The following is a 57,671-nucleotide window of genomic DNA, read 5'->3' as shown; positions in this document are numbered from 1 at the left end:
TGGTATGGCAATCGTTGAATTTACAGCGGGAGTTGACATGACAAGGGTTGAATTTGGAGTGGGAGTTGACATGACAGCGTTTGAATCTGGAATGGGAGTTGACATGGCAAGGGTTGCATTCGGACTGGAAGCCGACATAACAGCGGATGTTGACATGACAGCCGTTAAATCTGGAGTGGGGGTTGACATAACAAAGGTTGAATTTGTACCAGATATTGGCATGACAGAAGTTGGACCCACAAGGCTACTGCACACTCCTGACACCTGTCCCAAAGGTGCTGGCATTGCTTTAATGCTGAATTGTTTTAAGGGTTGCCGCCACGGGTTGACGGCCCGCAGGTGGTTACAAACCAGAGTCAGTCCAAGCTGTCCCCTGACGGTTATAGCGGTTCGTGTTACCTTGATTTGATTGCCAGCCAGGAAAAAAACAGGCAGCTTTGCAAGGTCATATGTTGGCCCAACCAGAACGAAACCTCCTTTTTGAGTGGTGCTGCGAGTTATGGGGCCAACATTGGATATATTGATAATGTTATTGAAGACATTGATTTTAGATCCGGGGGCAAGTCTGAACTCAGCCGCTTCTGCAATATCGTCCTCAAATCTGTTTCCAATAACCGATAGCCGACCTGACTGGTTAATGACAGAAGGAAGATTAATAAATATTCCTTGTTCCTGAATAACATGGGAATAAATTCTGTCCATAATCGAGGTGTATTTTCCTCCATAGATTTTGTTATTAGCGAACTGCAGGTGTGGGCCAGGGGGGTGGGTTGGGTCAGAGGCATCGGAAAATTCTTTGCACTCAAGCTTGAAGGCGGCCTTTGCAGGAGTGCGGAATAGGTTATCTTCTATGATCAGCTTCCGGTTGAAGCACTCTGCAGAAATAATAGAGTCAAGGGGAAGGCGTGGATTATTCAGTGATGGCCAGAAAGTAAGGTGTCTTATATGGCTGTCTTTGGTTTCGTCAGGTTTGAAGCTTTTAGGGTATCCAACTTTAAGTAAGTGTTTGTGATTGAAAGTTGACCGATCCCTGATGACAATCTCAAAGCCGTCATCAGCTGCTCCAATAATGGACTGACCGTCTTTCAAAACTATTTCACTGTCAACAAAATACTCAACCGAGGTTTCAGCTGCCTGGGTAGCGGGAGAAAGCGTTGCGCTGGGTGCAATACTGGATGCGGGGGTAGCGGGAGAAAGCGTTGCGCTGGGTGCAGTTTTGGAGGAGAGGAAGATAAAGGTGTCCTTTGGAATCTGTTTTATTAAATCACCTAAATCCTTTGAAGGGTCGTGATCGAGAACAATGCACTCTTCTCCATTAACCAGTTTCCTGTATAGATTTAGCCGTTTTTCAACCCCACTCGTTTGTCCCGTGAGAGTGTCGCATGTCGAAAGGCTTGATGTAGTAGGAGAGACTGTCGGCATCTGGGCCTGAAGAATCAGAGCTTGCAAAAGGAATAAAGGCGCGATCAATCGGGCCAGATAATATTGCTGCTTGATCATGTTCCCGGCTCCTGGCGAGTCTAGATAGGAAGCCTAGACGCTCCATTAATAGTTGGCCATTATCAGGTATTAAGAAAATAAACAGGACTTCCCTTTAATCGTTCCCATGTTCCCGGAATGCCTGCGAGGATAAACAGGCTCTGGTTATAGATTCAACAATATGGCCAGAGTGGTCATGATGCCCAGAGGGGTTGCCACTGTAGCTGTAATTGTTGATGAGGGAGGGACTGCTGTCGTGCTGGTACCGGGAGCAGAATGGGAAATGACAGGCTGGCAGACTTCTGTAGCAAACAAAAACCGACCCTCGAAGTTGACCAGACCCTTACAGGCAGTGAAGAAGGAACCGTTGATGGCAGTCCAGGTATTGGCAAACCGGCTGCTTATTGCAGGTGGAATGGATGTTGACCTGTCATGGGCTGAACCTGAAGAAGTGGGCCTGACAGTCGTTGAACTCACTATGTCATTGCACCATTCTGGTTCTCTTCCCGAGGGCAATGGCAGTGCTTTCAGGCTGAATTGTTTTTGGGGTTGCCACCATGGATTAACTGCCTGCAGGTGATTACAAGCCATTATCAGGCCGAGCTGCCCCCTTACGATGATAGCTGTCCGTGTTACCCTGATCTGATTGTCAGCCAGTAAAAAAACAGGGGGGATTTCCGTGTTATCTGCAGGCCCCGCGAGAACGAACCCCCCTTTGCGAACAGAGTTGTGCTCTGTGTCGCCCTCATTGGAAATGCTGATAGTGTTATTGAAGACCTCCATGCGGGTCCCGGGTCCAAGCGTGAACTCAGCCGCTTCTGCAATATAACCTTCGAATATATTCCCGGAAACAGCTATCTTGTCCTGCTGATTCATGATGCCAGTAAGATTAATAAACAGGCCTTGGTCGGGAATAACATAGGGAAAAAGTTTGTCGCTAATCGAGTCGAACTTTTCACCGATGATCCTGTTATCTGCAAACTGCAACTCTGGGCCCTGGAGCCATTTGACAGATGCATCCAGATTTTTTTCGCAAGCAATAATAACGGCGGCCCGGAAAGGAGGCTTATGTAAATCATTTACATCAATAATTTCGGCCAGGACAGGGGGATAAAATACATTTTTTTCTACAATCAGTTTTCGGTTATAACACTCTGCGTAAATAATGGATTTAATGGAGTCGCGCTTTTTTTTTCGGGTGGGCCGAAAAGTAATGTGTTTTATATTGCTGTCGTCTGTATGGGCGGGCTGAAAGTTAGCAGATCCAAACCTGAGCAGATATTTGCCTTCAAATACTGGCCGATCCCTGATGACGATCTCAAAGCCGTCATCAGCTGCGCCAATAATGTTCTGACCATTCTTTAAATGTATTTCATGGTCAGCAAAGTACACAACCGGCGTTTTGCCCGTCAAAGAGGTAGCTGTTGGCGAGGGTGTCACGATAGGGTCAGTATTGGATGAGAACAATATGACGGTGTTCTCAGGAAACTGCTCTATTAACTCACTTAAATCTTTTAAGGGGTTGGCACTGAGAATAACGCACTGCTGTCCCTTAACAAGTTTCCTGTGCTGGTTCAGTCGTTTTTGTACTCCTTTCGTCTGCAGTGCAAGATTCGTCGGCTTCAGAAGATCGTCGCAGGGTGTCGTCTTATTTATGGCAGAAGGGGTTGCTGTTGAAGATTGTAATCTTGTTTGAGCCTGGGTATTCAGGGCCTGAAACAGTAATACAGGCACAATTAAACGTGCCAGATATTGCTGTAGCTTCATCATGCTCTGAACTCCTGAGAAATTTACCGAAGCCTAGACGCTACATGTATGGTTAGCCATTGATCGAGGTTAAGAAAACGGTGCGGTTTTCCAGCCACTCCAGCCACCGACCGGCACATCTGTTCTGTATTTCTTACAGGTTCGAACAGCAAAGCCTGTGCTTTGGCCTTATCCATTGTCCATCTGGGCAATTTGTGAAAAAAGATCTATGTCAATAGCCAGATATAATAAGACAAATGTCGTTCTTAAAATGGGGCTCCAGCCCATTTTTGGTGCGTTTCATTAGCTGACAAATCAACCTCTACTCTGGAGCCTGAAAGTCTTGTCGGTTATTGTGGCTTTGGTGCATGAAAATCTACAAATTCATCTTTCCCTAAAGCCGTTCAATGTAAAAAATCCCACATCTATTTCAAACTATTTTAATTGTTGAAAATATTTTTCCTAACTTATTAACTATCAGTTTTTATAACTGAAGTTACACGACTAATTACTCAAACATTCTGTCATTGAAGATGCGTTTGGTTTTTTATTAATTTTTATAGATATGGCTTACTAATTATTATGAAAAGTTCATGTGCAACTATTTGTTATCCGTCGTATAAAATTCGATGTTTTTTATCGGTTTTTTTTCTGGCATTCTGCGCTCTGTCTCTTTCCGCTTATAGTGTCGGCAGTGGCGCTTCCCCAGACACGACTACGCCCCCACCAGACACCCCGACTGATACGACTGCTCCCTCACCTGATAATCTGACTGACACGACTGCTCCTCCACAAAGCACTCCGACCGGCCTGTTACCAAACAGTACTTCACCAGAGGCGATGACCAATCCCTGCAATAGCTTAAGTCATGAGCCTATTGCCTTTAAGGCCTGTAACGACTTCCTTAACAATGAAAAAGCTTCGCGGGGGCGTTTTTCTACGGCTGTGGTGGTCAGTAATGCCAGGGAACTGGATGAAGCCGTTACCGGCAAGTTCCCGGAAGGCAATCCGGATGCCAGCAGACTGGTTGTATTAAAAAATGAAGAATATCGCATCACCCGAGCACTGGATATTTCTCACAAAATAGCCTTGGTCGGAACCGTTAAAGACAACAAGTATCCAGTTATTCGTATCCATGATGAGTTCAAATCTGAAAACAATTCTATCGCTTATCTCCATCATGACTCGAAGGTAGCTGAAACCGGCTTCTACAGTTATCACATTCACTGGATCGCCAACCTCCCCTCTCCTGAAAACAATGGAGTCATTTATAGCGATTCCTATCGAGGTGAATTGCGGATTTATGAAAACAAATTCTCGGATGAATCATGGCAATGGACCAATCATTTTATTCAGTTAAAAAATGCCATTGGCGATGCGCTTATAGGAAACAACCATTTTGAAACCGATTATTTAACCGCCTCAGCTATTATGGCCCGTTGCGAGAGCACCCTTTGCAAAGGCGCAGAATCACAGCTGGAAGTTGTCAACAACCATTTTTATAGCAAGTTTACCAACAGCAGCGACCAACTGAAATTATTAGACGTTCTGGGTTACATGCGCTTCACGATCGCTGATAACCGGCAGGAGAACGAAGACGCAGCAGGCACCATTTATATAAAGGACCATCGCAATATAAAACACATGGCTGGTTACGTAAGGAATAACGTTGCCCATAAAGATGCACCTGAGCTTCAGCGCAGAATTATCGTCGAGTCTTCCCACTCTGCCGATCATGATCTGAGGGTTACCGGTGAGCTTATTGTTCGCGACAATGATCACTACACTTTTCATGAAGCCGGACTTCCCCCGAGATTTATTGATTACTTCCCGGGCAAACAGGTTATTATGCCTTCACAGACAACTGCAGCGTCATCGACGGTAAAAGCGGCCTCATCAGTCAGTGTGTCTCCTGATGCCATTACGCCAACCGGTTCACTGATAGCTGCCACCGCCTCTGTTCGCCCGCTGCCTGCAAAAACGGAACCCTGTAACGATATCCGGGATCATCCAACCGCATTTGCTACTTGTAAGGCATTTCTGCAAAACGAACTGGCCTCGGGGCCTGCTGCCAATAAGCCTGCCTTTTCACATGCCTTTGTGGTTGCAACGGTTGCGGAGCTGCTCAAGGCCATCAATAAAACGATTGGCGAGGATGGCAGGGCTATTCGCGGTAGAATTATTTTATTGAAACCGGGTGATTATGAACTGCCAGGGGAGATGAGAATCAGTCAGCGGACTGCAATGGTTGGTTTAGAAGGTAGAGCTGTTGGGCTGCCTGTAATAAAGCCATCGGGTCATCACTTCTATAGTCCCAGCCATAGAGGAAACCCTTCATTGCTGTACCTGAGTACTAGCCACGATTCTTCGGATGCCGGTTTTTACAGTTGGAATCTGGAGTGGCAAACCCAGCGGCCTTTCAGTTCTGATGGACATCCATTTAAATCTCATATCTCTGCAAAAAGTTATAGCGGGGATATACGGATTTACCAAAACCGCTTCAGTCATTATGAATCAAGGATCCGGTCTGAACATGCTGTAGCACTGGAAGATAACCCGGGTTATAAGTATTACATTGGTCATAGTACGTTTGATTCATCGTTAACACCGGTTAGTGTGATCAGGTCCAGTGCCAGCGCAAATCCTCAGGCTGCTATTGAGGTCGACAGTAATGTTTTCGCTACTGCCCGTAGTACGGATCTTTCGCAACCCAGTGCTATCGCTCTTTCTGATTACCAACACCTGAAAATTAACAACAACCTTCAGGCAGACCGTCATGCTGCAGGTGCGATAAAGCTTAAATTTGCAAATTACCAGCATATCGAAAGTGCTTCCATAAAAAACAATACCGCCAACAAAGATGCACCGGAAGATGCAAGAGTTATTGAGCTAAAACTTGAGAAGAGCCTTTTTGACCCTGCAAAGGTATACGGTGATGTGAATGTATACAGAAATGATTACTATGGGTTAAAGATTCTGGATTTTACTAATTATAGCTACACTGCAGGCCTTGAAGTGTCTACTTCAACGCCAACTTCGCTGACGCCTTCGCAGTCTATTCAGACTGCCTCGGTAACGGACAGCTATAAACCCTTTGAGTTGGGTGCAAACAAAACCACTGTCGTATCATCTGCCACAGCGAGCTTGACACCGACCACTTCCCCCGTGTTCAGCAGCCTATGTGATCAGCGGACCGATGCAGACAAGGCTCAGCTCTGTCAGCAACTTCTGAATGAGCTTCAGAAAGAGGGGGTAAAGACTACGTTTTCTGAAGTAGTGATTGTAAAAAACATCGGGGAACTGCTCTACGCTGTAGACACGGCTTCAGAGTCTGGCAAGGTTATTTTGCTTGAAGCAGGCAGTTATGAACTGAATAGGCCACTGCGTATGCTCTGGCCCGTGGCACTGGTCGGTGTTGGCAATACGGTGATTAAGCAATCCATTGATTATCCTGCCGAGGCAGAATCACTGGTTCTGCTGGATAGTAACAGTTCAGCTCAGGGTTTCTTCAGCAAAGGTATAACCTGGGATATTTCCGCTGTAGACAATATCCGGGGCAAGCCTCTCTACACGGCAGTCAAGGCGGTCGACTATCGTGGAAAACTCCTGATGAGTAGTGATGAGTTTCAATATAACGTCAACAGGGAGAACGAAAAAGCACCTTCACACTATGTTGAGGTACAGGGCTCATCAGGTGATGTGATAATTACTGGCAGTACGTTTTTTTCCGGAGGTCTGAAAAAAGCCGCCATTTATGCCGATTGTAAAGATTGCCTGGAAGAAGTCCAGAAGATGGATATTTCCGGTAATCGCTTTACAGACTCAAATTCTGGCGAGTCTGCACCGGCTGCCATTGATGTTCGTCACTACAGAATCCTGAAAGTTCATGACAACGTCCAGGAGACCGAGTCTGTTTCGGTGAACATCAATGTTGAATTGCCAAATAACAGGGGCGGTATCTTTGCTCTTATCGTTGACAACATTGCCATGGGTTCAGCTATTGACGAGAAGAAAACCATTGACGTCACGGTTGGCAGACTGGCTAAAGAGCCTGCCAGAATTGATGGCCTGGTTCGGGTGTGCAGTAACCGTTACTTCTCCGTTAACCTTGATGAAGTACCTTCTAATGTTGTCGAGTTTGCTGAGGGTAATTGCAGCGCTTTGCCCGATATTCAGGCCTTGAGGGGGGCACCGACACCTTCACACAATGGTCTGAGCACGGGCCAATGGGTCGGCATAGGTTTGGCTTTCGGTGCAGCTGCTGTATACGGCGGGTGTGGTCTCTATGGTCTTACCAATCTGCCTGGACATGGGAGAGCCTGGTCATTCTTTATCTTACCCAAAACCCTTGCACTGGCTGCCACTGCAAAAGTGCTTGCATGGTGTAACCAACGCAAATGGGGCAGTTTAAGTGAGGATGATGATACAGTTAGTTTTTCGCCATCTGCGGGCGTAGAAATGAAAACAGGCTTGACGAAAGATCCTGAAATGAATTTGGGCGAAAGCGAAGGTGATCAATTCCCTTTGATTGAAAATCCGATAATGGAACCTGAGCTGTAAGTTTGTTTGAGAGGGTTTTAAAAGCCCTCTCAATCAAACGTAAAGGTTCAGTGGGACTCATTTTTGGCGTAATGCTCAATATGTTTTGTGAACTTATCATGCCGATCCAGAAACGAATCGTAAGCATGTTTGGCTGGAAGCGTGATGACTTTGCCGGTATGGGACAAACCGCTGATAAACTTTCCGGCAAGCGTCACCGGGTCTTTGCTGACCTTATAATGGGTTACCTTCTCGTGGGCGCTGGCCAGATTTTCTCTGGGAATGTCTGATAAAGCTGCACGACTCAGCTCCGCACTTGAGAAGCAAACCGCTTCGACCGGAGGCACCATGGAGAGTGCTGCATAGCTTGCTTCGGCTCCTCCTTTGGAATGGCCATTGAGTTTCAGAGAAAAAGGCTCGCCTTCAGGCGTTGCAGGCAGATTTTTCATAAGACTGGCGGTCAGGGCTTTGGCTTGTTTATAGCTGTCAGGGATGCCTTTTCCCGTGAGATTCTTGAGATTGGCTTGCCATTGCTTACCTGAAAACTGCATGTTTTTTCTCGAACGTTCGATTAGCCCTCCTGCTGCCAGTCCCGATGTCGTGCCGCCAAACACCAGACGGACTTCCTTACGTTCAGGATTGGTAAGAACGTAAGCCGTGAGTCCTGTTTTCTTGTCATACAGGAATCCGGGTTCCTTGGTGCTGAGGGTCACTCCTGTCTCATCGGAAATCAGTTTTGCGATATCCTCAGAAGGTTGCCATTGAGCGGCAAAATCCTCTTTCTCTGGTTTGTGAATGTCACCGGCTTCACTGATTTTCTCAAGTGAGCGATGGTAGGGGTAAGCGGCCAACTGTGCATCAATGGCCATAGATCTGAGAACTCTGGGTTCTGTGGGCGGTTTACTGTTCATGGCCAGTTTTTTGATTTCCCGCTGCTCGAGTTTCACAGGGGCATCGTTTTTAAGAGTGGCTTTTTGGGGGGAATATTTGCCCATGGACTTGGAAATTTTGACTTTCCACCGGCCAAACACACCTGTTTTCTGAGACTTATCGAACTGTTTTTCAGAAATAGGCTTGAATTGAGTCGCTTGTGTATCGAGTCTGGATCTATCCATGATGATCTGATTCTTATGCCTGTTGTGAAACTTTTCAACTCAGCTCTCAAAGCAGAGTGTCTTTCCTCAGTATAGGGGGCGTATTCAAAGTCTGGTAACACTGCTTTTTCTCGGCGGGTCAGTCAAGTATTCGGTACAGGTGCCAGCTTTGAACCCAGCCTTCCGGATTGGAGGCGTAGAAGCCACCAATATCAGGATTGACGAGTGTTATCCGGGAAGGGTGGAGGACAGGAATCAGTGGTAATTCTCTGGCCAGAATAGCTTCGGCATTCTGATAGTTCGGTAAACGGGCTACAGTGGTTTTCTTGCTTGCAGCCAGGGAAAGTTCCCTGAGATAGGCTGGATCCCTGAAGGGGCCAAAGAATTGACTTTCGGTTAGAGGAATCAGGAACGCCGTGGCATCATTGTAGTCAGCTAACCACTCAAACCATGCCAGCTCGTAGTCTCCTTTGGATATATGCTCGAGGTAACTACCCCATTCCTCACTCTTACTGCTCAGGGATGTGCCCAGAGTGCTGTTAATCTGGTGGCAGATCTCTGGCAGAATATCCAGAGAATCGTACCTTGGGCTTGATAATACAGTTAGTTTTATATCACTCCCTTTAATGCCTGATTCAGCCAGTAACTTGATGGCCTGTTCCCTGCGATCCGGATTATCGAGCAGTCTTTTGCAGTTAGCCGGGTCCGGGTTGAAGCCCCGGGTATGGGGAGGCACAAAACTGCACGCTGGTGTGGTATGACTGTGGGGGTATATCTTCTTGACCAGCGCATTCCTGTCAATAGCCATCGATAGAGCCTGCCTTGCTTTTAAATTATGCAGGACCGTTACCTTCGGGCTGACCATCAGGCTGGCGGTGGCAAGAACCTGATCTTCAAACACAGACACAGGGTGCTTTTTCTTCAATTCCTGAATATGCAGCGCTGGCAATTGAGCCGTTACATCCAGTACGTGATTCTCAAATTGTTCTATTTGACGATGGACGGATGGAATAATCTGGTAATTGACCCGTTGCAGGTCAGTATCCAGATGACGGAAATAATGGGGGTTGCTGCTTAATTCTATACGGGTTTCAGGGATCACTTGACGAATTTTGAAGGGACCGTTGGTGACCGGAATGGTTGAGGTATCGCCCTTGAGATTACTCTTATGGACAGGCAGAAAGCTGGGAAAGGTCATCAGGTCCAGAAAATAAGGAGTGGGCTGATCCAGTTCGATAATGACTTTATCGTCGTATGCCTTCACCGCCAGGGCATCAAGATCGCCATTCAGAGCCTGCTCGGCTCCTTTTATTTTAGCGACTTTCAAGTACCAGCGGTAGGTGGCTCGACGTTCAGGATCGGCCAGTGCCCTGAAGCTGCGGGCAAAGTCTTCAGCCGTGAGGGCACTGCCATCTGACCATTTCAGATTTTTTCTGATGATAAAGGTATATCGGGTGCCGTCAGGGGCGCGTTCAACATCGCTGGCCACTCCGGGCACGGGTTCACCGTTTTTGTTCTGCACCATTAACCCTTCAAAAACATCCTTGAGCACCTGGGCGTTGGGTGAGCCGCCAAAATAGTGGGGGTGCAGGGATTTTGGGTTGGCCAGCAGACCCCTCTCAAGGGGCAAAGAGAAAACCTGCATGGAAGCAGTGAAGGCCAACAGGAAGCAGGGCAGGGTAAGGAGAGCTCTACGCAGCCAGCCACGAACCCTGAATGTAAGGGGCTTGAATATAAAGGACATTTAGGAGGTCAGATCAAAAAACTACACGAATCTTCTGTATAGCTTATTCATAAAGCTTCTGCCGAAAAAAGTCAGTAAGATGCGTCTGGTTTTCCATGGTAAAGGCTTTTTTGATGGCTAGCAGCCTGTCGGACTTAAGCGTCCGTAGCGAGGATTGCAAGAAATTGAGGATAAAAATCTCTGTTTCTGAGGAGAATAGCGAGCTATTTGACGAAGAAACAGGGATTTTTAGACCAATTTATTGCAACCGCAGTAGGACAGTCTTAAGTCCGACAGGCTGCTAGGCTCAACCACTGGGCAGACTTCTATATTGATCTATCCTTCCTCTCTGGAAATCAGAAGGCAAGGATAAAATTATTAAACACTCCCGTTTTGCAATACTGCTGTTATTGTCGTTGTCTGTCATCTGCCTGGCCAAACCGTTGAACGGGGGTTTTATTGTCGAGCTTGATAGACCTGACAGTTACGAGATGGAAGCGCCTCCCGTTGAGTCGACCTCCTTGCAATGGCCTTACGTCAGGAATCTGCTGGTTGCTTATGAACTGATCCTGACACCCAAAGACAAGCCTCTAAGCGCCATCCCCTATTCTCTAGAAGCAGCTATCGCCGTTGGCTGGCTTTTAAAAAGCTCTTGGAACCGGGATTCACCTCTGTTTAACCCGATTGAACAACAAGAAGTGTCTCAAAATCACCCGTTTGCGGTCAGCATTACGGTGCCAGGTTCTGAACAGGACCAACCACAGGGGCAACCTCCAGAATCATCCGGCCACCAGGCAATACAGTTCACTACCCACCCTTTGGGCTATTTAACCCATTTGCTCTACTCTGACTCTGGCAAAGGTAACGAAGAACCACAACAACACTCACATACTTTGGGCTTAAATTGTTTCGTCCACCCCTGTAATGGCGTTTGTCGATTTAGACAATCTTCCGGTTCAACCGATGGTAAAGTGCAGAATTGTGAAGAAAGTTCTACAGACAAAACGGGTAAAACATCCGAAAAAAGCTTCTCCCACCATTTGGCAAGGAGACATTGTTATCGATGTAACTCTCTGGACGGGGTCGCCTCAGACGGGGTCGCCTCAGACGGGGTCGCCTCAGACGGGGTCGCCTCAGCCTCAATAGCTACAGTGACAGACGCTATAAACACTACTGCCGGGCGATTAGCCTGCAATGTGATAGTCTTCGAAAAGGATGGCCATCTGCGACAATGCGGGAAGGTCTGTAAAAACGAAAAAAGACTATCGTGTCACAAAAGCAAATGCCATACCGGGGAAAAAACCTGTGACGTGATGGTGATCGGGGAGGATAACCAGTCGCAGCCATGTGGAACCTTCTTCAAGAATGCCGGAGCCCTGTCGGTTCACAAAGCCAGAGTCCATGGCAATCAACGAATCTGTAAATTGACCATACTCGGGAAGGGTGGCCAGCTGCGGCCTTGCGAGAAAGTCTTCAAGAACAATCGATCTTTTGCGACGCACAAATACAAATTCCACACCGGGCAAAAAACCTGTGACTTGATGGTGACCGGGGAGGGTAGCCAGCAGCGGCCATGTGGGGCAGTCTGCAAGAATGCCCAAGACCTGATGATCCACAAAAGAAATGGACACACCAAGCAAGCAAGCTGTGACCTGATTGTGGTCTCGGAAGATGGCCAGAAGCGGTCATGCGCGTTTGTCGGCAAGAATCCTCAGGCTCTGAGGTCTCACAGAAGCAAAATCCACAGTGGAAAACGAACCTGTGACGTAACCGTGATCGGTGAGAATGGCCAGCAGCAATCATGTGCAAAGGTCTGCAGGAATGCTGGAGCCCTGACGGATCACAAGAGAATTGACCACAGCGGGCAACAAACCTGTTACTACACAGTGGTCGGAGAGGGTGGTCAGCGTTGGCCATGCGGAAAGATCTGCAAGAATACAAAAGCCCTGTTGGACCACAAAAGGGCACATCGAAAACACAAGACTGTTGATATGAACCAGCACGTCGACCAGGGTTCCCAAAAAAGTAAAGTGAAGAAATAACGATCAAAAGTGATTGAGTTTTCACTGCTACTTTGTTTGGTTTTTGGCTCGCTGAACAAAAAAGTGTTTTCCTGAAATCAAGGTCAAGATACCGCCAAGTATCATCAGTGAAGACAGAACAAGTCTCATAGATAAGGTCTCGTTGGTAAACAACACACCTCCTATTGCGGCAATAACAGGAACGAGCAATTGCACGACAGCCGATTGTGTGCCAGAAAGCCCCGCCAGCGCGATATACCAGATCATGTAACCAATCCCCGATGTGACGCCACCAGATACCACTGCCAATATGACACCTTCGGTGGACAAGCGGCTGTCCTGAATGGATACAAGCCCCAAAATCAATACAAATGGTAGCGTACGAACAAAATTATAAGTGGTGTCTCCCAGCGGATTTTGTGAGCCCCTGCCAGCAAGCGTATAGAAGCCCCAGGCTACGCCGGAGACAGTCATCAGGATAAATCCCGTCAGTGACGGCGTGGACAAACCGGGTATTACCAGATAAACAAAACCCAGAAATGCAATAAAAGCACCCAACCACTCAACAGGTAAAAGTTTTTTTCCTGTAACAAGCTCAGCAACAATAATCGTAATTTGTACCGAAGCGAACAAGATTAATGCCCCTGTTCCCGTATTCAGAGAGAGGTAGGCAAAAGAAAAAGCGATGGCGTAAAGAAATAACATGAAGGAAGCTTTCCAGCTCCCTTTTGATGTTGAAACGCAATTGAATCGGGATAACTTGAGTATCAGCAGCAATACCAAAACGCCGCTAAGTAATCGAATCCACGTAAAGCTAACGGCGTCAATCTCGTTATCACCCAAAGCCAATCTGCACAGAATGGAATTTCCCGCGAATGCTATGAGGGCCAGGCTCGTTAACCAAATGGTTTTCATTTCAAGAGGTAATTGCAGCGAAAGGTAATTCTACGACCAGCATTCGGAAAGAATGCTGGCTGGGATGACGAGAAAGATCAACTGAGTGCTGCTTCCATTCGATCCAGGGCTTTTTCCAGGGCTTCATCACTGGTGGCGTAGGATAGACGCATACAGCCTTCCATGCCAAAGGCTGAGCCCGGTACCAGGGCAACGCCTTTTTCCAGGAGCATCTCTGCCAGTTGGGTGTCTTTTTCAAAGCCCAGCTTCTGCATGGCTTCGCTGAAATCAGGGAAGGTATAGAAAGTACCGTCGCTTTCAATGGTGGTAACACCAGGCAGCTTCTTCAGACGACCTACGACATAGTCATGACGCTTTTTGAAAGAGACTAGCATCTCTTTTACACACTCCTGTGAACCGGCCAGAGCTTCAGTCGCCGCAGCCTGGGCAACAGAGCAGGGGTTGGAGGTACTCTGTGACTGAATCTTTTTCATGTTTTTGATCAGCCAGGCGGGTCCACCGGCATAACCAATACGCCATCCGGTCATGGAGTAAGCCTTGGATACACCGTTCAGAACAATTGTTCTGTCGTACAGTTCCGGGCAGGCCATCAGGATGTTGCAGAAAGGCTCATCACTCCAGAGGATGTGCTCGTACATATCATCAGTAGCCACCATAACATGGGGGTGTTTCAGCAGAACAGCGGCCAGACCTTCCAGCTCTTTGCGGGTGTAGGCTGTACCGGACGGGTTGGAGGGGCTGTTCAGAACTACCAGCCTGGTTTTTGTTGTAATGGCCGAATCCAGAAGTTCCGGAGTCAGTTTGAAACGGTTCTCAAGGTTGCCCTTGACGATCACCGGGACACCTTCAGCAATAGTGACCATATCCGGGTAGGAAACCCAGTAAGGGGCAGGAATAACGACCTCATCACCCTTATTGATCAGTGCCAGACAGAGATTGAAGAAGCTCTGTTTACCACCGGAGGAAACCAGAATCTGGTCTGGCGCATATTCGTGACCATTGTCGCGCCTGAACTTATCGATAATGGCCTGTTTCAGTTCTACAGTACCGTCAACGGCAGTGTACTTGGTTTTTCCTTCGTTAATGGCCCTGATCGCAGCAGCCTTGATGTGATCAGGGGTATCGAAGTCGGGTTCACCGGCACCCAGGCCAATAATGTCGTGTCCGGCGGCGCGAAGTTCAGCGGCTCGGGCAGTGACTGCCATGGTAGGTGATGGTTTGACCATCTGAACGCGGTGGGAAGGTTGACCAGTCACGATGTTCCTCGTTAATCGTTTTTCAAACCCGTATAAAGTCAGACAATCTGGCGCAATGCTCAGCCAGTGTCCTGACTGATACTGATTCCGGTGCGAATCTTATAAGGTTGACAAGCTGACTTGTCAGGGAATCACGCATCAGCAATGCGCATCATACACAAGCCCTCTTCACTGCGCCATCTGAAAACGGAAGTCTGGTTACATTTTTGCGACACACCGATGGTGGTTGCTTTTCCTGATTAAGTGCAGTGTTCTCTGGCTGCATTTCCTGTCCTGGGCTGTTTATAATCAACAAATAATTTAAGCGCTTCTGCCAGTGGATACGTATGGGAAAGACATTCAAGGTATCATCAAAATTTCAGCCTTCCGGAGATCAGCCTGAAGCCATTGAAAAGCTGCTGTCCGGCATTCATTCGGGACTGGCCTGCCAGACATTGCTGGGGGTGACCGGTTCAGGGAAAACCTTCACCATTGCCAATGTCATTGAAAAGCTGCAAAGACCCGCTATTGTTATGGCCCATAACAAGACTTTGGCTGCCCAGCTGTATGGCGAGTTCAAGGAGTTTTTCCCTGGCAATGCGGTTGAGTATTTTGTTTCCTACTACGATTATTACCAGCCTGAAGCATACGTGCCCAGTTCGGACACCTTTATCGAGAAAGATGCCTCGGTCAATGAGCACATTGAGCAGATGAGACTTTCGGCCACTAAAGCGTTGATGGAAAGGGAAGATGCCATTATTGTTGCGACGGTTTCAGCGATTTACGGTCTGGGTGATCCCAAATCTTACCTGAAGATGATGTTGCATATTTCCCGGGGTGAAATGATTGACCAGCGGGAGGTTTTGCGCAGGTTGGCCGAGCTGCAATATACCCGCAACGATACAGAATTGAAAAGGGCTACTTATCGTGTTCGTGGTGATGTCATTGATATCTTCCCGGCAGAATCTGAAAAAGAAGCCATCAGGCTGGAGCTGTTTGATGAAGAGGTGGAGGAAATCAGTGAATTTGATCCTCTGACCGGCGAAGTGCTCAGAAAACTGCCCCGGGTGACTATTTACCCCAAGACTCACTATGTCACACCTCGTCAGACCATCATTGAAGCCACAGAAGCTATCAAAGACGAAATGGTTGAACGTCTGGAAGTGCTCAGAAATAACAATAAGCTGGTGGAAGCACAGCGTCTGGAGCAGAGGGTCAAGTACGATGTGGAAATGATGCTGGAGCTGGGCTACTGCACGGGTATCGAAAACTATTCCCGCTATCTCTCAGGCACTCAACCCGGCGAAGCACCACCGACACTGTTTGATTATATTCCTGACAATGCCTTGTGTGTGATTGACGAATCACACGTCACGGTGCCCCAGGTGGGTGGGATGTACAAAGGCGACCGTTCTCGTAAGGAGACCCTTGTGGAGTATGGCTTCAGACTGCCTTCTGCGCTGGATAACCGGCCCCTGAAGTTTGAAGAGTGGGAAGGACGACGCCCGCAAACTATTTTTGTTTCCGCGACTCCCGGTCCTTATGAAGCAGAACATCAGGGACAGATAGTGGATCAGGTGGTTCGACCCACCGGGCTGGTTGATCCGGAGATTGAAGTTCGTCCTGCCACGACCCAGGTGGATGATCTGTTGACTGAGCTTAATAAAACCGTGGCTAAAGGCGACAGGGTTCTGGTAACGACCCTGACCAAGCGCATGGCGGAAGATTTAACCGATTATCTCCATGAAAACGGTGTTCGCTGTCGCTATTTGCATTCTGGTATCGATACAGTAGAGCGGGTTGAGATCATTCGTGATCTGCGGATCGGGACGTTTGACGTGCTGGTAGGCATTAACCTGTTGAGAGAAGGTCTCGATATGCCGGAAGTTTCGTTGGTGGCTATTCTTGATGCCGACAAGGAAGGTTTCCTGCGTTCTGATCGCTCTCTGATTCAGACCATTGGTCGTGCAGCCCGTAATATTAATGGTAAGGCTATTCTCTACGCCGACAAAATCACGGGCTCAATGCAGCGGGCGATTGATGAAACCGAACGTCGCCGAAAAAAACAGCTTGCCTACAACGAAGAGCACGGGATTACCCCGAAGAGTGTCCATAAATCGGTTGCGGATATTCTTGAAGGCGCAGTCATTCCCGGCAAGAAGAAAGGGCAGCCCAGTCGCAAGGTTGCTGAGCCGAAAGCGGACTATCACCATGAGATGTCGGCTCAGGAACTGGCTAAAGAGATCAGTAAGCTGGAAAACAAGATGATGGAACATGCCCGCAATCTGGAGTTTGAAGAAGCGGCAGCTGTCCGTGATCAGGTGGCCAGGCTCAGGGATCGGGTATTGAAATGATTTGACTCTCTTCCTAAGCCAGCCCAGCAGCGATTGTCTGTGGGGATCAGCGTTCTGACGCACCGGTATTAAGCCCGGTGCGACGGGTATTAATGGATAAAATTGTGAGAAAAAGCCTCAGCCATATCCATTGTAACGAGCAGTTGACCATTGTGGTTTGAAACAGTTTGTAATTCAGCTCTGACCGTCTCACCACCATTATCTATAAATACTTCTTTTACCGGGAAGTTGGGGGTATCAAAGCTGGCCAGCTGAATATTACCAACATATACATTGAATCGTTTAGTAGCGCCACTGACAGACCAGCTTAAATGAGCTTTACCGTGAATGGCACTTGCACCTCTGTTGATTGGGATGATGCTGTTGGTACTTTTTTTCTGATTTGAAAATGCAGTCTGAGTTATCTGGAAATAGTGTGGCTGATTGAAAAGTGTCAAGGTTACATATTGCCCCTTGTCAGCACCCATCAAAGAAATCTTGATTTCATTACTTCCACTTTTAATGTCAGAGCTGATAGTCAATAGACCAGCCCCGGCATAAAAATCATGACGAGTCAGGCTCTGTGGTCTATTGATTACAGAAATGATCTTGCTATTGTGTGAGTGACTTTTTATTTGTTTAAAGCTCTTTAGTTTTCCATTAACCGATTTTCTTTCCGTCACTGTGGTAGTGGTGCTCTGAAAGATAGTAGCCTTGACTAAAAAACCACTTGCTTGAGCTTTTCTTTTCTCTTCCTCAATGTCAAATGCTTGTGCTTTAATAGCACCGATGCTTGAAGAAAAAACAAAAAGAAATAAGAAGGCGGTTTTTAAACGAAGTTTTTTATTAATTAGTAACATGTTTCTCTCCTAAATCAGTTAATTGATACGAAAATATATCCTTCTGGATAAAAATTAATTTTTCTGAAGGGATGATTAGTTCACCTACATAATACTTTGACTTGAAAAATGAGAAATAGTTCAAAAGTACCAGGTCAGGGAATGATGCGAAGGGACGCCTCAAAAAAATTGCCGACTGCCTGCTGGCGGTAAAAGGGCAAAAAAATGAACGTTTTTTGCACAGAAATCTGGACTGATTTTCAGCTATATCCATGCTCTGTTTTGTACATATTTTAACCAAGCTGATGTTCAGCTAAGCGCCTGATTTTCTTTTAGATTAATCGGGAATCGGGGGTTGCATTTTTCAGCAGCGTTGATACTATACGCAGCAACTTCAGGCGGTTAGCTCAGCTGGTTAGAGCGTTACGTTGACATCGTAAAGGTCGCTGGTTCGACTCCAGTACCGCCTACCATATAAGTGATTGATCTCACCAACGAAAAGCCCATTTTTTACAGTGGGCTTTTTTTGCGTCGTAAAAAAACGATCAAATCTCCAAACCTTCCAAGCTCAGTTCAGCTTCTACAGACTCGTATCTGATCTCGTGTCCTTCCTGGTATTCCGTCGTCATTTTTCCAGTTGAGTGGCCCATGTACATCTGAACATAGCTACTTTCAGGTCCCTGTTTTTCTGCCGGTCCGACTCGGAAACCTGGAGAACGCCATGAACGAAGAAGTCCAATATCTTCATGCTCACCACGGGAGTTGGAAAACACGATTGGTGTTACAACTCCGATTAAATGGTTACGGCTATTCAATAACGACAAAAAATACCAGGGACCAAGGAACTGAAAGAGTTAACGCAAGTCAAACAAGCACAATCAGCCGATCAGGAATAAATATTATGAACAGAATCACAAGCTCTTCTAGCCAATATTACCAGCCCGCTACTGAATACATGCAAGAGGACGAATGTACTATTTGTAAATTCTGTTTTGCAGGAAAAAAAGTATCGGTTACCAAATGCAACCATTATTTTCATACATCTTGTCTGGAAACCTGGCTACAGCGTGGAGATCAATGTCCTTTGTGTAGAACTCCCCTCAAAGATAGGACAATCCAGCAAGAGGACTCACCTGTTGATGCCTTGATGGCAGCTTATAGCTTCACACCTATCCAGCATCCGGAGGACCCTGACACTGATCACTCGCAAGCGCTAAATGTGTTGATTGGAGCTGATAACTTTAGATTTAACAGGCACCCGGAGGACCCTGACCTTAATCGCTCGGAAGGGCTAAATATGTTGATTGAAATTGGCCGCAGCCTGGGGAATGGCGGTAGAACGCAGGCCAGCGGACTTTAAGCTTTGAGATAAGAGCTTGCTCCTGTTGTTGTATCTCCTACTCATATATACTTTGAGTCGAAAAATGATGACTAGTTCAAAAGTACCAGTTCAGAGAGTGTTGATGCCAAGGGACGTCTCAAAGAATTGCCAACGAGATTATAAATGAGTTGGTCAGATAGTCTGGAGTGACATAAGTTCAGAGTTCAGTGAGTTTTTGAATACATCGAAAAACATTTATTTTCCAATGAACTTTAAAGAGAAGTAATGCTCTGATGTTATAAATTGAATTTGAATTATCAGGTATATAATGTGGACAGAATACCGACAAATTGTTTAAGACAAGAAATTTTATCATTGATAACCTGTCAAGAGCTGCTGAATTTATGTTGAAAAATGGGATTCAAAACAAGGATCTTTTTGATAATGATGTCGTGTATTTTTTCAATCAGGGAGTTTTGAAATTCATAGACTTTAACAGTGCATGTTTTGACATTCCTGCCGAGAAAAATGAAATCATGAAAAATATCGGATTAATTGTTCTTTATTGTAAATTGAAAGAATCTCATGAGTGCAAAGAGAGTGTTACTTATAAATGCAAAGCCTGCTATCAGGTTGATGACAAGCTTAAAGATAAAGTTGAACTTGATAAAATCATAGATGAAACAATGCGGGGAAGCGGTTCTTTAAATACATTGATCAAAAGCTTAATAAAATTTGACCCTGCTTCCCCAATAGACCCTTCACAAGTATACAGCTCACTTGGATTAAAAGAGGCTCTCCCGCAATTGACTCGCACCTGACGACTGGTTCAGGTGCGCACGGCGGCCTCCAGAATATGGGAACGAATTGAGACAAGGTGAAAGTTCAGCACTATCACTCCGACAGCCTCTGACCCTGTTTTTTGTCGTCACTGATATGGAAGATATCAATCTTACCCTGAATAATGAAACCGGTGAGGTTTGGGTGGAAAAAGTTGGTAAAAAACTTCATTGCAAAGTATCAGACAATATGGCTCAGTTTCTAACAATGCTGAGCCTTGCAAAGCGGCCAGCGTGCAATAAGGTTTCTTGAGTTGCTCTGATGTCAGATACCGAAGGAATCCAGGACTGCTTCAATGTCTTTCAGTGTTTAAAAATACACTCTGCCCTGAACTTTTTTATATATTGACGGTCAAAGTTATTGAGTGAGTTTCATTAATTTTTAGAAAGTTCCATTAATTGTTAAAGGGGGAGTTATGTCTGATTCGAGATATTTTATGCGTGCTTGTTCTGCTCTTCTGTCTTTCTTGTTGCTGGTTATTTCGGGGTTGGTTCTGGCGGATGAAGCTGTTCAGGACTATCGCAGTCTGTTGGCGGAATATCATATAGAGATCAACGACGATCTGAGTTACACCCGTATTGTAACCTTTGAGTATCAGGTGTTGACTCCTGCAGGTGCTGAGGAGTTGCAGGAATACCACTACAGTTATTTTTCCGAGAATGAATCCCTGAAGGTTCTGGAAGCTTCGATTACCCATCCGGATGGTAAGGTGTTCCCTGTTGAAAAAGATAATATTTATGAACAGGATCTGGGAGGGCGTGATCAGGAGCGGCGTTCCAGGGAAGTCGTGGTGATTTTCTCCCGGTTGACACCAGGCAGCACCATGAAACTGAAGTTTGAGCATGTGGTGAACAAGGACAGCCCCATGGGCTTTAACATGGTGCTGCAACCCGAATTGGAACTGGAACAAAAGAAATTGGCAGCTACCATTGTGCTGCCTGAAAACAAACCCATGAAATGGGGGAGCAGAGGCAATTTCTCTGTTAAAGAGCTTTGGAAAGGCAAGCGTAAAGAGTTGACGGTCAGCCTTGAAAACTTCCCTTATCAGGAGATGGAGCCAAATATGGTCAGCCCGGATGATGTGCTGCCCATGTTTGCGATAACCTCTCTGAAAAGCTGGGAAGAGATCGGCCAGATATACTACGAAAGTAGTCTGAACAGACAGGCTGACAGTGAAGAAATCCGTCAGTTGGCTGAAGAGATCACCCGCGGAGCCAGGCATCCACGGGAGGAGGCAGAACTCATCTATAACTGGGTGGCCCAAAATATTAATTACCTGTCTCTGAGCTACAACCTTGAAGATACGCTGGTCCCTCACCCGGTGGAAGAGATTCTTCTTCATGGTTATGGCGACTGCAAAGATCAGGCTCTGTTGTTGCAGGCATTGTTAAAAGCCCGTGGTATAGAGTCAAAGTCGGCATTGGTCAGCTGGGATAACAGCTATAAGGATTGGCCGGTACCGACTTCCATGCAGTTTAATCATGCGCTGTTATACATTCCTGAAATGAACACCTGGCTCAATCCCGTTTCACCCCTGTCTCCATTCGGATCACTGGATTACAGTCTTTCGGGCAAGCGAGTGGTGCTGGCCAGCCCTGAAGGTGAAACTCAATTTCTTCCCGTCATGCAACCGGATCAGAACCGTTATTGGGTAAAAAACCAGTCGGTGCTGTCCGGGAATGGATTTTTGAGAGGAGAGAGTAAAGTCACCGGGACTGGAACCATCGGAGAAGAGATTCGCGAGCTGCTGGCAGCCAGTGGCAGCGGTGAATGGAAGGCCAGTAATCTGCTGGCGGACACCCTGATCGGCGGTTTTGGCTCTATCTCTCAGGGTGCGTCTGCTTATGATCTGAAAACACAGCCCGCCTATAAGGGTAAATGGCACAGCCCTCACGCTTTTGAACTGGGCAAGGAAGGATTTATCACCACTGCACCAGGGCTGGATTTTCAAGATGTGCTGGCGCTGAGAACCTATCTGGTGGATGGAGAGCGCAAGTACCCGTTTACGGTCGGACCCCGGCATTATCATTGGGAGCACCGAATGAAACTCCCCAAAAATTATAAAGTCACCCGGCTTCCGGAAAATTTGAAGGTGGATAATCAGGCCGGCACTTACAGCAGTCATTACAGGATGGAGGGTAATACTCTGGTTGTGAAGCGGCAGATCGTCATTAAGAAAAACCTCTATCAACCCGGTGAATACCCTGAATTCGAGCGGTTGGCCTACCTGGCTATTAATGATCGCCGTGCCGTCATTGCTTTGAAGCGACGCTGAGCTTCAATCATAAGGTGCTGTCAGGCTGTTGCTCTGGACTGGCATCAATAAATGCATTGAGTTCATTACAGTGCTGGTGGATCCTCTGGATTTTTGGATAATCCCTTAATGGCACGTTAAACCGCAAGGCATTGTAGACCTGAGGTATCAGACAGATGTCGGCCAGGGTAGGGGTGTCTCCGATACAGAAAGGGTCATCCCCCAATTGCTGCTCACAGGCATCAAAACCTGTTTTTATCCAGTGCTGGTACCATTGGTTTTTTTGCTCGTCACTGATTGCAAATTCTGACTTCAGATATTTTAGTGTTCTCAGATTATTCAGAGGATGGATATCGCAGCTGATGATATTGGCCAGACTTCGAATCCGGGCTTTCTGCCAGGCATCACCGGGAATAATGGCTGGTTCCGGACAGGTTTCTTCAAGCCATTCCATGATAGCCATGGACTGAATCAGCCTGTTATTGCCGACTTCCAGTGCCGGTACCAGTCCCTGGGGTTGAATGTTTTTATATTTATCCTTTGTCTGTTCTGACTTCAACAGGTTAACCGGAACCAGTTCGTAATCCACCCCTTTCAGGTTCAGGGCAATCCTGACCCGGTAAGCCGCTGAAGATCGGAAGTAGCTGTATAGCTTCATTGTGTTATCCCTTTGCTGGCAGAAGAGTGGCCGAGACTTCACCAAAGCCGATTCTGGCCGTGCCTTCTTTCTCGCACCAGCCTCTCATGATCACGGTATCTCCGTCCTGCAGGAACCTTCTTTGTTCACCATTGGTCAGGTTTATAGCCTCCTTACCACCCCGGGTCAGCTCCAGCAGTGAGCCTGCTTCCTCTGGCCTGGGGCCTGACTGGGTACCCGTTCCCAGCAAATCGCCGGATTGCAGGTTACAACCATTACTGGCGTGATGAGCCACCATCTGGCCCACACTCCAGTAAGAATGTTTGAAGCTGGATTGAGACAGCTTTTCCATGCTTTGTTGAGAACCTTTCATGGCGGGTGTTTGCAGGAGGACTTCCAGCTGAATGTCCAGAGCGCCCAGACGAGTGTTTTCTTCCGAGCTCAAATAAGGCAGAGGTTGTGGATCATCGGCAGGACGAAGATAACTGGTTCGATATGGAGCCAGTGCTTCCAGCGTCACGATCCAGGGCGAAATAGTGGAGGCAAAGCTTTTGGCCAGAAACGGTCCCAGGGGCTGGTATTCCCAGGCCTGAATGTCTCGTGCAGACCAATCATTGAGAAGACACAGGCCAAATACATGCTGATCGGTCTTATCCAACGCAATAGGGTCACCCAAAGGGTTGCCCTGACCGATGAAAATGCCCATTTCAAGCTCATAGTCCAGTCGTTTACAGGGACCAAAGGAAGGTTGTTCTGCGTCCGGTGCTTTGGTTTGACCAACCGGACGGTGAAAAGTTTGTCCTGAAACCCCAATGGATGAGGCCCTGCCGTGGTAGCCAATGGGCACCCACTTATAGTTGGGTAGCAGAGGATTGTCGGGTCTGAACAGTGAACCTACGGCTGTAGCGTGATAGATAGAGGAATAGAAGTCCGTGTAATCCCGAATCTGGCAGGGCAGGGCGAATTCGGCTTTGTTCATGGTGATCAGACAGGGCTTCAGTTGGCTCTCCAGTTCCGAGCCTGTTCTCAGTGCTCTGGACAGGCTGAGCCTGAGAGCGCTCCAGTATTCAAAGCCCAACTCCATCAGGGGCGTTAAATTTTCCTGGGCACAGGCTGTCAGTGCCACGGCTGCCTTGCCGTCAAATGGCTTCAGTGCGTCCGTTGCCTTCAGGTCCAGAATCTGGTTGCCAATGGCTACGCCACAGCGGAAAGGCTCACTGCCTGTGCGAAAAACAGCAAAAGGCAGATTCTGAATGGTAAAGTCGGCATCCAATTTGTTGGCACAAATTACCCAGCTGGTTAGATTAACGTCATGGGTCTCGTTCATTGAAATCATTGGTCATCCTGAATGCATCAAGAAGCAGGGTACCAGCAACTGCAAACAGCCTATCTGGCACGCGTGATTTTTGTTGTTAATGACTGTCTGACTTAAGGCTTCTGACTGGGATCAAAATGCTTCTTCAGGCCAGACCAGCATTTAAGATAGTCTTTTTGTCGCAGGTTGCTCTCCATGGCAAATTTTGAGGGTACGTAGACATATCGGGATTCAAACATGAACGCCAGAGTGTTTTCATAACGCACGGGCTTCAGCTCCGCTTCGCTGGCTTTCCTGAATACCTCCGCCTCGGGACCGTGGGGTGACATACAGTTATGCAGACTGCTGCCACCGGGTACAAACCCTTTTTCCTTGGCGTCGTAAACACCCTGAATCAGCCCCATAAACTCACTCATAATATTGCGGTGATACCAAGGGGGGCGGAAGGTGTTTTCAGCCACCATCCAGCGGGGAGGGAAGATGACAAAATCCAGGTTGGCTACGCCGGGTGAGTGAGATTGGGAGGTCAGAACCGTAAAGATAGAGGGGTCCGGATGGTCATAGCTCACCGTATTGATGACATTGAAACGGGACAGCTCGTATTTATAGGGTGCCGAAGTTCCCACCCAGGCAACGACATCCAGGGGTGAGTGATCGAGCTCACAGGCATAAAGGTGACCAGCAAATTTAGCGATCAGTTCGAAGTTACCTTCTTCGTCTTCATACCAGGCAACGGGGTATTGGAAATCCCGGTCATTGGCGAAGCCATTGGCGCCTGCCGGGCCGCGTTCCGGCAGTGTCAGAGGGGCTCCATAGTTTTCGCAGAGATAACCAATGGCCTGACTCTCCAGAAGATCCACTCTGAATTTCATACCTCGCGGAATCACGGCGATATCTCCCGGGCTAACCTGTAATCGACCCAGTTCGGTACAGATCATCAGAGCGCCTGACTGTGGCACAATCAGCAGCTCGCCATCGGCATTATAAAAAAAACGCTTTTCCATGCTCTGGTTAGCGGCGTACAGATGAATGGCACTACCGATCTGTGTAATGGCTTTACCATTAGCCGCAAGGGTAGTCAGACCACTGATAAAATCAGTCGGTTGTTTCGGAGCGGGCAGTGGGTCCCAACGAAGCGGACTTGGCACAGGCGGCAGGTCTGTCAGGGGGGCGGTTTCCAGCAGGGGATTGTTCTCCCAGGGCTGGAAGTCTCCCTGAACAACAGAGGGGCGGATTCGATAAGTCCAGGTCCGGCGGTTCTGGTGTTTGGGGGCTGTGAAGGCCGTGGAGGAAAACTGTTCACAATAGAGCCCGTAAGCCACTTTCTGAGGGTTGAAGCAGGCCTTGGGCAGGGCACCGAGTAATGCCTCTGTTTCGTGTTCGTTACCAAAGCCCGTCTGGTATTCAAGATCGTCAGGTAATGTCATCAAACTGAACCTATCGTTTTTCTTATTTCCAAGCCTAATTGCCGGGTAAGGATGAAAGCTGTTTGTCGAGGTCCTGAATTGTTTCCATTTTTAGCCAGTCCTGAGAGTTTGTCCATAAGGATTCTGGATTTTTAATCTCCCGGCGCTGCTGCGACAGTGTTAAATCCGGCTCCTTCAGGGCTCTCTCTTTATCACAAGTCCTGTGAGCTTTTCTCTCCACGGCTTACCTTCATGACGACAGAAGTCGTGTGTGCAACAGGTCAATTAAACAAGGTGTGCAAATAATCCAAAGGGGCATAGAGTTTCTGCCATTGGTTACGGACTGTTTCGGTGAAACTTTCTTCAAGTGAGTAACCATAAACAGCATTGTTTGAAACGCCATTGATCAGAGCGATTGTCAATGCAGGAACCAGGGTAAAAGCGACGTTTTTCAATAAATGGTTTGAGTCCAGGTTTGATTTTTGACTCGACAGAAGAAACATGACGACGGCCCCGACTGTACTTCCGCAATCACCTGAATGCGGGATACTGGTTTCAATTTTTCCTAGAGAGAAGGCCAGAGTATAGAATGCGATAACGGACAAGACTGGGTCAGAGATCCAGAAAGCTACTGCTCCGATGGCTCCGATTGTGGCAACGGCCCTTGTTCCGGCTAATTCTTTGGTTGCGGTCAAAGCTTTTGCTCCTGCTTCCACCTCGACTGCATGAGCATCGTCTGAATTATATGTTGACATATAGATTTTTGACATCACTGAATGTGCCATCAAGTTAGACAGCACATAAGCAAAGATTGCATTAAGAGTAGAGCCTCTGGCGGCCAACCGCTCATAAACTATTGCCCCGACCATCAAGCCTGTGATGGATTTCAAGATGGCATATTCAAGAAGGGTAATTTTTTCAGGCTTGATTGAACGAATGTCACGGTCCCTTAAATCCTTTATGGTCTCAGCTTCGGCTACTGTTCTTGCCATTACCTCATGGGTAAAGTATGCGATTGTTATGGGTATAAAATAAGGGTCGTCAGTCGTGTATGCTCTGAAACCAACGAATCCTGTTCCTACATATCGCAGCGGTTGCCACAGGGGCCGCCGAAGGGACCAGTACGGCGATACGTGTCCGACTAAAGCAACCTCAGTGGAGGTAATAACGGCTGCCAGTTGATTACAAAAAGATGATTTGACCTCTTGTAACTCATTTTGCTGTGTGCCAGACAGGCCAGATCGGCCTGTGAGGGTAGATACCAGCTCGGGTGATCTGCAGATGCCGTACCAGAATCCGTAATTGATCAAAGTGGAAACGGCCAGCCCGGAACTGCTACTGACCAGTTTCAGGCTATCTTCAACTAACGAAGCATTATTGTAATGGCTCAATAAGTTAAATTGTTCTTCTTTCGATAGATCTGAATGAGCGACTGAACCTATAGATAACAAGCACGACAACAGTGCTGATATCTTACACAGTGTTTCCATTGTTCATATCCTTAATTGGGGTAACTGATTTATTGTCAGGAAATGTCAGGCTGAACCTTTTCGTACCGGGAATTAGTACCAAACGAACTTTCTAACTCCCTATTGCGCTGAAGAATTGAGCCTTAATCCTGCGTTGGCGATCGTCGCCATAGCTAAGGCTAAGACTCCTCACGCCGCCTTGTTTTAAGGCTCAAATCTCCATGCTCATCACGGGAGCTAGCAGCCTGTCGGACTTAAGACTGTCCTACTGCGGTTGCAATAAATTGGTCTAAAAATCCCTGTTTCTTCGTCAAATAGCTCGCTATTCTCCTCAGAAACAGAGATTTTTATCCTCAATTTCTTGCAATCCTCGCTACGGACGCTTAAGTCCGACAGGCTGCTAGAAAGCACGATTGGTATAACTGCTTTTTTGTGGTTGTTTTTTGCAGTTGTGTATACCTGACCAGTTCACAGAGGAAGCTATCACCAGGCCCCAGCCCTCTGGACTTTGCTGTTTCCACGGGAGTTTATAGTTCAGCAGTGGAATTTTCGCCATTTATTAGATTCATCGAGTGAGTGTATAACCCCGTATTCTTAGAGGTCGCTGCAAAGCTTGAGGTTTCTCCATTTTTAGCCAGTCCTGAGAGTTTATACCAATCGAGCTTTCTAACTCCCTGTTGCGCTGAAGATTTGAGCCTAAATCCTGCGTTGGCGATCGTCGCCTTGTCTTAAGGCTGAAATCTCCATGCTCATCATGGGAGTTAGAAAGCACGATGGGTATTATTCGTACAGATGACCAATTTTTCCTCTCCCGGAGATATTGCGGCAATGTTAATATCTCTCAGAATCTGATTGACCGAATAGACAACGTTTGAGAACTGACTTGCCAAATACCCAGCCTGTACGCAAAGGCTTTCTTCTTAGCCGACATAGCCAGGACCGCAGAGGACAGACGGAAGTTGTTTTGTGGGTTGTCACTGATGATGGTCCTGCAAAGCTGGTGGTTGAAGGGGAGCGTCCCGTCTGTTTTGTTGTTTCCTCGAGGTTTGAGCCGCTAAAGAGTGAGTTTTTCAGGAGTTATCCAACGATTGAGGCAAAGCCTTTACCTCTGAAGAACTTTCGTCATGAGCCAGTCACCGCCCTTTATAGTCAAAACGTGAACCAATCGTTCCAGGTGCATGATTATTTTCGTACCAGAGGCATAGAGTTACTGGAAGCCGATGTCAGGCTGGCAGACCGGTTTCTGATGGAGCGTTTTGTTTACGGTGGCATGGCATTCACGGGTGATTTGGTGCAGAAGTCAGGCTATCAGGAATACCGCAAGGTGCGAATTCGTCCTGCTGAGTTTAATCCCGACTTCAAGGTGGTCTCCCTGGATATTGAATGTTCCGAGCGAGGTGAACTTTACTCCATTGGACTTTTGGCCGGGGACTTTCAACGGGTCATCATGGTGGGCGATCAGGAGCCGGTTGACTGGATACATTGGGTTGCTGATGAGAGAGCGCTTCTGGAGGCACTTGAAGTGACGCTCGGAACTCTGGACCCCGACATAGTGATTGGCTGGAATGTCATTAATTTTGATTTTCGGCTGCTGCTTAAACGGGCAGAACGCCATGGCATGTCGTTGAAACTGGGCAGGGGGCAACAGGCAGCCAGCTGGAGAAGTCGCAGGGGTGATAGTGGGCAGGGGTTTATTACCCTGCCGGGTCGAATGGTCATTGACGGCATTGAGGCATTAAAGGCGGCCACTTATCAGTTTGACAGCTTTAGTCTGGAGTTTGTGGCACAGACGCTTCTGGGCAAAGGTAAGGCGACAGAAGACGTAGATAACCGGATGGCTATCATTAATCATGACTTTCACCATAACAAGGAAAAACTGGCCCGTTACAACCTGCAGGACTGCCGACTGGTTGCAGAGATTTTTCAACACACCAACATCCTTGATTACCTGAGATTACGCAGTCATCTGACCGGGCTGGAGCTTGATCGTATGGGCGGCTCTGTCCAGGCATTCACCAATCTTTATATGCCCCGGTTGCACAGGGCTGGTTATGTGGCTCCGAATTTACCGGAAGGCGGAGGGCTGGCCAGTCCGGGGGGGTATGTTATGGATTCCATACCAGGACTCTATCGCAATGTCATCGTTCTGGATTTCAAGAGCCTCTATCCTTCGATCATCAGAACCTTCAAAATCGATCCACTGGGACTGGTGGAAGGTCTGCAGGAACCGGAAGGGGCGATTCCCGGTTTTCGTGGCGGCCTGTTCTCCCGTGACCGGCACTTTCTTCCAGATATTATTGCTTCTTTCTGGGCCCAACGGGATGAGGCCAAGAAGCAAAAGGATGCTGCCCGCTCCCAGGCGCTGAAGATTATTATGAATTCCTTTTATGGCGTGCTGGGCTCAGGTGGATGTCGTTTCTACGATACCCGGCTGGCCAGCTCCATTACCCTGCGAGGGCATGAAATCATGCAGCAGACGGCCCGCTGGATAGAAGAGCAGGGCTATCAGGTGATTTATGGCGATACCGATTCTACGTTCGTGCTCCTGAATGAAGCCTATTCCGATGAACAGGCCAGGTCCACCGGGAAAGAACTGGAGCGGCTGATTAATGAACGCTGGACAGCCAAATTAAAAGAGGATTATCAACTGGACTCGGCACTGGAGCTTGAGTTTGAAACCTGTTACCGAAGGTTTCTGATGCCGACCATTCGTGGCGCGGATACCGGCAGTAAAAAACGCTACGCCGGCATTACAGCCACTGCCAGCGGGCAGCAACTGGTATTCAAGGGGCTGGAAACGGTCCGTTCTGACTGGACGGCACTGGCAAAATATTTTCAAACAGAACTGTTCTCGTTGGTGTTTAACGATCAATCTCCGGAAAACCTGGTCAGGGAGACTGTGCAGAAAACACTGGCCGGAGAGTGGGATGACAAACTGGTGTACCGAAAGCGACTGCGGCGTAATCTCAGGGACTATGTTAAAAACATTCCTCCCCAGGTCAGGGCAGCCAGAAAAGCCGATGAGATCAATCAGTCACTGGGAAAACCACTAAAGTACCAGCGAAAAGGCTGGATTCAATACCTGATCACCGTCAACGGCCCTGAGCCGCTGGAATATCGCACCAGCCCCATTGATTATCAACATTACATCGACAAGCAGCTAAAGCCGGTGGCAGAGGGTGTTCTTCCGTTTATAAATCTTGATTTTAATACCTTGATTGACGAACAGATGGGACTGTTTTGACGGTTCAACCCGTCGTGCCAGACTGGGCCTTAAGTACCTAACCAGTTGGTTTCGCATATTCTGGACGGCGGCTTTTTCCATCCTTCTGCGTTCCAACTCTGGTTGCGTAGCTATGGCTACGCGCCCGTCGTTGCGCCTTGAAGGATGAAAAAATCCACTCGCCAGAATATGCGAAACCAACTGGCCAGGTACTTAGGTCGTCTCTCGCCTAAACTGCCTGTCAGTTAAACAAGGTACACAAATAATCCAAAGGATTATGAAATTTCTTCCATTGGTTACGTACTGTTTCGGTGAAACTTTCTTCAAGTGAGTAGCCATAAACCGCATTGTTTGAAAAGCCATTGATCAAAGCGAGAGTCAATGCGGGAGCCAGAGTAAGAGCAACGTTTTTCAATAAATGGCCTGAGTCCAGTGCTGAGCGTTGATGACTGAGAAGAGCCAAGACCAGGTTTCCGGCCATCAATCCTCCCACCATTCCAACAGTGATGTCGCTTCTTCTAGCACAAGGAGAAATCAAAATCGCGGTGTAAACTACCATGGCGATGCTCGACAATAGATCTTTTGATATGTGCGCGGCCCTTACGCCTCCGGATATGGCTGTAGCCCATGATCCAGCCAAGGCTCCGACTCCTGTTCCAGCCAGGACATCTGCTCCTGCTTCTGTCCAGACGCTATCATCACAGTTTGAATTGTATTTTGAAAGAAGGCTTATTGCTGATAATCCCTCTACCAATGCGTGGGATATTATGTAACCAAAGATTGCTTTTGCGTGTGAGCCATCTCTGGCGATCATCATGTCATAGACTATCGACCCGACCGTCATGGCAGCGACTGATGACAACATGGAATATTCACTTTCAGCATAATCCAGAGGATGGGTTGTGCTTCTGTCCTGATACCTTGAGCTCCGGATAGCAGTGGCTCCGGCTACCGTTCTTGCTACTACCTCATGGGTAAAGTAACTCGCAGTCACTATGGGCATAAGATAAGGATTGCTGTTAGTGTATGCTGCATAACCACTGTAGGCTGTTCCGGCATATCGCAATGTCTGCCACCAGGGTTGCTTAAGGGGCCAGGATGATAGGTGCCCGGCTAAAGCGACCTCGGTGGAAGTGATAACGGCTGCGAGTTGATTACAAAAAGATGATTTGACCTTTTGTAGCTCATTTTGCTCTGTGCATGACAGATCAAAGCGACCTGCAAGGGCAGAGACTACCTCGGGTGATTTGCAGATGCCGTACCAGAATCCATAATTGATCACGGTGGAAATGGCCAGGCCGGAGCTGCTGGTTGCCAGCTTCAGGCTGTCTTCAACCAACGATGTATTACTGTAGTGGCTCAATAATTTAAATTGTTCTTCTTTTGATAGGCCTGAATGAGCGACTGAACATAAAAATAATAAGCACGAGAAAAGCGCTGTTAGTTGACCGGATATTTTCATTATTGAAATCCATAATCAGGGTATCTGATTTGCTATGAAGCAAATGACCAGTCAAATCTTTCCTGCCAGTATTAACCTGCTTGTTTTTTATAGCATCCATAATGAGGTTCAAGGGTGACAGATGCTTAATATACGACCGCATTTGGCTGGTCTTTGCAGATACGAGAGTTCGATCAGCATATACAGGAAGCTGCAGTGCCTGACCTTTTATTGTTTACGGGAGAATTTATAGTACAGCAAATGAACTTTCGCTATTCAGTAACGGTCATTGTTTGGCGATTCACGAAATAAACTAGTCTCTCGCATCTAACCTAACCATTTGTTAATTAAACAAGGTGTACAAATAATCCAAAGGAGCATGAAATTTCTTCCATTGGTTACGAGTTGTTTCGGTCAAAGTGTCCTCAAGTGAGTAACCGTAAACCGCATAGTTTGAAATGCCATTGATCAGGACGATTGTCAGTGCAGGATACAGGGTAATAGCAATGTTTCTTAATAAATGGTTTGAGTCCAGCTCTAAGCTTTGTTTAAACAGAATTATCAGGACTGTGAGTCCGGTTCCAGCTCCGGCCATAGCTCCAAGTAGGACTTCGTCTTCAACTCCGGATAAAAATTCAGTTTTACTGAGTGACAAGGTCATATAACCCACTACGACTGTGGACAATGTCAGGTCAAAGAATCCAGCATAGAAGGCTCCGGTCAAGGCTAGGGCCATTGATCCAGCCAAGGCGCCGGCTAAGGTTTCTGCGTCTGCTTCCAGCTCGAATGCATGGGCACCGCCTGAATTAGAAGCTGAAAAATGGCTTTCGGGTAGTAATAATTCTATCAATGCAGAAAACGCAAGATAAGCAGAGATGGCTTTACCCGTTGAAGAGCCTGCGGCGAGAAACTGGCGATAAAACATTGCTCCAAACATCACGCAGGTGATTGATTTCACTAAGGCATATTCACTGCAGGTATAATTTTCGGGTTGGATTGGAGGTCTGTCCAGGGTCCTTAAAGCCAGTGTAGTCGTAGCTCCGGCTACCGTTCTCGCCACTATTTCATGGGTAAAGTAAGTCGCAGTCATTATGGGTATAAAACGAGTGTCGCATTTTGTGTATGCTAAATAACCAGTGTATGCGGTTCCAACAAATCGCAGTGGCCGCCACCAGGGCCGCTTAAGGGGCCAAAGCGATACCTGACCTGCTAATGCAACCTCAGTGGAGGTGGTGACGGCTGCGAGTTGATGACAAAAAGAAGATTTGAGCTCCTGGAACTCATTTCGCTCTGGGAGATTCAGGCCAGGGCGACCCGTGAGGGAAGAGACCAGCTCAGGTGATTTGCACAAGATGCCGTACCATAATCCATAATTGATCACAGTGGAAATGGCCAGGCCGGAGCTGCTGGTTGCCAGCTTCAGGCTGTCTTCAAACAACGATGTATTACTGTAGTGGCTCAAAAATTTAAATTGTTCTTCTTTTGATGTGCCTGAATGAGCGGCTGAACATAAAAATAACAAGCAAGAGAACAGCGTTGTTAGTTGACCGGATATTTTCATTATTGAAGTCCCTAATCAGGGTAAATGATTTGTGATAAGCAAATGACCAGTCAAACCTTAACTACCAGAATTAACCTGTTTCTTTTATAGCTTCCAGCATTAGGCTTAAGGGCGACAGATGCTTAATATATGCCGTCTTTTGGGTGGTCTTTGTTGTGTCTCGCCCTGTAACGTTTCGTGAAGATTTTATAGTGCAACGATTGAATTTTCGCCATTCACTAGCGGAAATTGTATCAGCGATACACGAGCTGAAATCTAACTGGCTGTCTCTCGCATCTAACTATTTGTCAATTAAACAAGGTGTACAGATAATCCAAAGGAGCATGAAACTTCTTCCATTGGTTACGGACTGTTTCGTTGAAACTTTCTTCAAGTGAGTAACCATAAATCGCATTGTTTGAAAAGCCATTGATCAGAGCGAGAGTCAATGCGGGAGCCAGAGTAAGAGCAACGTTTTTCAATAAATGACCTGAGTCCAGTGCTGAGCGTTGATGACTGAGAAGAGCCAAGACCAGGTTTCCGGCCATCAATCCTCCCACCATTCCAACAATGGTGTCCCTTCCTCTAGAATAAGGAGAAACCAAAATCGCGGTGTAAACTACTATGGCGGCGCTCGGTAATAGATCAGATGTGTGCGCGACCCTTACGCCTCCGGATATGGCTGTAGCCCATGATCCAGCTAAGGCTCCTACTCCTGTTCCAGCCAAGACATCTGCTCCTGCTTCTGTCCAAACGCTGGCAACACCGTTTGAATTGTGTTTTGAAAGAGGGTTTATTGCTGATAATCCCTCTACCAATGCGTGGGATATTATGTAAGCAAAGATTGCTTTTGCGTGTGAGACATCTCTGGCGATCATCATGTCATAGACTATCGACCCGACCATCATGCCAGCAACTGCTGACAACATGGAATATTCACTTTGTGCATAATCCAGAGGTTGGGTTGTGCTTCTGTCCTGATACCTTGAGCTCCGGATAGAAGTGGCTCCGGCTACCCTTCTTGCCACTACCTCATGGGTAAAGTAACCCGCAGTCACTATGGGTATAAGATAAGGATTGCTGTTAGTGTATGCTGCATAACCACTGTAGGCTGTTCCGGCATACCGCAATGTCTGCCACCAGGGATGCTTAAGGTGCCAGGGTGATACGTGCCCGGCTAAAGCGACCTCGGTGGAAGTGATAACGGCTGCGAGTTGATTACAAAAAGATGATTTGACCTCTTGTAGCTCATTTTGCTCTGTGCCTGACAGATCAAAGCGACCTGCAAGGGCAGAGACCACCTCGGGTGATTTGCAGATGCCGTACCAGAATCCATAATTGATCACAGTGGAAATGGCCAGCCCGGAGCTGCTGGTTGCCAGTTTCAGACTGTCTTCAACTAACGATGTATTACTGTAGTGGCTCAGTAATTTAAATTGTTCTTCTCTTGATATACCTGAATGAGCGACTGAACATAAAAATAACAAGCACGAGAACAGCGTTGTTAGTTGACCGGAAGTTTTCATTATTGAAGTCCTTAATCAGGGTAAATGATTTGTGATAAGCAAATGACCAGTCAAACCTTAACTACCAGAATTAACCTGTTTCTTTTATAGCATCCGGTATCTTCCTGGCCCTTTGGGGCTTACACGGCATTAGTTGTTCACTATTCTTGTTTATTTTCGGCATTCACTAGGAGCCTGACCGAGAATAGACTACCCTACTGCGGCGGCAGCAAATTGGTCTGAAAATCCGCTTTTGTTCGTCAAATAGCTCGCTATTCTCCTCACAAAACCGAATTTTCATCCTCAATTTTCTGCCGTCCTCGCTACGGGCGCTATTCTCGGTCAGGCTCCTAGCGGAAATTGCTCAGCGACACACGAGCTAAAATCTAATTAGCTGTCTCTCGCATCTAACTATTTGTCAATTAAACAAGGTGTACAGATAATCCAAAGGAGCATGAAACTTCTTCCATTGTTTACGGACTGTTTCGGTGAAACTTTCTTCAAGTGAGTAACCATAAACACGATGGTTTGAAAAACCATTGATCGCAGCGATTGCCAGTGCAGGACCCAGAGGAGCGATGTTTTTCAATAAATGTTTTGGGTCCAGTTGTGAGTGTTGCAGCATCATAAGTCCAATGATTTGTGTTCCGGCTAGCAATCCGACGAAGGCTCCAACACAGACTTCCGGAACTATGGGGACGGCTGAGACCAGAGTGAAAAGTGTGATTCCTTCGAAGATTAAATTTGAGCGCTCAGCAGACATCATTATGGCTGCGGCCATGGCTGCAGCTAATGATCCAGCTATGGCTCCGGCTTCGGCCAGTGCTTCTGCCCCTGCCTCGATTCTATCAGTATCGTCTGAATTAAGTGTTGAAAAAGAGCTTCTTGTAAATATTCTCTTTGTCAATTCAGACGATATCAGGTAAGCACCGATCGCTTGCGCCGTTGTAAAACCTCCGGCGAGCATAGCGTCGTAGACTACTACCCCGACCATCAGACCCGCCATTGATGACAACAAAGTATATTCACTACGGACATAATCCAAAGGTTGGCTCGTGCCTCTGTCCTGCTGCCTTAAAGCCTGGATGGCATAGGTTCCGGCTACCGTTCTTACAACGACCTCATGGGTAAAGTATGCCGCAGTGACCACGGGCATAAGAAAAGGGGGATTGCAGGTAGTGTATGTTTTGTAACCAACGTATGCAGTTCCCGGAAATCGCAGCGGCTGCCACCAATCCAGCGCAAGGGGCCAGGCCGATACGCGTCCGGCCAATGCAACCTCAGTGGAAGTGATAACGGCTGCAAGTTGATAACAAAAAAGTGATTTAAATTTTTGCAGCTCATTTTGCTCTGTACCAGACGGATCAGAGCGACTCGCAAGGGCAGAGACCAGCTCGGGTGATCTGCAGAGGCTGTACCAGAATCCGTAACTGATCACGGTGGAAACGGCCAGCCCGGAACCACTACTGAACAGTTTCAGGCTGTCTTCGACTAACGATGCATTATTATTGTAGTGGCTTAATAAGTTAAATTGCTCTTCTCTGGTTAAACTTGAATGAGCGACCGAACATAAAGATAATAAGCACGAAAATAATGGAATTAGCCTACCGAACGTTTTCATTCTTGGTGTCCATAAACAGGGTAACTGGAACTGATGTGTTACAGGCATTTCCTGTTCTCTCAGGGTGTTACTTATAGAACAGCAGTGGAATTTTCGCCAACCATTGAGTGGTTCCCGGGTTCAGGAAATAAAGTGTCCAATGCAACTTGCTGATGGTAAAAGGTATGACAAAGATAGTGCGATTGACTTCACTCTGTCAATGAAACAAGGTGTACAAGTAATCCAAAGGAGCATGAAATTTCTTCCATTGGTTCTGGGCTGTTTCGGTGAAACTTTCTTCAAGTGAATAACCAAAAACAGCATGGTTTGAAACGCCATTGATCAGAGCGAGTGTTAATGCAGGAGCCAGGGTAACAGCGACGTTTCTCATTAAATGCCTTGAGTCCAGTTCCCGGCTTTGTTGCAATAGAAATTGCAAGAGTACGGCTCCGACTGTCATTCCGACTTCGGCTTTAAGTCCAATAAAACTGTCTATGTGTCCAATTTCAGATTCAGGACTGGCCAGGGTTATGGTAACAAGTGTGTTTACTTTCAAGAATAGATCTGATCTGCACCAAACAGCCATGGCTCCGCTTATGGCTACAGCCATTGTTCCCGCTATGGCTCCGGTTCCGGCCGCTGCCATGGTTACTGCTTCTTCCACAACTGCATGACCACTGCCTGAGTCAAGAACTAAAAGAGAGCTTAATGTTGATATTGTCTTCATCATTGAAGCAGATATCATGTAAGCAAAGGCTGCTTTCACAGGTGATAATCCTATGTCGAGCATCTTTTTATAGACTATTGCCCCGACCATCAGGCCAGCGATTGATGACAACAATTTATATTCAATACGGGCATAATTTAGCGATTGTGTTGTGCCTGTGTCCTGATTCCTTAAAGTTCGGATGGTAAGGGCTCTGGCTAAGGTTCTGGCCATTACCTCATGGGTAAAGTAAGCCGAAGTCACTATCGCAACACGATAAGGATCCTGGTTAGTGTATGTTTGATAACCAACGTATGCTGTTCCTACAAACCGCAGTGGCTGCCACCATGGCAGCTCAAGGGGCCGGGGCGATATGTGCCCGGCTAAGGCAACCTCAGTGGAGGTGATAATGGCTGCAAGCTGGTTACAAAAAGATGATCTGACCTCTTGTAACTCATTTTCGTCAGAGCCTGACAGGCCAAAGCGACCCGTAAGGGGAGATATCAGCTCGGGTGATTTGCAGATGCTGTACCAGAATCCATAATTGATAACAGTAGAAACTGCGAGCCTGGAACTGCTGGTCACCAGTTCCAGGCTATCTTCAACTAAGGATGCATTATTGTAGTGGCTCAACAAGTTAAATTGTTCTTCTTTTGATCTGCCTGAATGAGCGACTGAACATAAAAATAATAAGCACGAGAAGAGTATTGTTAGTTTACCGAATGTCTTCATTATTGAAGTCCTTAATTGGAGTAACTGATTTGTTATAAGACCAGTCAAAGCTTAACTGTCCGAATTAATCTGTTTCTTTTATAGCATCCATTATGAGGTTCAGGGGCGACAGATCTATCTATACACCGCGCTTTAGAGAGGAATATTAATAAAAGTGGCTGAGTGTTTTTGCTGGTTCGTTATTCAAAGAGAAAAGTTAAACACAATCCGCTGCTTCCCGAAGCATTCAAAGCAACTTGAGCAGGTTCAGAACCTGCTCACTCCTGTTGAATCTTTTTACACTTTGTTGTTTTTAAACAGGATTGCAAAGTTGTTGCCAATGACTTTAACCGTTGGCTATCTCTCGCTTCAACTATCTGTTAATTAAAAAAGCTGTACAAATAATCAAGGGGAGCATAAAATTTCTGCAATTGGCTACGGGCTGTTTCGGATAAAGTTTCTTCAAGTGGGTAACCATAAACGACATTGTTTGAAACGCCATTGATCAGAGCGATAGCCAATGCAGGAGCCAGGGAAATCGCAAGATTGCTTAATAAATGCCTTGAATCCAGTTTTGACCTTTGCAGCTTCTGAAGTTCAATGATTCCCGTTGAGACTGCTGTCCCGGTTACCAACCCGGCCAAGATTTTGTAATCAGCTGCAATTCCCCACATCGGAAAAGCCGTGGCCACGATGGCAAGAGTGATGAACTGATTAAGTGAGCTCCCAACCCACATCATTCCGGACATGGTTGTGGCAAATGACCCAGCTAAGACTGCGTTTCCAGCCAGGCTTTCTGCTTCTGCCCCTGTCCCGACAAAATCAAAAGAGCCTGAATTGAGTGCTGAAAAAGAGCTAATGGCTAATATTTTCAGTGTCAATGTAGCGGAGATAATGCAGGCAAAAGCAGCTTTTACCGCTGAAACATCTTTGGCAAGCATCTGTTCGTAAACGATAGTACCGACCATCAATCCAGCGAGTGTTGACAACATGGAATATTCCCTGCGAGCATAATCCAAAGGCCAGACTGTTCCCTGATTCCTTAAAGTTTGGATAGCAGCGGCTCCTGCTACTGTTCTCATCACTACCTCGTTGGTAAAGAAAGCCAAAGTTGTTAAAGGTACATGATAAGGCTCCTGTTGAGTGTATGCTTTATATCCAATGTAGGCCGTTCCCATGTATCGCAGCGGTTGCCACCAGGGCTGCTCATGGGGCCAGAGCGAAAGTTGTCCGGCTAAAGCAATCTCAGCAGAGGTAATAACGGTTGCGAGTTGATTGCAAAAAGATGATTTGATTTCTTGTAACTCAATTTCTTCTGTGCCGGACAGGCCAAAGCGACCTGCAACGGCAGAGACCAGCTCGGGTGATTTGCAGATGCTGTACCAGAATCCGTGATTGATCACGGTGGAAACGGCTACCTTGGAAGTGCTGCCAACCAATTTCAGGCTGTCCTCTACTAATGATGTATTATCGTAATGGCTCAATAAGTTGAATTTTTCTTCTTTCGATATGTCTGAATGAGCTCCCGGGCATATAAATAATAAGCACGAGAATAGCGGTATTAGTTTAGTGAATGTTTTCATTATTGATGTCCTTAATTAAATTTTCTGGTTTGTTATAAGCTAATGACACGTCAAAAAATACCTGCCAGAATTAACCAGTTTCTTAAATTAAATCCAGTATGAGATTCTTGAGTGACAGATGCTCTCTATATGCCCTCCTTTGGCTGACCTTAATAGTTGTAAGAACTTGTTTGTCATACAAATGAACCAGTGTTGCTGTTACTGGCTCTTTGGGCTTTTCTATCTGAGTAATATTTTATAGTACAGCATTGGAGTTGTCTCCACTCATTATCATAATTAATTCTTCTGGTGTCTGACCTGAAAGAAATATTCACCCGGAACCAAAAAAAGTTTTTTTCAGAAATAAGTGGGCGTGCGTATTAGTCAAAGCCGCCAGGGCGCTTTTATTGAATCGCTCAAACGAAGAAAAGTCAGCTGACATTTAAAGTCATTCAGACGCAATACGAGGAGTTCATAGTAACTCAAAAAGTTTCAGAGTCTGCTTATTCTTTTCATAAGACAGTCTGCCGGGTTGATCCAGTTATTGTCAATTAAATATGGTGTACAAATAATCTAAAGGGTCATAAAGTTTCTGCAATTGATTACGGGCTGTTTCGGATAAACTTTCTTCAAGTGGGTAACCATAAACTGCATGGTTTGAAAGGCCATTAATCAGAGCGATTGACAGTGCAGGTGCCAGGATAACAGCGGCGTATCTCGGTAAATGCCTTGAGTTCAGTTCCCGGCCCTGTTTCCAGAGAAACACCTCGAAAATGGGCCCGACGAAGCTTCCGGCTATGGCGCTAAAATAGACTCTGTATCCAACTTTAGGTATAGAGCGAGTGAAGGTGCTAACTGCGGTTACAGTCAAGACAACATTTGATCTGCTCCTAACATGGCCGGTTAAGATTGCGGCTGTGGCCATTGACCCAGCTAAGGCCCCGGCCCCGGCTAAGGCTGCTGTTCCTGTATCGTTTTTATTGCCAACGCCTGAATTTAACGCTGAAAAAGAGCTAAATGATGATATTGTCTCTGCCAATATAGAAGATAACACGAAAGCAAAGATTGCATTCGCAGGTGTATAACCTCTATCGATTGCCTTGTCATAGGCTATCATGCCAACGATCGTGCCAGCGATTGATGACAACATGGTATATTCACTACGGGCATAATCCAAAGATTGGATTGTATCATTGCCCTGAGACCTTAAACCCCTGATAGCATGGGCTCCGGCAAATGTTCTTGTTATTATCTCATTGGTAAAGTATGCGAAGGGTGTTATGGCCGCAAGATGAGGTACCTCTTCAGTGCCTGCTTTATAAACACTGTATGCTGTTCCTGCAAATCGCATTGGCTGCCACCAGGGCGGCTCAACGGGCCAGGGCGATATGTGTCCGGCTAAAGCAACCTCAGCAGAAGTCATAAGCGCTGCGAGTTGCTTACAAAAAGATGATCTGATCTCTTGTAACTCATTTTCTTGTGGGCCTGACAGGCCAAAGCGACCCGCAAGGGCAATGACCACCTCAGGTGATCTGCAGATGCCGTACCAGAATCCATAATTGATCGCGGTAGAAACTGCCAGCCCGGAACCGCTGGTTACCAGTTTCAGACCGTCTTCAACTAAAGATGCGTTATTGTAGTGGCTCAATAAGTTGAATTGTTCTTCTCTCGATACGTCTGAATGAGCGGCTGAACTTATAAATAATAAGCATGAGCATAGCGATATGAGTTTAATGGTTGTTTTCATTGTTTATGTCCTTATTAAGTGTGACTGATTTGTTATTAGTAAATGACCAGTCAAACCTTAAATACCAGAAGCATCCTGTTTCTTTAATTACATCCGGTATAAGGGTTATAAGTGGCAGATGCTTTATATTCACCCTCCTATGGCTGAACTTTCCAGTTAAGAAACCTGTTTGGCACATGCAGGAGCCTGCCATGCGTTCTCAGCACTATGGGCTTTACTAATTCAACAGGGATTTATAGTACAATAATGGATCTTTCGCCATTTATTGTCAGGAGTTGACTGTTCTGCCAATGCCCATTGATAGTCTCCCGAATCAGCTATCTGTCAGTTAAACAAGGTGTGCAGATAACGCAAAGGAGCATGAAATTTCTGCCATTGGTTTCGGATAGTTTCTGTCAAACTTTCTTCAAGCGTGTAACCATAAAGAATATTCTTTGAAAAACCATTCATCAGAGCGATTCCCAATGCAGGAGATATGGTAACAGCAATGTTTCTCCATAAATGGTTTGAGTCCAGAACGAAGCTTTGTATCACCAGAAGCTGCTTGTATCCGGTTCCGGCTATGATTCCGGCAAGCACTGCGTCTTTGGCTATGAATTGAAACTTGGTCATAGATATGAACAGCTTGGCGAATGTGATTAGGGACGCGTACACATCTGATGACAACCCAACAGTTGCGACTCCGGTTATGCCTGTGGCTAGTGAACCCGTTATGGCTCCAATTCCGGCTATGGCTTTTGCTTCTGCCTCGACTGAATCAACAGCGCCTGAATTATGTGCTGAAGAAGAGCCTATTGCTAATACTTGCTCTATCAATAAAGCCGATATCAGGTATGCAGAGATTGCATCTAAAGTTGTAGCTCCTCTGCTGACCATCCTGTTATAAGCTGCTGTCCCGACCATCGTGCCTGCCATTGTTGACAAGAAGGAATATTCACTACGGGCATAATCTAAAGGTTCGATTTTGCCTCTATCCTGATACCTTAAAGCACGTGCAGCGTAGATTGCGGCTACCGTTCTTGCCATTACCTCATGGGTTAAGTAAGCAGCAGTCGTTGTGAGCCCATAATATGGATCCTGGTCAGTGTACACCAGATAAGCGCTGTATGCTGTTGCTACAAACCGCAGCGGCTGCCACCAGGGTGTCTCAGGCGGCCAGAGCGATACGTGTCCTGCTAATGCAATCTCAGTGGAAGTGACAACGGCTGCGAGTTGATTGCAAAAGGAGGATTTGAACTCCAGTTGCTCATTTTGCTCTGTGCCTGACAGATCGGAGCGACCCACAAGGGCAGAGATCACTTCGGGTGATCTGCAGATGCTGTACCATAATCCATAATTGATCACGGTGGAAATCACCAGCCCGGAACTGCTGGTTGCCAGTTTCAGGCCATCTTCAACTGACGTTGTATTGCTGTAGTGGCTCAATAAGTTTAATTGTTCTTGTTTTGATATGCCCGAATAGGCGATTGAACATAAAAATTGCAAGCACAAAAACAGTGGTAGTGATTTACCGGATGCTTTCATTATTTACGCCCTTAATTCGGGTAGTCGGTTTTGATATAAACAAAATACCAGACTGACCCTACCTATCGTGAGTACACGGTTACTTTGATTACATCCAGCATAAGTACCTAACCAGTTGGTTTCGCATATTCTGGACGGCGGCTTTTTCCACCCTTCTGCGTTCCAACTCTGGTTGCGTAGCTATGGCTACGCGCCCGTCGTCGCGCCTTGTAGGATGAAAAAATCCACTCGCCAGAATATGCGAAACCAACTGGCCAGGTACTTAAGGTTCATGGGCGACAGATGCTTTATATGTCCCCCTGGTTTGGCTTATATTTCTGTTGCGAAAAGCTGATCGGTATGCACTAGCAGCCTGTAATGCGCCAGCTTTTGGCCACTTCTGTTTTTCAGAAGGATTTATAGTACAGCAATGTCATTTTCTCCATTCATTGGCATGAGGCTGAGTTGCTCAAGCATAGAAAAAAGTCAGCTGACATGTAACTTTGCGAAGCGTTCAGAGCAGCTCGAACATATGCAGAACCTGCTGATTGCGGGCAAACCTTTTTACGCTATTCTCGCTGTCAAACAGGATGACAAAGTTAGTGTCGTTGACTTCAATGACTTTACCCTTCCCGAAAATGCTGTGTTTCAACCTCCGGTTAAGTTGCCATGGGGCATTTTCCGGTACTTCCCTGCGTAAGATGTTTTGTCGTGCTGACAAATAGGCCGGACTGTGAGACGAAGCGGAAGGCTTTGAGCGATGCTTTTCTGCCAGTGAAGGGATGGTTTCAATCCTTTGTGCCAGGTTCGGCTTTATTGCCTGAAAGTATCGACGTGCTGCTTTACTCAGGCCATTTTTCTTGAGTTGGTTGACCAGTTCATCCTCTGAGGCCTGGTTGAGTGACTGGCAAACGGATTTGACGTGAGGGACCTGCATCTCTTTCAGGAACTGGCTGATCTGTTGTGAGCCGTTATCCATCCAGCTTTTGGCTTTGGGCTGGAGAGATCCGTTGCTGGTAAACAGGTAGAGTTTTTCTCTGGCACGAGTCATGGCTACGTAGAGCAGTCGACGTTCACTTTCCAGATCTTCGCTGCTGCCCGGGGTCAGTTCATCTTCTCTTTTGAACGGCCAGTATTTTGAGGTCAGTCCCGGAATCAATACTGTCGACCATTCCAGCCCTTTAGCCCGGTGGCAGGAGCTGATCACGATCTGTTCGGTTCCGTGAGCGGTCTGTTGTCCCGAGGTTCTGGATGGTGTTTTCTGTTTGGATCTCAATTCATCCAGATGCAGGCAGCTTTCCCTGACGGTCAGGTTCATTTTTCTCAGATAGCTGAGGAATCCATCGATGGCCAGCAGTTGCTCTTCCGTTCTCTGATCATTAAGGCTCATGGATTGCAGGCTTTCCCTGAGCTCTGTGCGTTGAATGTAGCCTTGCAGTAATTCAGCAGCAGGTTGCTGATCGGATGTCTTTTCCAACAACTGTAATATCTCACCCCTGTCGTAAAGCTTCTGACCCTGATAATCACTGATTCCTGAAACTTTGCCGGCTAGCTGACCCAATTCTTTTCCCCATTGCTGATCCTGTTCCTGAAGGCGGGCAACCAGTTGTTTTAACAGGGCTGCTTTAACGCCCAGGTGAGGGAGGGTAAACAGCGAAGTCAATATCTCGGAACGAACGGCAGGGTTCAGGTGCTGCAACTCGCCTGAGGCCATTCTGAGGGCTGCGATCAAGGCTGATATTTCAGGACGGTCAAACAGGGAAGGGCCTTCACACTGGTAAGACAGACCGTTTGCCAGCAGTCTCAGCTCCAATGGGACGGATTGTGCCCAGACCCTCAAAAGCACAGCAATCCGGGAGTCGGAGTTGGAAATATGTTGCTGGATAGTGGCCAATACCCGTTCGGTATCTTCGCCTGCCCCTTGCGAGATTGAGATACTCGAATCCGGGTTGTCCGGGTGGGCAATACAGATCACATCTTTTCTGTTTTTGTTACGACTGATCAAGTGACTGGCTGCCATGGCGATCTCGTGGCCATAGCGAAAAGTATGAGGCAGAGTCAACTCGTGAACGGCATCGGTGCTGGCGTAATCCGCTTCGAAATGCCGGAGAATATTATGGATATTGGCTCCGGCAAATTCATAAATGGTTTGATCAGGATCGCCCACGGCAATCATTTTTGCCCGTTCACCAGCGATGATACGGGTCAACCGGTGTTGCAGGGTCGAAGTGTCTTGATATTCATCTACTATGATTCGATCTATTTTGTTGGTGATGCGGGGGATGACATCCGGGTTGGCTTCTATCAAACAGACTGTGTCGTATAACATATCCGTGAAGGTTATTCTCCGATGCTGGTGGCGCCACTGTTCAAAGGCCTCAAAGAGTTCCACCAGAAATCGAAAATAATCAGGATAGTCTGCCTGTTCCAGAACTCCGCAGGGGGCGTTAAGACTGGCTTTAACGTTATCGATAAAACTGCTGGCCACTTCAATGTAACGGGCGCTGTCTGCTTTGATCCGGTCTTGCAGTACGTCAGGTGCCAGTGCCAGCAGCAGTTCCCGGACTTTCAGTTCGATCTCTTTCTCTGTCAGGGGGCGGTGATTGTAGGTTGCTCTCAATCCCCAGCCTTCCAGCGACTTCAGAAGTTTCAGGCCTGTTGAGTGATAGGTCCGGACTATCGGAAGTGTCGGCCACTGTCGACAGCGCTTTCGAAGCTTGCGGGTAAAGTCCAGCTGGGCTGATTTGTTAAACATCATGACCATGATGCGTCGGGGAGGAACCCCCTGGTTCAGCAACTCATGAATGAGAAAGGAGAGGGTGGTGGTCTTACCTGAACCGGCCACGGCTATGCAAAGGGCATGTCCATCTACATGCCGGGTTACCCTCTGTTGAGGGCCGGTCAGTTCCATACAATCAATACGCCAGTGGGGATCTATCGGACAGAGTAATCATAGTATCAGATAATGGTCTCAGGAGTGCATACTTATGAATACTTTATCGAACCAGATTTTCTACAGGCTTCACACCTTTCAAAACTGAAGATCAAAACGCAGGTCTAATCCCGAGGCTTCAAAGTCGCCATCGCCGATTCCGTCATAATAGGCTGAACAATAAAAACTGACACCGTTGCTGCTGTATAGGTTAATGCCGGTCTTGAGCATTGCTCTAAAACCCTCACCAGCCAGGCCGGATGAACCGGACGGAACTGGTGCAGAGTTTTTTTGTTTGAAGGTCCAGATTCCCTCAAACGTGAGAAAGGGTGACAGACGAGTGTCCGTGGACATTTTGAAGTCTTTTCTGACCGTTGGTCCAAACTGAAAAATGCCGGTTTCGACTTCAACCGAAGAAATGGCTACGTTCAACGAATCCAGATAGTCATCACTTTTTTCCTTGTAGTAGGACAGTCTTGCCTCTGGCGTGATTCGAGTTTCCTGTATCTGCCAGGTTCCGATCAGCGCAGCAGTTGCGAGCCAGCGTTCAGAATCAAACGAATCCCGATAGGTGCCAAAGGGTGAAATCCTGTTCTCTACTTTACCCCAACCAGCACGGGCATCGACATAGAAATTGTCTGACAGCTCTGTGGTCAAATACGGAGAGACCAGAAACCCAACACCTTCTGCTTCACTACCAGGGACTAAATACTCTAAGTCCGTCCAGTCACCCTGAACGGAAAGACCAACAAGAAGCTTTGGCTGGAACAAATAATCCATACCAATATGAAGAACTCCGAAACTGCCATCACCTTCTTTGTAATTGAACCTGCTGATTTGTCCCTCGGTCCAAACGTCGAACTTAAAAGGGATCTCAGAGTTGGCTGCAAGCATAATCTGTTTGCCAACTGCGGTTGGGAATTGTGGTCGAGGGTCTGGATTTTCGAGAGAGCGATGAAGGTCATCCAGAGACAGCCCTGTTTTTGAAACTGAGGACGATCTACCGACCCGCTGGTCAGACCCTAATGTCGCGATCAATACATCGATATTTGCAAGAACCTGCTGAAGATTAGCGTGTAAACCAGGTGAGTACGCATGCGAATGCGCATTGCTTCTGCTGTAGGCAAAACTGAACCGATCTGCTCCGAGGCACGCTGAGAATGGCAAGCTCCCGGCATTGAATGCAAAGCCGAAACCTTCGATGCCAGAAGTTCCTGGCATGCTATTTTCCAGTCTGTTGATGCGCCGGACGACATCGGGTTGGTGTTGCAGGATCAGCCTGGACCGCGCCTCTAGAAATTGCTCTATCTGATGCGTTGTGGCGCGCCGCGAGTCCTTCACATCAATCGTGCAAACAATCGATTCCGCAGAGGTAAGCAAGAGCGTACCAGTTTGTTTTTGTACGTCCAGAACGCCTGAGGGATTGTCGCATGTAGCACCTTCTACCCCGATACCATCCGGTGCCGAAAAGTTTATGGGATAACTGCCGGGAGGCAAAGGAATGGCTCCGGAACTGCCCGATCCGGATTTGACCGGAATGGCAGTGTTCAAGTCAGGAGCTGACGACCGAATAAAGAAAGTACCGTCGACGTCAGACCGGATCACAAGTGTTACCGAGCCAAGTGGTGAAGCCGAGACGATTACATCAAAGCTACAGGTCGCGACGTTACCCGCATGATCTGTTGCAGTATCCGTAAGGGTCGTTACTCCCAATGGAAAAGCGCTTCCGCTGTTTAAGCCGACAGTAGGGCTCGATGTTTGTGTTGGTGTCACCGGGCCATCTTCATCGTCTGTTGCAGTGGGTGAGGTAAATGTTACGACGGCTGAGGTCTCACCTGCTGGGGCGGTTTTGTATATGTTTGAAGGAACCCCCGAAAAAACGGGTGCGGTCTTGTCAACATGTGGTGAAGTCGTAACGACCACACCAAAACTGTAGGCCGCTATGTTACCCGTCCGATCTGTCGCGGTATACGTAAGGGTCGTTACACCCAGTGGAAAGGCGCTTCCGCTGTTCAATCCGGGAGTAGGGCTGGAGGTTAGTGTTGGTGTCACAGGGCCATCGGTATTGTCTGTTGCAGTGGGTGACGCAAACGTAACGACGTATGACGTCTGTCCCGCCGGAGCGGTTACGTAAATGTCAGAGGGAACTCCCGAAAAAACCGGCGCAGTAATGTCAAATCTGCCACCATTTGCGACAAATGGCGTTATCTCCTCCGAGCCAGAAGGGACCGAGAAATTCAAGTTGACAATTTGTCCGTTGTCCTGAGTGTAGTCGTGATTGATAGTGCAAGAGCCGAGGTCTGGATTGCATTCGTAAAAGAAGCCCGGTCTGAAATGGGTAGGTGCGACGCAACCTTGTCCCGCGCAGCTGCCTGAATAGTCGGAGATATTAAAATTGGGCACACCTGCTTCACCAAAGCCGATAAAAACCCGCTTGCTTTGCAAACGATTGATGACAGAAAACCCGTTGTTCGGATGTGCAGCCCCATTGAAAATGCAACTACTGGGTGATGTCGTGTAATCTCCTTCGGCCAGATCACCAAAGGAAGGTAGTCTTGGACAGGCTACCTGGGCCGTCGAAATCCGGGGTTCTAATAATCCAATTAAGGTGAGAAAGGCGAGAACCAGAAAGCGTTCTGAACAGTATCCCATGATGAGATCCAATTCTTAAGAAATCATTTAGTGGACAGAATCAAGTTGTCTTTCATTACATCAGAATATCATCAACATCAGATTCTAGTCAGAGAGCAGATTTGTAGCAATTTTGCAGGTTGCCGGAGTCGTCGGCAGATTGAGTGAAATCTTTGTATCCGTTTACAGGCGAATTCTACGGGACATAGGGTGTGTCATTATTATGTTTTTATTCGGTAATTACTTTCTATTAAAGCCAATAAATATATAAGTATAATGCCCCAAAAATCCGTTTTAAGGTGACCATCCCCGTGCAACACATGCTTATAAGTCTCTTGGGAATCGCAGTCCTATTGGGTATTGCAATATTATTATCGGACAACCGCAGAGCGATAAAGTTGCGAACCGTGGGTGGGGCATTTGCTATTCAGGCGGGTATCGGCGCATTCGTTCTTTATATCCCTGCCGGACAATACATTCTGGAAGCCATTACCAACGGCGTTAATGCTGTTATGGGATATGCTAACAGTGGTATTGGTTTCCTGTTTGGAGGACTGGCCAGCTTCAAGCTTGGCTTTATCTTCTTTGTCCATGTTCTCTCTGTCATTATCTTCTTTGCTGCTCTGGTGGCAGTGCTGTATTACCTGGGGATCATGCAGCTTGTCATCAAACTGTTTGGCGGCGCTCTGCACAAATTACTGGGCACCAGTCGCACAGAATCGCTCTCAGCTGCTGCTAACGTTTTTGTTGGTCAGACTGAAGCACCTCTGATGGTTCGTCCTTTCATCAGCCGTATGACTCAGTCCGAACTGTTTGCCGTTATGGTGGGCGGTCTGGCGTCTGTTGCCGGTGCAGTTATGGTGGGTTACGCCAGTATGGGGGTTGAGCTTAAGTACCTGATTGCTGCCAGTTTCATGGCGGCTCCGGGTGGCCTTTTGATGGCAAAAATTATCAAGCCTGAGACCGAGACACCTCATGATGACGTAGACGACATTGACGAGGAGGGCTCTGAAGAAAAGCCAGCTAATATTTTTGATGCTGCTGCTTCGGGTGCTGCCAGTGGTCTCAAACTGGCTGCCATGATTGGTGCCATGTTGCTGGCTTTCATCTCCCTGATTGCCATGCTTAACGGTTTGCTGGGTTGGGCTGGTGGCTGGTTGGGTTATCCTGACCTGACCATAGAACTGATCCTGGGTTATGCCTTCTCTCCTCTGGCTTACCTGATCGGCGTACCCTGGTCTGAAGCTCTGACTGCAGGCAGCTTCCTGGGTCAGAAAGTGATCGTTAACGAGTTTGTTGCTTTCAGCAGTCTGGCTAACTACGTCGATGCTGAAGCGGCAGCCAAGGCCGGTGTTGCCTTGTTGTCTGATCGTTCTCAGGCAATTCTGACCTTTGCCCTCTGTGGCTTCGCCAACATTTCATCCATTGCTATTCTGCTGGGTGGTCTGGGCTCTATGGCGCCTGACCGTCGTCAGGACATCGCCCGCTTTGGTTTGAAAGCGGTGGTAGCGGGTACACTCTCTAACCTGATGAGTGCCACTATTGCCGGTCTGTTCCTGGCCTTGGCCGTTTGAAGTCCGTTATTGGGTGAGTCGTAGTCAACGGCTCATTCAATTCTTCCTGACTGAGTCTGCTATTTTCTATATTTTCTCTTCTATTGATTGGGTTTTCAGGGCTAACATTCAGCTATTTCAAATGGGCTACAAGACCCCCTCTGATTCTCAGACCATGACGATTCTCCATCTGCTGTCGGGCCTAACCTGCTGGACCAGGTGCAGTCCGGAACGGGAAGGGCAAAGAATCCTGTTTGCCAATAAAGCAGAAATTGATGCCGAATCAATAGGTCGCATCGAAATCTATGACAGTGACTCGACTGTGGATATACCTGAGGGTGTGCCGCGCGAGAAAAGGCAGGGCAAGAAAAAGTCGGGTGAGAAAAAGCAGAAAGCCGGGGGACGCATGAAAAGAAGGAGTGATCACTACCTGTGCCCTTGCTCGATGAAACTACGAAACTTCTACCTTGAAATGTTCTGTTTTGTAGAGGTTTTTTTCAAAGGAAGATATATCCGGGGGTTTGCGTTTTCCCAGTCTGGAGCTATAACGACAGTTGCGCCATCTAGTTCGTAAGTTTCTTGTTTCAAGCAACTAGCAACTGTTGAGGGAAACGCTATGTCTGCAAGCCATTCCCCGGGTGTCGGTGAGCCATGTGCGGTAAGAGGCTCGGTCCTGTCCTACCGGGACGACCCCTTCCAGTCGCCGCTGGAAGAGTGTGTCGTCCACGAGCCCGACGGTGTGATAGTGATGCAGGACGGAAAGATCTCAGCTTTTGGTCCTGCTGATCAGGTCCTGCCCTCTTTGCCCGAGGGCATAGAAGTCACTAACTACAGAGATTCCCTGATTGTCCCCGGTTTCATTGACTGCCACGTGCACTACCCGCAGACGGAAATCATTGGTGCGTATGGCAAGCAGTTGCTCGACTGGCTGAATAAATACACCTTTGTTGCCGAGCAAAACTTCAGGGACAAGGCGCATGCCCTGGAAGTCGCGAAAGTGTTCCTGCAAGAGGGTTTGCGCAGTGGCACGACCACCTCCTGTGTCTTCTGCACCGTAGACCCGGTGTCGGTGGATGCTTTCTTCGAGGAATCCGAGAAGCTGGGGATGCGCAATATCGCAGGTAAGGTGTTGATGGACCGCAACGCGCCCCCGGAACTGATGGACACGGCGCAGAACGGCTACGACCAGACCAAGGAACTGATCGCCCGATGGCATAACAGGGGGCGCAGCCTCTACTGTGTTACGCCGCGTTTCGCTCCAACCAGTACTCCTGAGCAGATGGATATGACCGGGGCTGTATGGAAAGAGCACCCCGGTACTTATTTGCAAAGCCATGTGTCGGAGAATCTGGGCGAGATTGAGTGGGTCAGGGAACTGTACCCAGCGCGTACCGGGTATCTGGACGTATACCACTATTACGGGCAGCTGGGTGAGCGCAGCATTCTTGGCCACGGTGTCCATTTGACTGAAGAGGAATTTCAGATCCTGCACGATACCGGAACGGCGATTTCCCACTGCCCAACTTCCAACCTGTTCCTGGGCAGTGGCCTGTTCAGCGTGGAAACTGCCATGGACAGCAAGCGGCCGATTCGGGTCGGTTTGGCAACCGACCTCGGTGCTGGCACCAATTTCTCCCAGTTAGTCACCATGAACGAGGCTTACAAGGTCGCGCAAATGGGTGGTTATTCCCTGAGTGCCCATCACGCTTATTACCTGGCAACCCGTGGCGCTGCCAATGCCCTGTACCTTGATGACAAGATCGGCAGCATTGCGGTCGGGATGGAGGCAGACATTGCGGTGTTGGATCTAAAGGCAACCCCGTTGATGGATTATCGCCTGAAGTACGCAAACGACCTGGACGAGGTTTTGTTTGTGCTCATGACACTGGGCGATGATCGTACTGCACGTGCGACCTACGTCAACGGCAATTGCGTGTACCAGCGAGTAGCCAGTGAGACACAAGCATGACATGAAATGAAATAGCTCTCCATCAAACCTGGCCAGACAGGAGTATCAGCATGAGTAGGCAAAGCACCCTGGGTGGCGGACAGGCCTGGATCAACTGGCTACTGGCAACCGCTTTTGTCGTTTTTGTTTTCACCTTCCAGACGGGCTATGCCATCACCAGCGTGGGCATGCAGGAAGATCTTTCGCTGACGGTGGCCCAGGTGGGCTTGATTGGCTCTATCTATACCTGGGCATTTGCCGTGGTGCAGTTCTCCAGTGGCTCTATCCTGGATCGCTTCGGCATTCGCTGGGTCTTGCCCATCGCAGCGGGCTTTGTCTCGGTCGGGGGGTTAATTTTTGCCAATGCGGATGGCCCCAAAGTATTGGTATTGGGGCAGGTGCTGATGGCCTTGGGTGCATCCTTCGGCTTTGTCGGGGCCGGCTTTACCGGAGGGAGCTGGTTCGGTGCTGCCAAGTACGGAATTATGTTCTGCTGGGTACAGTTTGTGGCGTCCGCCGCAGCAATTATTGGCCAGCGTGTGCTGGGCAGCCTGGTACAGGAATTACCCTGGAACACCGTATTGAATGGCCTTGCACTGGGCGGAACAGCTCTGACGGCAGTTATGTTTATCGTGATGCGAGATCCGACACGGAAGGATCAGCACCTCATTCCCTGGGAGGGGGGACGTAAATTCCTGCACGATGTGGTGCATGCGATCAACGAGGTGGCATCCATCCCGGACAGTTGGATCAACGCTCTCATTGGTGGTGCGACTTTCGGTACCATGCTGTCTATGGGGGTGGTTTGGGGTCCCAAGTACCTGATGGTCGCGGGTATGGGGCAGACTGACGCGTTTTTCACCAGCTCAATGATGTGGGGTGGACTCGCACTGGGCGCGCCGGTTTGGGGTTGGCTCTCAGACACTTTCCGTAGCCGCAGGAAAACCATGTTCATTGGCTGCTTTCTCCAGCTACTCACCATTCTATTCATTCTGTTAAATCCCTCCATGTCACCGCAACAAGCGAATATCTTCTTCTTCGCCTGGGGATGGATGGCTGGTGCGTCCATGCTGAACTTTCCGATTGCTGCGGAGTTGGTGGAGCCACACCTCATTGGCACCTCGGCCGCCGTTGTGAATGCGGTGCAGTTCATTGTGGGCGGTATCATCATGGCAATTCCTGGTCGGGTCCTGTCGGGCTCAGGGCTGGTGGCGCGGATAGCTGATATAGAAGGAGATGCCGCGCAAACCGTCGTCAACTATCAATGGGCCCTGGTGTGTATTCCGCTAATCCTGGCTCTGGCGTGTTTCCTATTCCTGTTCCTGCGAGAGACTTACCCCCACGAAAGCCAGGCCTAGCAGCCTGTCGGACTTAAGCGTCCGTAGCGAGGATTGCAAGAAATTGAGGATAAAAATCTATGTTTCTGAGGAGAATAGCGAGCTATTTGACGAAGAAACAGGGATTTTTAGACCAATTTATTGCAACCGCACGACTGCATGGATGCAGGAGCTAGAGCAACGCAGGAGCAGTTGCCGCGTAGGACAGTCTTAAGTCCGACAGGCTGCTAGGAGCCTGACCGAGAATAGACTGCCCTACTGCGGCGGCAGCAAATTGGTCTGAAAATCCGCTTTTGTTCGTCAAATAGCTCGCTATTCTCCTCACAAAACCGAATTTTCATCCTCAATTTTCTGCCGTCCTCGCTACGGGCGCTATTCTCGGTCAGGCTCCTAGTCAGGGTGTTTAATGCCAGAGCGGCCGTTACGGTAGATTATTCAATGAACAAAAGAATCAGCAATTGCGTTGCGATTAACCTGTTGAGTTTTAACCTGTCGCAGGGGGGGGGGCAAAGTCCGGATATTTGATTACCAGTCCAATGAAGTGCAGCACCACTTCGTTCGCTATGAGATACCGTTTCTGAATGAGCCCAAGGAAGAGAATGGCTATGTGTGAACCAGCGTAAAGACGGCTGGCTAGCTATGAACTTTTTTATCCGTTGACTGTCCAAGGACATAGTTTTTCAAGAATGTTATGTTGTTATGAGTTACGGATTAGCACTAACAAACTTTGCTCCGGCCAGTTTGGGCGCTTCGGGCAGAGAGGGATTGCAGCCATCACAGTATGGTACCTCAGGTGCAAAGACCCATGAGGCAACAACAAAGAGTTCATCTACCTTAGACCCGAATGCTGCATTTTTCACAAAAAGCGCACTGTCTCAGAATGATATGGGTACTCTGACATACTTTTTTTTAGACATCCCTTGTCGTAGAGTAATGAGTTCTCTATCAGACAGGGGAAAGCCGGGCGGAATACTTTAATCAGATTCAGGAAGTTTGCTCAATTCCTGTCTGATAAGTGATGCAGAATCGGTAGTGGAACTTTGGGCGATCGCTTTATCCAATCATAATTAACGGGTGTGTTCATGCAGGAACGAGGGCAAGTTGCAGCCTGGGGTATCATTACCACGGTGCTCCTGATTCATTTAACCATGGCATCCGGAGTGCCACTGGGTGTTGATGAAGCTCACTATGCACTTTATGCCCTTCATCCGGCCCTGAGTTATTTTGATCATCCACCTATGGTGGGCTGGTTACAACTTCTGGTAGCACCGCTGGGGTACGATGAATTTACAGTCAGGCTTGTCCCTGCGATTCTTTATGCGTTAAGCAGTTATCTGGCATTCAGGGTCAGCAGGATACTTTTTCCTGATGGTCCGGTCTGGATCGGACTGGTGGCAGTCTTTCTGATCAATACGGCACCTATTCTGCAGCTGATGGGGTGGGGGCTGGTACCTGATCTGCCCCTGATGGTCTTTGGTCTCTTGTCGCTGGAATTGATTTACCGCATCCACCATGACAATTGTTTACCTTATTGGCTGGCTCTGGGTATCGTCTTTGGTTTGGCGGGGTTGAGCAAATATACGGCGGTATTCCTGCCCCTGGGCATGATACTTTTCATGATTCAGTATCAGGGACTGAGATGGCTTCGACAGGCCGGTCCATGGTTGGCAGCTTCGATAGCACTGGTGTTGATTTCTCCTGTACTCCTCTGGAATGCTGACAACGATTGGGCATCTCTGGCTTACCAGTTTAATCGTGGTGTCGGGGTTGAGGAGTGGTCATTAAAAGAGGCTCTGGTCATGCAATTGGCGCAAATGCTTCTCTATTCCTTACTGGCTTATGTTGCCGCCATAGCGGCGATTTTTTCACTGATCAGGAAACGAATCCCGGAGCGCCACAGGGCATCCTCCTGGCTGATTATCTGGAGTGCTGTGCCGTTATTGGCTGTGACCAGCTGGTCTGCCGGTGATGGTACAGTTTTGCCTAACTGGCCAGCCCTGGGCTGGACACTACTGGCGCCTTTGTCGGCCTATTGGATCTGCCAGGGCTGGTCCCGTTTGTGGGTGAAAGGTCTGGCTGTTTTTTCTTCCATCCTGTCAATGGGACTGATTGGCTTTGTGTTTTTCTTTCTGGCCTTTATGCCTCTTTCTACTTTCCCTTTTATGACCTCAGCCATCAAGGACCTGGTGGGCTGGAAAACAGCGGCTGAACAGGCTCAGTTATTGAAACAGAAGTGGCAGAAAGAAGAAGGAGTAGAACCGGTTCTGATGGTCGATAACTGGACCAAGGCCAGTCGCATAGCCTGGTATGCCTACCCTGAACCCGTGCAACTGCTGACCGATCGATTAACCCAGTTTGATTTCTGGCACGGCAAACCAGAATCCGGTAGTTATGGTCTGCTGGTACGCGATAAGAAATCAGCCCCTGAAAGTGGCCGTCTTAAAATACAGAACTTTTCCTGTATACTGGTCGATGAGACAGAATCCGGGCTGGACACTATTACGGTTAATCGATTCCAGTTTTATCGGTGTCAGGCCGCTCAGTAACTGAGGTTTTATTTAAAGCCTCATCCCTGGTCTATTGATGGGGTTTTTGTGCTTTTCTGTACGGCTTGCCTTTAACATTGATTTCATCAGTTTTTTTATTCTGTCTTTGCATATTCTTCTGTTTGCTGTAACTTGGTTTTTAGTGTTGGATAAATTCATCTGTTCATGATGAATCATCATTTTTATCGCTGAAAGCTGTTTTGACAGGGTTTCGAGGTTATATAAGGAATGTCCGATTTGCTCGGAGTCGATTCTGGCCGGTCTCGCTCAACAATCTATAAAGCCAGCTGCTTTCTGTTTCCCTTCGTGGCGCTGTTTTCAGTCACAGCGGTCAATCATTCAGTTTTTTATCAGGTCAATGACTGGGGTGTTGAGTCGCCCGCTGCTGTTTTCTGGGTGTTATTAACCAACCTGGGGGATGGCTTTTTCCTGTTTCCTCTGGCTATGTTGTTGTTTTATAAAAAGCCGGACAAACAGCTGGCGATTATTTTTACCATGTTGGTGGGTGACTTTTTATTGAGTGGTGGTAAAGCTCTTCTTCCCTTCTCACGTCCGGTCGGCGAGCTGGGGCTTGAAGCCGTTAATGTCCTGGGGCCTGTTTTAAAAACAGATACCATGCCTTCGGGGCATACCGGTACGGTTTTTCTTTTGGTTGGACTTTCGTTTCTTTATTTGAATTCACTCACTCAATACCTGCTTCTTTCGATTGCAATTCTTTCTGCAATCTCACGCATTGTTGTCGGGGCTCATTGGCCGTTTGATATTTTTCTGGGCGCCTGGGTGGGTATTCTTGCTGCTGTGACAGGGGACTTCCTCGCCAGTAAAGTGGCATCTGGCCTTAAGAGTCGGATGGTCTTTATTCTTCTGGGTTTGTTGTGCGTGGCTGTATTGCCATTCTACGACAATGGATTCCGCTCTTATAAAGTGATTATGTATTTACAATTTGTACTTGCGTTGCTGGCTCTGGTTTTATCCGCTCACTGTATGTTCTCTCTTTATCAGGACGAGCTGGAAGCTCGCATGAAACAATCAGGAACCCTGTTGAACAAGCTATTTATGACAGGGCAGAGACTGACCAAGTTCGGCATGGTAGGAACCAGTGGATTCTTGGTGGATATGGGTTTTTACACTCTCTCAGTGCAGTGGCTGGGAGTGCCTCACTTGCTGGCAAGAGGTGGTTCCTATTGGGTCGCTGCCAGCTGGAACTGGTTCTGGAATCGTACTTTTACTTTTTCCCATGTCCCCAAAGAGAAAAAACTGAAACAGTGGAGTAAATATCTGACTATGTGTATGGTCAGTTTTATCCCTAACTGGGGAACTTATTATTTATTAACGTCCTTTGTACCTTTCTTTACGGAATACAAACAGCTGGCACTGATATCCGGTGTTTTGGCGGGCATGTTATTTAATTTCACCATAGCAACGGTATTTGTTTTTTCAGGACAAAAGTCCAATGTAGCTAAGGGGGCCAACCTGTGAAAGTAGATACTATGCGATGGGTTGATCATTATGTGGGTGTTCCACTCTGTCTTCTTTTAAAACTGGTTTTCTGGCCTTTTGACTGGATTCATAAGGGGCAGAAGACGGTTTCTAACAATGTACTGTTGATTGAGTTGTCTGAAATGGGCAGTGCTATTCTGGCTGACCCTTCCATGCGCTGGCTGAAGGGACAGGGCAAAACCCTGCATTTTGTCATTTTTGAGAAAAATGCGACCAGCCTGCAGTTATTAAATACCATTCATCGGGACAATATTTTCCTGATTAAACCGGATAATTTATTCAGCCTGGCAATCAGTAGCCTTAAATTCCTGATCTGGTGTCGGAAAAAGAAAATTGATACGGTGATTGATCTGGAGTTGTTCTCACGTTTTACAGCCATTCTGAGTCGACTCTGCGGTGCCAGCAATCGGACAGGTTTTGATCGGGTTCATGAAGAGGGTCTGTACCGGGGTAATTACTTAACTCACCCGGTGATGTATAACCCATACAGCCATATTTCGAAAAACTTTATGACTCTGGT

General features: G+C 47.5%; 36 protein-coding genes and 1 tRNA gene (2 of these 37 cut by a window edge). 16 read left to right on the top strand and 21 right to left on the bottom strand.

Translation table 11 applies throughout. The features are described from left to right. A protein-coding gene (locus tag ACO6VG_RS20770; protein ID WP_422475444.1) for a hypothetical protein crosses the window boundary here: on the bottom strand, positions 1 to 1,500 show its 5' portion. It extends 267 nt beyond the left edge of the window; 1,500 of the gene's 1,767 nt are visible here — the first part of the coding sequence; the start codon lies at positions 1,498 to 1,500; its stop codon lies beyond the left edge, outside the window. 144 nt (positions 1,501 to 1,644) lie between these two features. Next, on the bottom strand, positions 1,645 to 3,249 hold the full coding sequence (locus ACO6VG_RS20765) for a hypothetical protein (RefSeq protein ID WP_422475442.1): 1,605 nt from the start codon (positions 3,247 to 3,249) through the stop codon (positions 1,645 to 1,647). 558 nt (positions 3,250 to 3,807) lie between these two features. Between ACO6VG_RS20765 and ACO6VG_RS20760 the strand changes: the two genes are divergently transcribed. Next, the gene (locus ACO6VG_RS20760; protein ID WP_422475440.1) at positions 3,808 to 7,785 is read left to right on the top strand and encodes a hypothetical protein; all 3,978 of its coding nucleotides are present in this window, start codon (positions 3,808 to 3,810) and stop codon (positions 7,783 to 7,785) included. 47 nt (positions 7,786 to 7,832) lie between these two features. Here the strand turns inward: ACO6VG_RS20760 and ACO6VG_RS20755 are convergent, their stop codons facing one another. Next, the gene (locus tag ACO6VG_RS20755) at positions 7,833 to 8,879 is read right to left on the bottom strand and encodes a hypothetical protein (RefSeq protein WP_422134022.1); all 1,047 of its coding nucleotides are present in this window, start codon (positions 8,877 to 8,879) and stop codon (positions 7,833 to 7,835) included. A 118-nt stretch (positions 8,880 to 8,997) separates the two neighbouring features. After that, positions 8,998 to 10,602, bottom strand: coding sequence for a peptide ABC transporter substrate-binding protein (locus ACO6VG_RS20750; protein ID WP_422475438.1), 1,605 nt, complete (start codon positions 10,600 to 10,602; stop codon positions 8,998 to 9,000). A gap of 395 nt (positions 10,603 to 10,997) precedes the next feature. Here ACO6VG_RS20750 and ACO6VG_RS20745 point away from each other — a divergent pair, with 395 nt between their 5' ends. Beyond that, positions 10,998 to 12,623, top strand: a complete 1,626-nt coding sequence (locus ACO6VG_RS20745; protein ID WP_422475436.1) for a hypothetical protein — start codon at positions 10,998 to 11,000, stop codon at positions 12,621 to 12,623. 27 nt (positions 12,624 to 12,650) lie between these two features. Here ACO6VG_RS20745 and ACO6VG_RS20740 read toward each other — a convergent pair whose 3' ends face one another. Continuing rightward, on the bottom strand, positions 12,651 to 13,445 hold the full coding sequence (locus ACO6VG_RS20740) for a DMT family transporter (protein ID WP_422134019.1): 795 nt from the start codon (positions 13,443 to 13,445) through the stop codon (positions 12,651 to 12,653). Positions 13,446 to 13,594: 149 nt separating this feature from the next. Continuing rightward, entirely contained in the window at positions 13,595 to 14,743 is a 1,149-nt protein-coding gene (locus tag ACO6VG_RS20735) for a pyridoxal phosphate-dependent aminotransferase (protein WP_422137117.1), read from the bottom strand. A 356-nt stretch (positions 14,744 to 15,099) separates the two neighbouring features. On the opposite strand from ACO6VG_RS20735, the gene uvrB reads away from it, so the two are divergent. After that, entirely contained in the window at positions 15,100 to 17,106 is a 2,007-nt protein-coding gene (gene uvrB / locus ACO6VG_RS20730; protein ID WP_422134018.1) for an excinuclease ABC subunit UvrB, read from the top strand. An 89-nt stretch (positions 17,107 to 17,195) separates the two neighbouring features. Here uvrB and ACO6VG_RS20725 read toward each other — a convergent pair whose 3' ends face one another. Further along, positions 17,196 to 17,945, bottom strand: a complete 750-nt coding sequence (locus tag ACO6VG_RS20725; protein ID WP_422134017.1) for a hypothetical protein — start codon at positions 17,943 to 17,945, stop codon at positions 17,196 to 17,198. A gap of 375 nt (positions 17,946 to 18,320) precedes the next feature. Here ACO6VG_RS20725 and ACO6VG_RS20720 point away from each other — a divergent pair. From ACO6VG_RS20720 to ACO6VG_RS20700, 5 genes are all read left to right on the top strand, one after another. Then, a tRNA-Val gene (locus ACO6VG_RS20720) sits at positions 18,321 to 18,397 on the top strand. 248 nt (positions 18,398 to 18,645) lie between these two features. Continuing rightward, positions 18,646 to 19,284 carry an RING finger domain-containing protein gene (locus ACO6VG_RS20715; RefSeq protein WP_422134016.1) on the top strand — a complete coding sequence of 213 codons (639 nt, stop codon included), beginning with the start codon at positions 18,646 to 18,648 and terminating at the stop codon, positions 19,282 to 19,284. Positions 19,285 to 19,595: 311 nt separating this feature from the next. Next, a complete protein-coding gene (locus ACO6VG_RS20710) occupies positions 19,596 to 20,066 on the top strand; it encodes a hypothetical protein (RefSeq protein WP_422411142.1) in 471 nt (156 codons plus the stop codon). A 46-nt stretch (positions 20,067 to 20,112) separates the two neighbouring features. Then, entirely contained in the window at positions 20,113 to 20,337 is a 225-nt protein-coding gene (locus ACO6VG_RS20705; protein ID WP_422134014.1) for a SecY-interacting protein Syd, read from the top strand. Between the two features lie 163 nt (positions 20,338 to 20,500). Beyond that, positions 20,501 to 22,360: a DUF3857 domain-containing protein gene (locus ACO6VG_RS20700; protein ID WP_422138142.1), complete on the top strand. Its 1,860-nt coding sequence runs from the start codon at positions 20,501 to 20,503 to the stop codon at positions 22,358 to 22,360. 7 nt (positions 22,361 to 22,367) lie between these two features. Here ACO6VG_RS20700 and maiA read toward each other — a convergent pair whose 3' ends face one another. The 4 genes from maiA to ACO6VG_RS20680 form a co-directional block, all read right to left on the bottom strand. Further along, entirely contained in the window at positions 22,368 to 22,997 is a 630-nt protein-coding gene (gene maiA / locus ACO6VG_RS20695) for a maleylacetoacetate isomerase (protein ID WP_422134012.1), read from the bottom strand. Between the two features lie 4 nt (positions 22,998 to 23,001). Further along, positions 23,002 to 24,312 carry a fumarylacetoacetase gene (gene fahA, locus ACO6VG_RS20690; RefSeq protein ID WP_422134011.1) on the bottom strand — a complete coding sequence of 437 codons (1,311 nt, stop codon included), beginning with the start codon at positions 24,310 to 24,312 and terminating at the stop codon, positions 23,002 to 23,004. A gap of 92 nt (positions 24,313 to 24,404) precedes the next feature. Continuing rightward, entirely contained in the window at positions 24,405 to 25,718 is a 1,314-nt protein-coding gene (hmgA, locus tag ACO6VG_RS20685) for a homogentisate 1,2-dioxygenase (RefSeq protein WP_422475434.1), read from the bottom strand. A 260-nt stretch (positions 25,719 to 25,978) separates the two neighbouring features. Further along, entirely contained in the window at positions 25,979 to 27,187 is a 1,209-nt protein-coding gene (locus ACO6VG_RS20680) for a hypothetical protein (protein WP_422138140.1), read from the bottom strand. Positions 27,188 to 28,049: 862 nt separating this feature from the next. Between ACO6VG_RS20680 and ACO6VG_RS20675 the strand changes: the two genes are divergently transcribed. Beyond that, positions 28,050 to 30,410: a DNA polymerase II gene (locus ACO6VG_RS20675; RefSeq protein ID WP_422475432.1), complete on the top strand. Its 2,361-nt coding sequence runs from the start codon at positions 28,050 to 28,052 to the stop codon at positions 30,408 to 30,410. A gap of 220 nt (positions 30,411 to 30,630) precedes the next feature. Here ACO6VG_RS20675 and ACO6VG_RS20670 read toward each other — a convergent pair whose 3' ends face one another. The 10 genes from ACO6VG_RS20670 to ACO6VG_RS20625 form a co-directional block, all read right to left on the bottom strand. Beyond that, entirely contained in the window at positions 30,631 to 31,752 is a 1,122-nt protein-coding gene (locus ACO6VG_RS20670; protein WP_422475430.1) for a hypothetical protein, read from the bottom strand. 421 nt (positions 31,753 to 32,173) lie between these two features. Next, positions 32,174 to 32,788, bottom strand: coding sequence for a hypothetical protein (locus tag ACO6VG_RS20665; protein ID WP_422138138.1), 615 nt, complete (start codon positions 32,786 to 32,788; stop codon positions 32,174 to 32,176). Between the two features lie 890 nt (positions 32,789 to 33,678). Next, entirely contained in the window at positions 33,679 to 34,896 is a 1,218-nt protein-coding gene (locus ACO6VG_RS20660; protein ID WP_422475428.1) for a hypothetical protein, read from the bottom strand. A gap of 397 nt (positions 34,897 to 35,293) precedes the next feature. After that, positions 35,294 to 36,496, bottom strand: coding sequence for a hypothetical protein (locus tag ACO6VG_RS20655; RefSeq protein ID WP_422475427.1), 1,203 nt, complete (start codon positions 36,494 to 36,496; stop codon positions 35,294 to 35,296). A 196-nt stretch (positions 36,497 to 36,692) separates the two neighbouring features. Continuing rightward, complete coding sequence (locus ACO6VG_RS20650; protein ID WP_422475425.1) at positions 36,693 to 37,817, bottom strand: hypothetical protein; 1,125 nt, start codon at positions 37,815 to 37,817, stop codon at positions 36,693 to 36,695. A 455-nt stretch (positions 37,818 to 38,272) separates the two neighbouring features. After that, complete coding sequence (locus ACO6VG_RS20645) at positions 38,273 to 39,376, bottom strand: hypothetical protein (RefSeq protein ID WP_422475423.1); 1,104 nt, start codon at positions 39,374 to 39,376, stop codon at positions 38,273 to 38,275. Positions 39,377 to 40,001: 625 nt separating this feature from the next. Beyond that, the gene (locus ACO6VG_RS20640; RefSeq protein WP_422475421.1) at positions 40,002 to 40,877 is read right to left on the bottom strand and encodes a hypothetical protein; all 876 of its coding nucleotides are present in this window, start codon (positions 40,875 to 40,877) and stop codon (positions 40,002 to 40,004) included. Positions 40,878 to 41,525: 648 nt separating this feature from the next. Then, positions 41,526 to 42,626 (bottom strand): hypothetical protein, encoded by a 1,101-nt coding sequence (locus ACO6VG_RS20635; protein ID WP_422134000.1) that lies wholly within the window; start codon positions 42,624 to 42,626, stop codon positions 41,526 to 41,528. 592 nt (positions 42,627 to 43,218) lie between these two features. Then, complete coding sequence (locus ACO6VG_RS20630; RefSeq protein WP_422475419.1) at positions 43,219 to 45,615, bottom strand: ATP-dependent helicase; 2,397 nt, start codon at positions 45,613 to 45,615, stop codon at positions 43,219 to 43,221. 120 nt (positions 45,616 to 45,735) lie between these two features. After that, positions 45,736 to 48,300 carry an HYR domain-containing protein gene (locus ACO6VG_RS20625; RefSeq protein ID WP_422475417.1) on the bottom strand — a complete coding sequence of 855 codons (2,565 nt, stop codon included), beginning with the start codon at positions 48,298 to 48,300 and terminating at the stop codon, positions 45,736 to 45,738. Between the two features lie 287 nt (positions 48,301 to 48,587). Here ACO6VG_RS20625 and ACO6VG_RS20620 point away from each other — a divergent pair, with 287 nt between their 5' ends. The 7 genes from ACO6VG_RS20620 to ACO6VG_RS20590 all read left to right on the top strand — a co-directional run. Further along, positions 48,588 to 49,841: a NupC/NupG family nucleoside CNT transporter gene (locus tag ACO6VG_RS20620; RefSeq protein ID WP_422476311.1), complete on the top strand. Its 1,254-nt coding sequence runs from the start codon at positions 48,588 to 48,590 to the stop codon at positions 49,839 to 49,841. Between the two features lie 121 nt (positions 49,842 to 49,962). Beyond that, on the top strand, positions 49,963 to 50,394 hold the full coding sequence (locus ACO6VG_RS20615) for a DbpA RNA binding domain-containing protein (protein ID WP_422133997.1): 432 nt from the start codon (positions 49,963 to 49,965) through the stop codon (positions 50,392 to 50,394). 42 nt (positions 50,395 to 50,436) lie between these two features. Then, a complete protein-coding gene (gene guaD / locus ACO6VG_RS20610; RefSeq protein WP_422138129.1) occupies positions 50,437 to 51,789 on the top strand; it encodes a guanine deaminase in 1,353 nt (450 codons plus the stop codon). A gap of 50 nt (positions 51,790 to 51,839) precedes the next feature. Next, positions 51,840 to 53,126: an MFS transporter gene (locus tag ACO6VG_RS20605; RefSeq protein WP_422133995.1), complete on the top strand. Its 1,287-nt coding sequence runs from the start codon at positions 51,840 to 51,842 to the stop codon at positions 53,124 to 53,126. A gap of 1,061 nt (positions 53,127 to 54,187) precedes the next feature. Then, positions 54,188 to 55,651 carry a glycosyltransferase family 39 protein gene (locus ACO6VG_RS20600; RefSeq protein WP_422475414.1) on the top strand — a complete coding sequence of 488 codons (1,464 nt, stop codon included), beginning with the start codon at positions 54,188 to 54,190 and terminating at the stop codon, positions 55,649 to 55,651. Between the two features lie 228 nt (positions 55,652 to 55,879). Next, complete coding sequence (locus ACO6VG_RS20595; RefSeq protein WP_422133993.1) at positions 55,880 to 57,130, top strand: GtrA family protein; 1,251 nt, start codon at positions 55,880 to 55,882, stop codon at positions 57,128 to 57,130. Continuing rightward, a protein-coding gene (locus ACO6VG_RS20590; protein WP_422475412.1) for a glycosyltransferase family 9 protein crosses the window boundary here: on the top strand, positions 57,127 to 57,671 show its beginning. 682 nt of this gene lie beyond the right edge of the window; 545 of the gene's 1,227 nt are visible here — the first part of the coding sequence; it begins with the start codon at positions 57,127 to 57,129; its stop codon lies beyond the right edge, outside the window. The genes ACO6VG_RS20595 and ACO6VG_RS20590 overlap by 4 nt, the downstream gene beginning before the upstream one ends.

Origin of the sequence: Endozoicomonas sp. ALB032 (genome assembly GCF_049310125.1) — a bacterium.
Lineage (GTDB): Bacteria > Pseudomonadota > Gammaproteobacteria > Pseudomonadales > Endozoicomonadaceae > Endozoicomonas_A.
This window is presented reverse-complemented; position numbering and strand designations above follow the sequence as displayed.

Bases quoted from the DNA above. Each gene is read 5' to 3' on its own strand.
- ACO6VG_RS20765 (WP_422475442.1), bottom strand. From the start codon at position 3,249: ATGATGAAGCTACAGCAATATCTGGCACGTTTAATTGTGCCTGTATTA.
- ACO6VG_RS20760 (WP_422475440.1), top strand. From the start codon at position 3,808: ATGAAAAGTTCATGTGCAACTATTTGTTATCCGTCGTATAAAATTCGA.
- ACO6VG_RS20755 (WP_422134022.1), bottom strand. From the start codon at position 8,879: ATGGATAGATCCAGACTCGATACACAAGCGACTCAATTCAAGCCTATT.
- ACO6VG_RS20750 (WP_422475438.1), bottom strand. From the start codon at position 10,602: ATGTCCTTTATATTCAAGCCCCTTACATTCAGGGTTCGTGGCTGGCTG.
- ACO6VG_RS20735 (WP_422137117.1), bottom strand. From the start codon at position 14,743: ATGGTCAAACCATCACCTACCATGGCAGTCACTGCCCGAGCCGCTGAA.
- uvrB (WP_422134018.1), top strand. From the start codon at position 15,100: ATGGGAAAGACATTCAAGGTATCATCAAAATTTCAGCCTTCCGGAGAT.
- ACO6VG_RS20725 (WP_422134017.1), bottom strand. From the start codon at position 17,945: ATGTTACTAATTAATAAAAAACTTCGTTTAAAAACCGCCTTCTTATTT.
- ACO6VG_RS20715 (WP_422134016.1), top strand. From the start codon at position 18,646: ATGAACGAAGAAGTCCAATATCTTCATGCTCACCACGGGAGTTGGAAA.
- ACO6VG_RS20700 (WP_422138142.1), top strand. From the start codon at position 20,501: ATGTCTGATTCGAGATATTTTATGCGTGCTTGTTCTGCTCTTCTGTCT.
- maiA (WP_422134012.1), bottom strand. From the start codon at position 22,997: ATGAAGCTATACAGCTACTTCCGATCTTCAGCGGCTTACCGGGTCAGG.
- fahA (WP_422134011.1), bottom strand. From the start codon at position 24,312: ATGATTTCAATGAACGAGACCCATGACGTTAATCTAACCAGCTGGGTA.
- hmgA (WP_422475434.1), bottom strand. From the start codon at position 25,718: ATGACATTACCTGACGATCTTGAATACCAGACGGGCTTTGGTAACGAA.
- ACO6VG_RS20680 (WP_422138140.1), bottom strand. From the start codon at position 27,187: ATGGAAACACTGTGTAAGATATCAGCACTGTTGTCGTGCTTGTTATCT.
- ACO6VG_RS20660 (WP_422475428.1), bottom strand. From the start codon at position 34,896: ATGAAAACTTCCGGTCAACTAACAACGCTGTTCTCGTGCTTGTTATTT.
- ACO6VG_RS20655 (WP_422475427.1), bottom strand. From the start codon at position 36,496: ATGAAAACGTTCGGTAGGCTAATTCCATTATTTTCGTGCTTATTATCT.
- ACO6VG_RS20640 (WP_422475421.1), bottom strand. From the start codon at position 40,877: ATGACTTCTGCTGAGGTTGCTTTAGCCGGACACATATCGCCCTGGCCC.
- ACO6VG_RS20630 (WP_422475419.1), bottom strand. From the start codon at position 45,615: ATGGAACTGACCGGCCCTCAACAGAGGGTAACCCGGCATGTAGATGGA.
- ACO6VG_RS20620 (WP_422476311.1), top strand. From the start codon at position 48,588: ATGCTTATAAGTCTCTTGGGAATCGCAGTCCTATTGGGTATTGCAATA.
- ACO6VG_RS20615 (WP_422133997.1), top strand. From the start codon at position 49,963: ATGGGCTACAAGACCCCCTCTGATTCTCAGACCATGACGATTCTCCAT.
- guaD (WP_422138129.1), top strand. From the start codon at position 50,437: ATGTCTGCAAGCCATTCCCCGGGTGTCGGTGAGCCATGTGCGGTAAGA.
- ACO6VG_RS20605 (WP_422133995.1), top strand. From the start codon at position 51,840: ATGAGTAGGCAAAGCACCCTGGGTGGCGGACAGGCCTGGATCAACTGG.
- ACO6VG_RS20600 (WP_422475414.1), top strand. From the start codon at position 54,188: ATGCAGGAACGAGGGCAAGTTGCAGCCTGGGGTATCATTACCACGGTG.
- ACO6VG_RS20595 (WP_422133993.1), top strand. From the start codon at position 55,880: ATGTCCGATTTGCTCGGAGTCGATTCTGGCCGGTCTCGCTCAACAATC.